This is a genomic window from Pseudomonas sp. 51_B (assembly GCF_017491595.1).
GTDB classification, from domain to species: domain Bacteria; phylum Pseudomonadota; class Gammaproteobacteria; order Pseudomonadales; family Pseudomonadaceae; genus Aquipseudomonas; species Aquipseudomonas promysalinigenes.
In genome coordinates this window covers 217629-265067 of record NZ_JAFGYW010000005.1, presented here as the reverse complement: position 1 = coordinate 265067, position 47439 = coordinate 217629, and the positions used below count along the sequence as shown (strand labels likewise).

At 60.5% G+C, this 47439-nt stretch carries 45 protein-coding genes, 2 rRNA genes and 2 pseudogenes (1 of these 49 cut by a window edge); 21 read left to right on the top strand and 28 right to left on the bottom strand.

The window, feature by feature from the left end; all coding sequences use genetic code 11:
* Positions 1–106: ribosomal RNA gene (locus J5M56_RS09375) — 23S ribosomal RNA — on the top strand; the annotation flags it as partial.
* A 128-nt stretch (positions 107–234) separates the two neighbouring features.
* Positions 235–350: ribosomal RNA gene (rrf, locus tag J5M56_RS09370) — 5S ribosomal RNA — on the top strand.
* Positions 351–412: 62 nt separating this feature from the next.
* Here rrf and J5M56_RS09365 read toward each other — a convergent pair.
* Positions 413–1276: a universal stress protein gene (locus J5M56_RS09365; protein ID WP_186478979.1), complete on the bottom strand. Its 864-nt coding sequence runs from the start codon at positions 1274–1276 to the stop codon at positions 413–415.
* Between the two features lie 150 nt (positions 1277–1426).
* Between J5M56_RS09365 and J5M56_RS09360 the strand changes: the two genes are divergently transcribed.
* The gene (locus J5M56_RS09360; RefSeq protein ID WP_186478978.1) at positions 1427–2044 is read left to right on the top strand and encodes a tRNA-(ms[2]io[6]A)-hydroxylase; all 618 of its coding nucleotides are present in this window, start codon (positions 1427–1429) and stop codon (positions 2042–2044) included.
* Between the two features lie 3 nt (positions 2045–2047).
* Here J5M56_RS09360 and J5M56_RS09355 read toward each other — a convergent pair whose 3' ends face one another.
* Positions 2048–2482, bottom strand: a complete 435-nt coding sequence (locus tag J5M56_RS09355; RefSeq protein ID WP_225915490.1) for a DUF883 family protein — start codon at positions 2480–2482, stop codon at positions 2048–2050.
* Positions 2483–2497: 15 nt separating this feature from the next.
* Between J5M56_RS09355 and J5M56_RS09350 the strand changes: the two genes are divergently transcribed.
* Positions 2498–2761 (top strand): hypothetical protein, encoded by a 264-nt coding sequence (locus J5M56_RS09350; RefSeq protein ID WP_060480444.1) that lies wholly within the window; start codon positions 2498–2500, stop codon positions 2759–2761.
* An 8-nt stretch (positions 2762–2769) separates the two neighbouring features.
* On the opposite strand, the gene J5M56_RS09345 is transcribed toward J5M56_RS09350, so the two are convergent.
* Positions 2770–3258: an LEA type 2 family protein gene (locus tag J5M56_RS09345; protein ID WP_207936570.1), complete on the bottom strand. Its 489-nt coding sequence runs from the start codon at positions 3256–3258 to the stop codon at positions 2770–2772.
* Positions 3259–3393: 135 nt separating this feature from the next.
* Between J5M56_RS09345 and J5M56_RS09340 the strand changes: the two are divergent.
* From J5M56_RS09340 to zapE, 7 genes and pseudogenes are all read left to right on the top strand, one after another.
* A pseudogene (locus J5M56_RS09340) lies at positions 3394–3897 on the top strand (sigma-70 family RNA polymerase sigma factor); the annotation flags it as partial.
* Between the two features lie 7 nt (positions 3898–3904).
* On the top strand, positions 3905–4780 hold the full coding sequence (locus J5M56_RS09335; protein ID WP_347709422.1) for a FecR family protein: 876 nt from the start codon (positions 3905–3907) through the stop codon (positions 4778–4780).
* A 129-nt stretch (positions 4781–4909) separates the two neighbouring features.
* Positions 4910–7333, top strand: coding sequence for a TonB-dependent receptor (locus J5M56_RS09330; protein WP_207936583.1), 2424 nt, complete (start codon positions 4910–4912; stop codon positions 7331–7333).
* A 5-nt stretch (positions 7334–7338) separates the two neighbouring features.
* Positions 7339–7512: pseudogene (locus tag J5M56_RS09325) on the top strand (arginase family protein); the annotation flags it as partial.
* Between the two features lie 135 nt (positions 7513–7647).
* On the top strand, positions 7648–7956 hold the full coding sequence (locus J5M56_RS09320) for a hypothetical protein (RefSeq protein WP_186478974.1): 309 nt from the start codon (positions 7648–7650) through the stop codon (positions 7954–7956).
* Between the two features lie 26 nt (positions 7957–7982).
* Complete coding sequence (locus J5M56_RS09315; RefSeq protein ID WP_207936568.1) at positions 7983–9143, top strand: PQQ-dependent sugar dehydrogenase; 1161 nt, start codon at positions 7983–7985, stop codon at positions 9141–9143.
* 124 nt (positions 9144–9267) lie between these two features.
* On the top strand, positions 9268–10377 hold the full coding sequence (gene zapE, locus J5M56_RS09310) for a cell division protein ZapE (RefSeq protein WP_186478980.1): 1110 nt from the start codon (positions 9268–9270) through the stop codon (positions 10375–10377).
* Positions 10378–10432: 55 nt separating this feature from the next.
* On the opposite strand, the gene J5M56_RS09305 is transcribed toward zapE, so the two are convergent.
* From J5M56_RS09305 to yegQ, 4 genes are all read right to left on the bottom strand, one after another.
* Positions 10433–11431, bottom strand: a complete 999-nt coding sequence (locus tag J5M56_RS09305) for an alpha/beta hydrolase (protein WP_186478972.1) — start codon at positions 11429–11431, stop codon at positions 10433–10435.
* A gap of 75 nt (positions 11432–11506) precedes the next feature.
* The gene (locus tag J5M56_RS09300; protein ID WP_060480452.1) at positions 11507–11944 is read right to left on the bottom strand and encodes a YqaA family protein; all 438 of its coding nucleotides are present in this window, start codon (positions 11942–11944) and stop codon (positions 11507–11509) included.
* Positions 11944–12372 (bottom strand): DUF411 domain-containing protein, encoded by a 429-nt coding sequence (locus J5M56_RS09295; protein ID WP_207936567.1) that lies wholly within the window; start codon positions 12370–12372, stop codon positions 11944–11946. The genes J5M56_RS09300 and J5M56_RS09295 overlap by 1 nt, the downstream gene beginning before the upstream one ends.
* Positions 12373–12477: 105 nt before the next feature.
* Positions 12478–13812 carry a tRNA 5-hydroxyuridine modification protein YegQ gene (yegQ, locus tag J5M56_RS09290; protein WP_207936566.1) on the bottom strand — a complete coding sequence of 445 codons (1335 nt, stop codon included), beginning with the start codon at positions 13810–13812 and terminating at the stop codon, positions 12478–12480.
* 129 nt (positions 13813–13941) lie between these two features.
* Between yegQ and J5M56_RS09285 the strand changes: the two genes are divergently transcribed.
* Positions 13942–15006 (top strand): AI-2E family transporter, encoded by a 1065-nt coding sequence (locus J5M56_RS09285; protein ID WP_186478969.1) that lies wholly within the window; start codon positions 13942–13944, stop codon positions 15004–15006.
* A gap of 7 nt (positions 15007–15013) precedes the next feature.
* Here the strand turns inward: J5M56_RS09285 and J5M56_RS09280 are convergent, their stop codons facing one another.
* Positions 15014–17077: a TonB-dependent receptor gene (locus J5M56_RS09280; protein ID WP_207936565.1), complete on the bottom strand. Its 2064-nt coding sequence runs from the start codon at positions 17075–17077 to the stop codon at positions 15014–15016.
* A 230-nt stretch (positions 17078–17307) separates the two neighbouring features.
* On the opposite strand from J5M56_RS09280, the gene J5M56_RS09275 reads away from it, so the two are divergent.
* From J5M56_RS09275 to J5M56_RS09265, 3 genes are read left to right on the top strand one after another with little or no spacing between them, the layout of a single operon-like run.
* Positions 17308–17556 (top strand): helix-turn-helix domain-containing protein, encoded by a 249-nt coding sequence (locus tag J5M56_RS09275; protein WP_060480254.1) that lies wholly within the window; start codon positions 17308–17310, stop codon positions 17554–17556.
* Positions 17557–17565: 9 nt separating this feature from the next.
* Positions 17566–17937 (top strand): head completion/stabilization protein, encoded by a 372-nt coding sequence (locus tag J5M56_RS09270; RefSeq protein WP_186478967.1) that lies wholly within the window; start codon positions 17566–17568, stop codon positions 17935–17937.
* On the top strand, positions 17930–18292 hold the full coding sequence (locus J5M56_RS09265) for a hypothetical protein (protein ID WP_060480256.1): 363 nt from the start codon (positions 17930–17932) through the stop codon (positions 18290–18292). Before J5M56_RS09270 ends, J5M56_RS09265 begins: the two co-directional genes overlap by 8 nt.
* Here the strand turns inward: J5M56_RS09265 and J5M56_RS09260 are convergent.
* A complete protein-coding gene (locus J5M56_RS09260; protein WP_186478966.1) occupies positions 18289–18681 on the bottom strand; it encodes a helix-turn-helix domain-containing protein in 393 nt (130 codons plus the stop codon). The two genes, J5M56_RS09265 and J5M56_RS09260, sit on opposite strands and share 4 nt — an antisense overlap.
* Before the next feature lie 201 nt (positions 18682–18882).
* Between J5M56_RS09260 and J5M56_RS09255 the strand changes: the two genes are divergently transcribed.
* Positions 18883–19152: an ogr/Delta-like zinc finger family protein gene (locus J5M56_RS09255; RefSeq protein ID WP_186478965.1), complete on the top strand. Its 270-nt coding sequence runs from the start codon at positions 18883–18885 to the stop codon at positions 19150–19152.
* Positions 19153–19230: 78 nt separating this feature from the next.
* On the opposite strand, the gene nuoN is transcribed toward J5M56_RS09255, so the two are convergent.
* From nuoN to J5M56_RS09180, 15 genes are all read right to left on the bottom strand, one after another.
* Positions 19231–20700, bottom strand: coding sequence for an NADH-quinone oxidoreductase subunit NuoN (nuoN, locus tag J5M56_RS09250; protein WP_060480258.1), 1470 nt, complete (start codon positions 20698–20700; stop codon positions 19231–19233).
* Positions 20701–20707: 7 nt separating this feature from the next.
* Positions 20708–22240: an NADH-quinone oxidoreductase subunit M gene (gene nuoM / locus J5M56_RS09245; protein WP_060480259.1), complete on the bottom strand. Its 1533-nt coding sequence runs from the start codon at positions 22238–22240 to the stop codon at positions 20708–20710.
* Positions 22241–22289: 49 nt separating this feature from the next.
* Positions 22290–24143: an NADH-quinone oxidoreductase subunit L gene (gene nuoL / locus J5M56_RS09240; protein WP_060480260.1), complete on the bottom strand. Its 1854-nt coding sequence runs from the start codon at positions 24141–24143 to the stop codon at positions 22290–22292.
* Positions 24140–24448: an NADH-quinone oxidoreductase subunit NuoK gene (gene nuoK / locus J5M56_RS09235; RefSeq protein WP_023631349.1), complete on the bottom strand. Its 309-nt coding sequence runs from the start codon at positions 24446–24448 to the stop codon at positions 24140–24142. Before nuoK ends, nuoL begins: the two co-directional genes overlap by 4 nt.
* A 3-nt stretch (positions 24449–24451) precedes the next feature.
* On the bottom strand, positions 24452–24952 hold the full coding sequence (gene nuoJ, locus J5M56_RS09230) for an NADH-quinone oxidoreductase subunit J (RefSeq protein WP_060480261.1): 501 nt from the start codon (positions 24950–24952) through the stop codon (positions 24452–24454).
* Positions 24953–24962: 10 nt separating this feature from the next.
* Complete coding sequence (gene nuoI, locus J5M56_RS09225) at positions 24963–25511, bottom strand: NADH-quinone oxidoreductase subunit NuoI (protein WP_016488223.1); 549 nt, start codon at positions 25509–25511, stop codon at positions 24963–24965.
* Between the two features lie 11 nt (positions 25512–25522).
* Positions 25523–26530, bottom strand: coding sequence for an NADH-quinone oxidoreductase subunit NuoH (gene nuoH, locus J5M56_RS09220; protein WP_054884882.1), 1008 nt, complete (start codon positions 26528–26530; stop codon positions 25523–25525).
* Entirely contained in the window at positions 26527–29241 is a 2715-nt protein-coding gene (gene nuoG, locus J5M56_RS09215; RefSeq protein ID WP_207936563.1) for an NADH-quinone oxidoreductase subunit NuoG, read from the bottom strand. Before nuoG ends, nuoH begins: the two co-directional genes overlap by 4 nt.
* A 132-nt stretch (positions 29242–29373) precedes the next feature.
* On the bottom strand, positions 29374–30753 hold the full coding sequence (nuoF, locus tag J5M56_RS09210) for an NADH-quinone oxidoreductase subunit NuoF (protein ID WP_207936561.1): 1380 nt from the start codon (positions 30751–30753) through the stop codon (positions 29374–29376).
* On the bottom strand, positions 30750–31247 hold the full coding sequence (gene nuoE, locus J5M56_RS09205; protein ID WP_003251433.1) for an NADH-quinone oxidoreductase subunit NuoE: 498 nt from the start codon (positions 31245–31247) through the stop codon (positions 30750–30752). The genes nuoF and nuoE overlap by 4 nt, the downstream gene beginning before the upstream one ends.
* A 2-nt stretch (positions 31248–31249) precedes the next feature.
* Entirely contained in the window at positions 31250–33031 is a 1782-nt protein-coding gene (gene nuoC, locus J5M56_RS09200) for an NADH-quinone oxidoreductase subunit C/D (protein WP_060480264.1), read from the bottom strand.
* Positions 33032–33110: 79 nt separating this feature from the next.
* Positions 33111–33788: an NADH-quinone oxidoreductase subunit B gene (locus J5M56_RS09195; RefSeq protein WP_027920598.1), complete on the bottom strand. Its 678-nt coding sequence runs from the start codon at positions 33786–33788 to the stop codon at positions 33111–33113.
* 10 nt (positions 33789–33798) lie between these two features.
* Complete coding sequence (locus tag J5M56_RS09190) at positions 33799–34212, bottom strand: NADH-quinone oxidoreductase subunit A (protein ID WP_011534614.1); 414 nt, start codon at positions 34210–34212, stop codon at positions 33799–33801.
* 620 nt (positions 34213–34832) lie between these two features.
* Positions 34833–36158: an isocitrate lyase gene (gene aceA, locus J5M56_RS09185; RefSeq protein WP_060478034.1), complete on the bottom strand. Its 1326-nt coding sequence runs from the start codon at positions 36156–36158 to the stop codon at positions 34833–34835.
* Positions 36159–36645: 487 nt separating this feature from the next.
* On the bottom strand, positions 36646–37380 hold the full coding sequence (locus tag J5M56_RS09180) for a secretin N-terminal domain-containing protein (RefSeq protein WP_243430638.1): 735 nt from the start codon (positions 37378–37380) through the stop codon (positions 36646–36648).
* A gap of 140 nt (positions 37381–37520) precedes the next feature.
* Between J5M56_RS09180 and J5M56_RS09175 the strand changes: the two genes are divergently transcribed.
* Together J5M56_RS09175 and J5M56_RS09170 are read left to right on the top strand one after the other, a co-directional pair.
* A complete protein-coding gene (locus J5M56_RS09175) occupies positions 37521–38681 on the top strand; it encodes a hypothetical protein (protein WP_207936557.1) in 1161 nt (386 codons plus the stop codon).
* Positions 38682–38772: 91 nt separating this feature from the next.
* Positions 38773–40212 (top strand): SulP family inorganic anion transporter, encoded by a 1440-nt coding sequence (locus tag J5M56_RS09170; RefSeq protein WP_207936556.1) that lies wholly within the window; start codon positions 38773–38775, stop codon positions 40210–40212.
* Positions 40213–40326: 114 nt separating this feature from the next.
* On the opposite strand, the gene fusA is transcribed toward J5M56_RS09170, so the two are convergent.
* Together fusA and J5M56_RS09160 are read right to left on the bottom strand one after the other, a co-directional pair.
* Positions 40327–42438, bottom strand: a complete 2112-nt coding sequence (gene fusA / locus J5M56_RS09165) for an elongation factor G (RefSeq protein WP_207936554.1) — start codon at positions 42436–42438, stop codon at positions 40327–40329.
* A 73-nt stretch (positions 42439–42511) separates the two neighbouring features.
* Complete coding sequence (locus tag J5M56_RS09160) at positions 42512–42937, bottom strand: hypothetical protein (RefSeq protein ID WP_186478007.1); 426 nt, start codon at positions 42935–42937, stop codon at positions 42512–42514.
* A gap of 184 nt (positions 42938–43121) precedes the next feature.
* On the opposite strand from J5M56_RS09160, the gene J5M56_RS09155 reads away from it, so the two are divergent.
* Entirely contained in the window at positions 43122–43424 is a 303-nt protein-coding gene (locus J5M56_RS09155) for a hypothetical protein (protein ID WP_054892710.1), read from the top strand.
* A 3-nt stretch (positions 43425–43427) separates the two neighbouring features.
* Here J5M56_RS09155 and J5M56_RS09150 read toward each other — a convergent pair whose 3' ends face one another.
* A complete protein-coding gene (locus J5M56_RS09150; protein ID WP_186478191.1) occupies positions 43428–44678 on the bottom strand; it encodes an aspartate aminotransferase family protein in 1251 nt (416 codons plus the stop codon).
* A gap of 102 nt (positions 44679–44780) precedes the next feature.
* Positions 44781–45680 carry a transcriptional regulator GcvA gene (gene gcvA, locus J5M56_RS09145; protein WP_207936552.1) on the bottom strand — a complete coding sequence of 300 codons (900 nt, stop codon included), beginning with the start codon at positions 45678–45680 and terminating at the stop codon, positions 44781–44783.
* A 262-nt stretch (positions 45681–45942) separates the two neighbouring features.
* On the opposite strand from gcvA, the gene J5M56_RS09140 reads away from it, so the two are divergent.
* Entirely contained in the window at positions 45943–47325 is a 1383-nt protein-coding gene (locus J5M56_RS09140) for an amino acid permease (RefSeq protein ID WP_060478028.1), read from the top strand.
* A 56-nt stretch (positions 47326–47381) separates the two neighbouring features.
* A protein-coding gene (locus J5M56_RS09135) for a PaaI family thioesterase (protein ID WP_060478027.1) crosses the window boundary here: on the top strand, positions 47382–47439 show its start. It continues 443 nt past the right edge of the window; the window shows 58 of its 501 coding nt (coding positions 1–58); it begins with the start codon at positions 47382–47384; its stop codon lies beyond the right edge, outside the window.

Below are 47439 nucleotides of genomic sequence, written 5' to 3'. Positions count from 1 at the left end.
GAATCCCCTAAAGGGCCGTCGAAGACTACGACGTTGATAGGTTGGGTGTGTAAGCGCTGTGAGGCGTTGAGCTAACCAATACTAATTGCCCGTGAGGCTTGACCATATAACACCCAAGCAATCTGCAGCGCAGATTGTGGTGGTGAAGACGAAAGACCCGAAAATTCGCAACATCACAAATCGCATATCCGAATTCGCTGGGCTGTCCAACAGGACATTCTGGCTACAGAATTTCTTGACGACCATAGAGCATTGGAACCACCTGATCCCATCCCGAACTCAGTAGTGAAACGATGCATCGCCGATGGTAGTGTGGGGTTTCCCCATGTGAGAGTAGGTCATCGTCAAGATTCATTTCGCAAAACCCCTATCTGCGTATGCAGGTAGGGGTTTTGTCTTTCTCAGGTACGTCTTATCCTTGAGCAAGTTCCGCCAGATGGGCTGTTACTTCTTCGCTTTTTAGCACCAGAACATCACCCTCCAGCGAGTCGAGCACCACTTCTGCGGTATTGCCTATCAGTGCCCCGGAAACTCCGCCGCGTGCGACGGTACCGATCACCGTGACAACTGCATTCAACTTCTTCTCGAAGTATGGGATCAATACATCGGCGGGGCCTTCCGCGACGTGTAGGTGATCTTCGCTGATATCAAATTGCGCTTGGAACGCTCTGCAGGCTTCTCGGTAGCGCTTTTCAATCGTATCGGTAAGTTGATACACGGGATCAGCTGCTGAAAGCATAGGGGAGGGGTGGGCACTGACCACATGCAGGGCCCCCTTGGCCAAGCCCGCAATTCCATAGCCATGGTCGACAATGCTGGCATGCAATCGACGGTGATCCTCATCCTGGTTGCCGACATCCACCGCCGCCAAGATCACACCGCCCGTCCAAGGCCGCTCGCTCTTGACCATCAATACAGCGCAAGGGCACTGGCGTAGGAGCTTCCAGTCGCTAGGCGTCAATAGTGCTTTTTTGAGTGGATTATCCGGTCGATGCTCCTTGATGACCAACTCGCAACCTTCGGCTTGCTGCACCGCGATGATCGATTCATGCAGGGTTTCGTGCCAGGTCTGCTCATGGGTGACATCATCGTAACCATCTTCGCGCAGCTGGTTACCGAGCAGGCTGAGGAGGGCGCTGTGGTCGTGCTTCTTGTCACACATCACCAAGTGCAGACGGGCTCCGGTCACACCAGCGATCAGTTTGGCTCGCGTCAGTGCAAGGCTGTGGGCATGTTCGGGGTCAAGGACGACCAGAATGCTGCGAACCGCTTGCATGGTGAGAACTCCTTTCTGGGGATGGGCATGCCTGACTATAGTCGGCGCCTCTCGTATCGCCGTTTGATGTACATCAAGCATAGTCACTGGTGCTGCATGCCACCGTCGGTATAATCGCCGGTCTTGCCTGTCCAGTGTGGTTGTTCGCATATGTCCCTGATCCCCGAAATCGAAGCTTTTCTTGGCTGCCCAACCCCAGATGCCTGGATAGAGGCAGCACTTGCCGACCAGCAAACCTTGCTGATCGATCATAAGAACTGCGAATTCAAGGCTGCCAGCACCGCGTTGAGCCTGATTGCCAAGTACAACACCCACTTGGACCTGATCAACATGATGTCGCGGCTGGCACGGGAAGAGCTGGTGCATCACGAACAGGTGCTGCGCTTGATGAAGCGTCGAGGAGTGCCGCTGCGACCGGTATCGGCAGGCCGTTACGCTTCGGGTCTGCGTCGATTGGTGCGTGCCCATGAGCCGGCCAAGCTGGTTGATACTCTGGTAGTCGGGGCATTCATCGAAGCGCGTAGTTGCGAGCGTTTTGCAGCCTTGGTGCCTCACTTGGATGAAGAACTCGGCAGTTTCTACCACGGCCTGCTAAAGAGCGAGGCACGTCACTACCAAGGCTACCTGAAGCTGGCCCACCAGTATGGTGACGAGACGGATATTGACCGCCGCATCACCCTAGTTCGTGAGGCCGAGGCCGAACTCATCACGTCACCGGACCAGGAACTACGTTTTCACAGCGGAATTCCCATGGTACAGGCTGCCTGAGATTCAGTGGCGACGCCCCAAAATCAAACCTATTACCAAACCGAAGCCGGCTGACACTGCAACGGTCTGCCATGGATGGCCACCAATATAATTTTCGGTGGCCTCAACTGCCGGCTGCGCCTTGGCGCGTACCTGGCCGGCAGCCTGGCCTGCCTGACGCAGTTTCAGGCTGATCTGAGCCCGTAGGGTTTCAGCTTCTTCACCCACCAGTGTGGCGCTTTGGCTGAGCAGCTTTTCCGATTCCTCGATCAATGCCTGCAGCTCACTGAATACTTGATCCTTGATCTGATCATTGTCGGCCAAAGTGGTTTTTTTTCGAGCCATGAACACGTCCTCGTCGATGCAGTGGTTTGTACAATGGATGCCGGCGCGCCAGGAAAGTTGCGATGGCTTTGTCGTTGATACACCCTCCCGGTGTAAGATAGCGCCCGTGTTCAACAGGCAGGTGCATCCATGAGTTTCAATCTGGCCAACATGAGCTTCGAGGAACGGGCGCAGATCGAGGCGCAAAAGGCCCGGCTGTTCGAGATGTGGAAGAACAACCTAGGTAAGGCCAAGGGCGAGGCCGCCCGGCTGATCGCCGAAAAATCTCGCCGCAAGGGCAAGTGGGCAGAGTGGGTGCGTACCGAGCTCGACAGCATGTCACCACCCGAGTACGCCGATATGGTGCGCAGCGAGGTCAACAAAATGATGGCCGCAGCCAGCGCAAATCGTTGATACGGCCCTTACCAGTAAAGGCTGCCATCTTTGGGCAGGTCTAGTTTGCCCTCGTCGGTGAAGCGGACGGTGCCCAGCGGGCCTGCGGCCAACTTGCCGCGAAGCTTGTAAGGTAGTCCCTGCAACGAATCAAGCTTGCCCAACCCGTAGGCCTGACGCAGGAAGGCGAATGCTGTGACGCTCACAGGTACCACGATTACGCCTTCGTCGTAGCGGCCGATATGCCCTTGCTGGTCACTGACGCCTGCTGCCAGCGGCTGGCCGTTGACCTCCAGGTTCAGGGCTACGCCGCTGTAGTCGATGGCCGCCTCGTTTGGGTTTTGCACCCTTAGCTTAATGGCCATGCGCATTTCCAGCTCTTGCCCTGGTAAAGGTTCGACGCCGATCACGCTGATGTTGAGCGGGTCATGGGCCTGGAACAGTGCGCAGGCACTGAGGCCGCTTGCCAGAAACAGAGCCAGGAGCATGCGGACATAACGGGGCAAACGGGCAGCCATTGTAAGTACCTTGCCGACGAAGTTGAGGCCGCAGTGTGTCAAATGCACGTCAGCGTTGAAAGTACCCGGTGTTATGAAAGATACTGTTTCTCATTAACGCCCGATAATTCATCTTACTGGCAGCACCTCTACCTCATGCTGACATCACCCGCCTCCGGTTTGCTGGCAAGTTTCCAAGAGCATTACGACGACCTTTTGCGTTTTCTTACCCGGCGTATGAGTGATCGGCAGCGTGCAGCTGACGTGGCTCAGGAAACTTATCTAAAGCTGCTGAAGATCGACGAACAATCGGTGGCCGTACTACATGCGCGTAGTTTCATCTTTCGCGTGGCTGCAAACCTGGCCATCGATGCATTGCGCCGCGAACAACGCATTGCCGCCAGCCACAATGAAAGCGATGTCACAGGCGAGGTTGCGTGTACACGGCCTGCCCCGGAGGCGACTTTGCTCGCGCGTGAGCGCTTGCAGATCCTGGATGAGGCGCTGATGCAACTGCCTGCCAATGCGCGTCAGGCGCTATTGCTGAACCGGGTCGATGGCCTGACCCACGCACAGATTGCACAACGACTGGGTGTTTCCGAAAGCATGGTGGCAAAATACATCGGCCAAGCGCTGCGCCATTGTCGCGACTGGCTCAAGCACAACCATGACTGACAGGTTGACCATGCCTTCTCCTCAGCCCATCTGCAACTTGTCCGACGATGCCCTCGACTGGCAGGTGCTGCTGCACTCAGGCCATGCCAGCCCGGCCGACCGGGAACGTTACCAGCGTTGGTGCCAATTGAGCCCGGCTCATGCCGAAGCCGGACGCGAAGCCGAGGGGCTGTGGGAAGAAATCGGCCACGCGCCAATTTCCCAAGGGCAGGCGACGGTCCCTGAGCCCCGCAGCAAGCGACGCTGGGCAATGAGCATCGCTGCCTCGCTGGTATTGCTGATCGTAGGTTACAGCGGCTGGCAACAGATGCCTGTTTGGTTGGCGGACTACCGCACGGCCATTGGCGAACAACAACGCGTGACCTTGGCCGACGGGTCGCAGGTTACGCTCAACAGCGCAAGTGCCTTGAGCGTGGCTTTTAGTGCACGTGAGCGCCGGGTGAGGCTGCAAGCGGGTGAGGCGTTGTTCGAAACTGCTGATGATCCACGGCCTTTCGTGGTCGAAACCGCAGGGCAGTCGGTGCAAAGCCGCGCTGCAACCTTCAGTGTGCGTCGTAACGGCCAGGTGGTACTGGCCCAGGGCAGTGCCAGTATCGGCGGGCTTCCCCTGGCCGTCGCCGCCGACGCCGAGGCGCAGACAGCCTGGCAGCGCGGCAAGCTGATATTCAATGGCAAACCGCTGCGCCAGGTGCTCGCGGAGCTTGAGCGCTACCAGCACGGCCGAATCGTGCTGTCCGATAGCACATTGGGGGCCCTGCAAATCAGTGGTGTCTTCGACCTGAACGACCCTCAAGCGCTGCTGCACACCCTTGAGCAGCGCTACGGCATCAAGGTCACTCATCTGCCATGGCTGGCCGTGGTGCATTGATTCTGTAAAAAATAATCAGAATTTTTTTCATTTGGTGCTGCAAGTTTGGCTGTGCCAGATCGTCGTAGTGGGACTGATCAGTAACCCATTCTTAATTACGACTTGTCTGGAAGCTCATTCGTGTCTTTTATGCCCAAGCCTTACCACCGTCTCGGAAGTCGTCTTCACCTGGCCTTGATGTCCTGCAGTGCGCTGGCCGTGCTTTCTGGCCCCATCCAGGGGTGGGCGGCCTCCGATGGGGTCGCACATACCCAGGCGCGTGTAGTTCAACTGGACCTGCCGGCGCAGCCGCTGGATCAGGCCCTGACTACCTTTGCCGACCAGGCGGGTTTGCAACTGTTGTACACCACGGGTGAGGTAGCTGGGCTTAGCAGCCCGGCGCTGCAAGGCAGTTACAGCGTCGAGCAGGCGTTGCAATTGCTGCTCGCAGGCAGCGGCATGGCTTGGCAGTTCACCGATGCGCGTACGGTCACCTTGCGCACGGCCGTGCCTGTTGCGCAGGCGGTCAACCTCAAACCCATCGAAGTCAGCGTCGCTTCGCGCACCAGCACCGCCATCAGTGAAATAGCCGGTACAGTGTGGGTCGTAGACCAACAGCAACTGCGTGAACAGATCGACAGCGGCGTCAGCCTCAAGGAGGCCATCGGCAAGCTCGTGCCGGGCCTGGACCTGGCCCCCGAAGGGCGCACCAACTATGGCCAGAACATGCGTGGGCGCAATGTCCTGGTGATGATCGACGGTGTCAGTCAGAACAGCTCGCGCGGGCTTTCACGCCAGTTTGACAGCATTTCACCGTTCAACGTCGAGCGCGTCGAGGTGCTCTCCGGGGCCAGTGCCATCTATGGCGGCGGCGCCACTGGCGGCATCATCAACATCGTCACCAAGAAGGGCGAACCAGGCCCGGCCCGCTTCGAAACCCAGTTGGGTGCGAGCTCCGGCTTCAACAACAGTGACGACTTGGCCACGCGTTTCGCCCAGTCGATCAGTGGCGGCAACGACCGAGTCAGCGCACGCCTGGGTGTTTCCGGCGAGCAGAACGAGGCGTTCTACGATGGCGCGGGCGAGCAGATTTTCATCGATAACACCCAGACCGACCTGCAATACAACCGTACGCTCGATGTGCTGGGCTCGCTTGGCTTGAAACTCACAGACCAACAGAGCCTCGATCTGCTGGCGCAGTATTACGATTCAGGCAATCACGGCAGCACTGGCATCTATTTTCCCAATCTGAACTACAACGCGCCATCGGACCTGGAAGATGCCGAGCTGCGCAGCGGCTATTCCTCGGATCTGCAGCCGCGCACCCGACGTCTGCTGCTCAATGCCAACTATCACCATACCGATGTGCTTGGCCAGGATTTCTACCTGCAGGCCTCCTACCGCAAGGAAAACGACAACTTCTATCCATTTCCCTATTACAACCGGGCTACGCCGACCGGTTCGCGCGGGGTTTACTTTGCAGGCTCACAGCAGAATTTCGAAGTCAGCAGCCTCAAAGGGCTATTCGCCAAGCAGTGGGATACGCTCAAGCTGACCTATGGCCTGGACCTTGATCGTGAGCGCTTCAGTGCCGACCAGACCACATTCGACGCCTGGACCTCATCCCAAAGCGGGGGCCTGGACCTGGACAAGCAGAGCAAAGCAGCGCGGTATCCCAGTTATCGTGTCGATGGTGTTTCGGTCTATGCCCAGCTCGACTGGCACGCCACCGACAACCTGACCTTGTCAGGCGGCGCCCGGCGCCAGCAAATGGACGTCGATGTCAGCGATTTCAAAGGCGTGCCGGGTGGCAGCAACGATTATGAGGTCAACCTGTACAATGCCGGCGCCATCTACGACTTCAAGAACGGCCATCAGCTGTGGGCCAATTACGGCGAAGGTTTCGACCTGCCGGACCCGGCGAAGTACTACGGTAAACCGGGCCTGAGCGTGGCGGACAACCCGCTGGCCGGCATCAAAAGCCGCCAGGTCGAGCTGGGTTGGCGTTATGCGGACCTGGACTGGGACGCGCAGGGGGCGCTGTATTACATTTGGTCTGACAAGATCATCAATGTCGACTCGCAGACTCTAACCATCGACGTCGAAGACCAGAAGAGCCGCGACTTCGGCTTTGAAGGCGCGTTGACCCGGCACTTCCAGACCGGCTGGGAAGCTGGCGGCACGCTGCACCTGACCCGGTCTGAAGAGCAGGGCGCCGATGGCGACTGGATCAAGCGCGATGCCCGCTATGCTTCACTGTCCAAGGCCACCGCCTTCGTCGGTTACAAGGCGGATGGCCGCAGCGCCCGGCTGCAGGCCAATCACGCTTTCAGTCTCAAAGACGATGCCGACCATGAGATCGACGGCTATACCACCTTCGATTTGCTTGCCAGCCAGGACACCGGTTTTGGCACCTTCAGTGCGGGTATCCAGAACTTACTGGACAAGCGTTACAGCACGGTGTGGGGCCAACGGGCGACATTGTTCTATTCGCCGACCTATGGCCCGGCTTATCTGTATGACTACCAGGGCCGAGGGCGAACCTACACCCTGACCTGGAGCATGGCGTACTGATTGCTCAGGCCTCTGAAATCCTTGGTGGCCTGCGTGGCATCAACCTCGTGGGGATGGACCTGGTGGAAGTCGCGCCAGCCTATGACCATGCCGATATCACGGCCTTGGCTGGCGCTACTTTGGCCATGGAGATGCTGTGCCTATACGCGGCTCGGCACAAGGTCGATATTGCACGGTGATGCATTGACGTAAAGGTCTGGCCCATCGGGCTTATCTGAAACATGAGGAATCGCATTCATACTTTTGTCCCGAACCCAGCGCGCCTTAGGCTATCAAACTGCTTAAGGCGAGCATTTTCGTACAAGAGGTGAAGCATGAACCTTACATCCCCGGTGATTGCCATCACCTTGCTATGGTGCCTGCAGGCGCAGGCTACGCCCTTGCAGCCCTCCGCGAGCAACAGTAATCCCTACAACAGCCCGATCCAGCGCGCTAACCCCAACAGCCGTCAGGGTAGCGTTCCGGCCGCCCCACCTGTTCGCGGCCCCTCCACAGTACCGACGTACCGCACACCAAGTCTGGACAATCGTGGCATCGGCAACGGCGATAACCTGCGCCGCCAGCAGCAGGTGCCAAACCTGGAACCCTCCCGACCGCCGCGCGAAAACCCACGTGCGCCTTGAGCCCATCTGCCAGAAAGGAATTCCGAATGATCCGAGCCACCTGGTTGACCACCCTGACAGTCGCCGCATTGCTGCCTTTGATTGCTCATGCGGCTCCAGAGCAACAGCTCCCCAGTGAAGAAGGCCAGCTCACCGTCAGCACTCTGGCTGATGGCCTGCGCTACCCCTGGGCATTGGCGTTTCTGCCAGGTGGCAAGGACATGCTGGTTACCGAGCGTTCTGGCAACCTTCGGGTAATCAGCGCCGAAGGCAAGGTCGGGCCGCCCATCAACGGAGTGCCCAAGGTCTGGAGCGAAGGCCAGGGCGGATTGCTCGATGTCGTGTTGTCGCCAGAGTTCGCAAAGGACCGCACGGTCTACCTGTCCTATGCCGAGCAGGGCAGTGATGGCAAGGCAGGCACGGCAGTGGGACGTGGCCAGTTGTCCGAAGATCGCGCCCGGCTGGACAACTTCAATGTGATCTTTCGCCAACAGCCCAAACTCTCTGTAGGCAACCATTTCGGTTCGCGGCTCGTGTTCGATCGCGACGGCTTCTTGTTCGTGGCTTTGGGCGAGAACAACCAGCGCCCCACCGCTCAAGATTTGGACAAACTTCAGGGCAAGGTCGTACGGATTCTGCCCGACGGTGAGATACCCAAGGATAATCCTTTTGTCGGCAAGCAAGGCGTGCGCCCGGAAATCTGGTCGTTCGGCCACCGTAACCAACAGGGTGCCGCGCTCAACCCCTGGACTGGCAAGCTCTGGACCCACGAACATGGCCCGCGCGGTGGCGACGAGATCAACATCCCGCAGCCCGGCAAGAATTACGGCTGGCCGATTGCCACTCACGGTATCAACTATTCTCTGTTGCCCATCCCCGAGGCCAAGGGCAAGCATGTGGACGGTATGGTCGACCCGCACCATGTCTGGGAAAAATCGCCAGGTATCAGCGGCATGGCCTTCTACGACAGCCCTACCTTCAAGGCCTGGGATCACAACTTGTTCATAGGGGCTCTGGCATCTCAGTCGCTGATCCGCTTGCAGCTCGATGGCGACAAGGTTGTCCATGAAGAACGCTTGTTGGGTGAACTGAAAGCACGGATCCGCGACGTGCGGGTTGGGCCGGATGGCTACCTGTATGTGCTGACCGATGCCAAGGATGGTGCGCTGCTGAAAGTGGGGTTGAGTGACGGTTCAGAGGCCCTGTAAAGCGCTGGCGGCCGCTGCCATACAGTGACTTACCTCAAATACATGTTCAGTGTTCGTGGGGTCAGGTTTACCCGCAAAAGGGCCAGCCCATACAATGCAGCTCTCAATGGCCAAGCCTGCAGTCATGCAACCAGACCCACTGAATCTCTATCGCACTGCGATTACAGAACAAGGCTTTGCCGAGGACCCCGCGCAAGCCAAGGCTGTCGAGGCCCTGCAAGCTTGTTTCGAGGTGCTGCTAAAGGGTAACACGCCCCAGGGCCTGTACCTTTGGGGGCCAGTCGGGCGCGGCAAGACCTGGCTCATGGACCTGTTCCACCGCTGCCTGAGCGTGCCGTCCCGGCGCCAGCACTTTCACCACTTCATGGGCTGGGTTCACCAACGGCTGTTCCAGCTCAACGGTACCGCTGACCCTTTGCAGGCGCTGGCACGGGAGCTGGCCGGGCAGATCCGTGTCTTGTGCTTCGATGAGCTGTTCGTCAACGATATCGGCGATGCGATCATCCTCGGCCGCCTGTTCCAAGTGTTGTTCGATCACGCAGTGGTGATTGTCGCCACTTCCAATCAACCGCCTCACCAGCTGTATCGTGACGGCTTCAATCGCGAGCGCTTCCTACCTGCCATCGGCGCTATCGAGCGTCACATGCAGGTGCTCTCGGTGGCAGGCGACCACGACCATCGCCTGCATCCCGGCACACCGCTTCAGCGTTACTGGGTGGCCGAAGCAGGCAGCAAAGACCGTGCGCTGGAGAAGGTCTTCCAGCAGCTCAGCGGCGGCGACACCGGTAGCGATGCGCCGCTGCAGATCGGATCGCGGCAGATTGATGTGATCCGCAGCAGTGATCAGGCCGTATGGTGCCGCTTTAGCGAACTGTGCGAACGTCCATTGGCCGCGATGGATTTCATGGCGCTATGCGACCGCTTTTCAGCGATTCTGGTTGAAGGTATTCCGGCTCTCGGAGCTCGGCAGCGCGCCGGGCGCATCGCCCGTGGCACCGAAGATGGTGCTACGCGGGTCGCGGCCGGGGACCGTGAGTTGCCGATGCTGTCACCCAAGGACGATGCTGTGCGCCGTTTCATAGCATTGGTCGATGAGTGCTATGACCGCCGCGTGGCGCTTTATCTGCAAGCGCAGGTTCCGTTGGATGAGCTCTACACCCAGGGTTATTTGGCGTTCCCGTATCAAAGAACCCTGAGCCGGCTGAAGGAGATGCAACTTCAGCGCTTTGCCTGACCAAGCTCAGCCATGGGGGCGCTGCTGCCCGTGGGTACAGCACCCCGATACTCGGTCAACGCTCAAGCCATTGCACAAGCGTACGGTTGAAGCGCCGTGGCTCCTCGATCTGCGGCGCATGCCCCATGCCCTCGAAGGTTACCAGCTCGCCTTGCGGGATGAGTTTGGCGACCTGCGGCCCCAAGTCCTGATACTTGCCCAGCTTGGCTTTGACCTCAGGCGGGGCGATATCGCTGCCGATTGCCGTGGTGTCCTTGTCACCGAGCAGCAGCAGCGTGGGCATCTTCAAGTCTTTGAACTCGTAATACACCGGTTGGGTGAAGATCATGTCGTAGATCAGCGCCGAGTTCCACGCCACCGCCTCATGCCCCGGCCCCTGATTCAGCCCTACCAGCATCTGTACCCAGCGCTCGTATTCAGGCTTCCAGCGGCCCACGTAGTAGGTTTTGCGTTCATATTCGCGCACCCCTTCGGCATTGAGCTTCAGTTCGCGGGCATACCACTGGTCAACCGTGCGATAAGGCACACCCAGCGCTTTCCAGTCCTCCAGGCCAATGGGATTGACCAGTGCCAGGCGCTCGACCTGCTGCGGATACATCAGCGCGTAGCGGGTGGCGAGCATGCCGCCTGTGGAGTGGCCGAGTACCACAGCCTGCTTGACGCCCAACTGTTCGAGCAGCGCATGGGTGTTCGCCGCCAGTTGCTGAAAGCTGTACTGGTAATTGGCCGGTTTGGTCGAGGTGCAGAACCCGATCTGGTCGGGGGCAATCACCCGGTAGCCAGCCTGGCTCAACGCTTCGATGGTGGTCTCCCAGGTGGCGGCGCAGAAGTTCTTGCCGTGCATCAGTACCACGCTGCGACCATTGGCTTGGCCGCGGGCCGGGACGTCCATATAACCCATCTGCAGCTGCTGGCCTTGGGACTGGAAGTCAAAGTGCTTGAGCGGGTGGGGGTAGCTGAAACCTTCGAGCTGTTTGCCGTAGGTGGGTGTTTCGGCGGCGATGGCCGAAACGCTGACGAGGCAGGCCAGGGCCAGAGCGGTTGCGCGCAGCATGGGGGCACTCCGTGTAGGACCATGTAGGAATTGGCGACTGTAGCAGTCAGTGGACTAGCACAAAGGGCAAAGGTGTTACCAAGCATGAAACCAGCCCAGCGTAATCATCGCCACGACGATGTAGCGCCCGCCCTTGGCCAGGGTCACCAGCAGCAGAAAACGCCAGAATGGCTCGCGCATGATACCGGCGATCAGGGTCAGGGGGTCGCCGATCACCGGCATCCAGCTCAACAGCAATGACCACTGGCCCCAGCGCTGATAACGCTGCTGTGCCCGTTCAAGCTGGCTGGCATTGAATGGGAACCAGCGCCGATGGCGCAGATGCTCGATGGCTCGGCCAAGCAGCCAGTTCACCACCGAGCCCAGCACATTGCCCAAGGTGGCGACTGCCAACAACGTCATCCAGGCCTCGGGCTGGCGCAGCAGCAGCGCGACCAGCACCGCTTCCGATTGCAGTGGCAGCAGGGTGGCAGCCCCAAAAGCGCTAAGCAATAGCGCCCACAGGCTCAGCATCAGTAGTTGGCGACCACGGTGTCCTGGCCAGCCTGGGTCACACCAATGACCTGGTAGGCATCCTTGCGGCCAGCCATTTCCATGCCCGGCGAACCCATCGGCATACCGGGCACGGCCAAGCCTTTGAGGTCCTTACGCGCAGCGAGCAGGCGCACCTGCTCGGCAGGCACATGGCCCTCAACGAACTTGCCGCCGATCACCCCGGTGTGGCACGAGGCCAGGTGAGGCGCCACACCCAAGCGCTGTTTGACAGCGCTCATGTTCGGCTCGACGTGGTCGTTCACAGTGAAGCCGTTCTGGCGTAAGTGACTGATCCAGGCTTTGCAGCAGCCACAGTTGGGGTCGCGGTACACATCAATGGTTTCAGCGGCTTCGGCCAAGCCGGTGATGGCCAGCAGGCCGAGTGTGATCAGGTGTTTACGCAGCATGTCGGGACAACTCCTGTAGGCGTGGCTGGCCTGTGGCTTGGACAGTGGGTCAGCAGGATAACCCAAGGCATCATGCGCTGCAGCGCTGCTGGCAGGCCGGTGGTTTCAGGCCGGTCTTTCATCGTTGCGCAGGTCGCGCATCAGCAGGCCGAAGTCGAGCGATACCTGTTCGGGGATCGGCAGGTACACCACGTGACCATCTCCGGGCGCTACTTCAAGGTCACGTTGCTGGCGATCACAAAGGCGGTGCAGGTCGAAGTGGTAGTTGCCACGCGGGGTCATCAACTCAAGGTGATCACCCAATGCGAAGCGGTTCTTGACCTTGACCTCCGCCAGGCCCTCCACGCGCAGTCCTGTCAGCTCACCCACGAATTGCTGTCGGTCAGACAGCGAGTTGCCACGCTGGTAGTTCTGGTATTCATCGTGCACATGGCGGCGTAGCAAGCCTTCGGTATAACCGCGCTGCGCCAGTGATTCGAGGTTGTCCATCAGCGTCATGTCAAATGGCCGACCCGCTACGGCATCGTCGATGGCCTTGCGGTAGGACTGTACCGCCCGGGCACAGTAGAAGTGGCTCTTGGTGCGGCCTTCGATCTTCAACGAGTGCACGCCCATGGCCGCCAGGCGTCCGACGTGCTGGATGGCGCGCAGGTCCTTGGCATTCATGATGTAGGTCCCATGCTCATCCTCGAAGGCCGGCATGTCGCCGTCCGGGCGTTCGCTTTCGCGTAGGAGGAAGACTTGATCCGTCGGCGTGCCCAATCCCAAGGTCGGCTCGACCTCGCGGACGATGTCGCCGGTAGTGTTCTGTGTGGCGGGGGTGGCTTGATACTTCCAGCGGCAGGCATTGGTGCAGGTGCCTTGGTTGGCATCGCGTCGGTTCAGGTATCCGGACAACAGGCAGCGCCCGGAATAGGCCATGCACAGTGCGCCGTGAACGAATACCTCCAGCTCCATGTCCGGCACCTGCTGGCGAATTTCTTCGATTTCCTGCAGCGACAGCTCACGGGACAAGATCACACGGCTCAGGCCCAATCGCTGCCAGAACTGCACGCTGGCCCAGTTCACCGTATTGGCCTGCACCGAAAGGTGCACCGGCATCGTGGGAAAGTGCTCGCGCACCAGCATGATCAGGCCAGGATCGGACATGATCAAAGCATCAGGGGCCATGTCGATCACCGGCTTCAGATCCTTTAGAAAGGTCTTGAGCTTGGCGTTGTGCGGGGCGATGTTGACCACCACGTAGAAACGTTTGCCCAAGGCATGCGCCTCGTCGATGCCTTGGGCCAGGGTCGCGTGGTCGAACGCGTTGTTGCGCACCCGCAGGCTATAGCGGGGTTGGCCTGCGTAGACGGCGTCGGCGCCGTAGGCAAAGGCATAGCGCAGGGTCTTCAGGCTGCCAGCAGGGGCTAGCAGTTCAGGCTTGGCGGGTAGGTTCATCGGGCGCACCGGGCAAAGCCGCGGATGCTACGGGTTGTTTGGCAGCGGAGTATTGATTTGAATCATGACCAAGCTGGCACTTTTGCAAAGGTGAGATGCACTAAGGACCATGACACCTGAGGATCAACCATGAACCACGACGCTCTACAGAACAAAGCCTTGGCAGTACTCCTGGCGCTGGTCACCATCGCCTTCGCCTGGATTCTGCTGCCTTATTACGGCGCCATCTTCTGGGCGGTGATTCTCGGCATCCTGTTCGCACCGCTGCAGCGTCACTTGGTCATGCGTTTCGGCCGGCGCCGCAACCTGGCGGCGCTCACCACGTTGCTGGTGTGCCTGCTGGTGGCGGTGTTGCCGGTGATCGTCACCAGTGCGCTGCTGGTGCAGGAAGGCGCCAGCTTGTATCAGCGTATCGAAAGCGGGCAGTTGGATATCGCCGGGTACGTCGAGCATGGCAAGAACATGCTTCCGGCCTTTGCCCAGCACGGGCTGGACAACTTGGGCATGGGCAACCTTGAGGGGTTGCGTGACAAGATTACCAAATGGGCCACTCAAGGTAGCCAGGTGCTGGCCAGCCAGGCGTTCAGTTTCGGCCAGGGCACGTTCGAGTTTCTGGTGAGCTTCGGCATCATGACGTATTTGCTGTACTTCTTCCTGCGTGAGGGCGCCGATATAGCGCGGCGCGTACGCATGGCGGTGCCGCTGCCGGAGCAGCAGAAACGTCGGCTGCAGCTCAAGTTTCAACGCGTGGTACGAGCTACCGTCAAGGGTAACGTGGTGGTCGCTATTACCCAGGGGGCACTGGGTGGCTTCATCTTCTGGGTGCTGGATATTCCCAGTGCGCTGATCTGGGGCGTGCTGATGGCGTTCCTGTCGCTGTTGCCGGCAGTGGGCGCAGGAATCGTCTGGGCCCCGGTAGCCGCCTACTTCCTGTTGACGGGGGCGATTCTGCCGGGGGTGATCCTCGCCGCGTTCGGCGTACTGGTCATTGGCTTGGTTGATAACCTACTGCGACCGATCCTGGTGGGTAAGGACACACGCATGCCCGACTACCTGATTCTTGTGTCTACGCTGGGCGGGCTGACAGTGTTCGGGCTCAATGGCTTCGTGATCGGGCCGTTGATCGCCGCGCTGTTTCTTTCCAGTTGGACAATTTTCGCCGAAAGCAGGCCGCAGGTGCAGTTACCGTCGTGATGGCCTGCTACCGAAAACTATAGGAAACGCCCGCATACACCGCCAAGCCCTCACCCGGTGTAGAGCGGGCAACGTCCTGGCCTGCATCGTTGTAGCCTGGTGTTACCGTGGCGGCGTAACGCTTGTTGGTCAGGTTGCGCAGGTCCAGCCAGGTTTGCCAGTCCTGTTTGGGGGAGTCCCAGCCCAGGCGCGCACCAAGCAGGGCGTAGGCATCGGCGTGGTAGCTATTGGCGTAATCGACCTGCACCTTTGAGGCCAGCTGCGTATTGACCCCGGCATACAAGCCGCTTGGCCAGTCGTAGCGCAGTTCGGCCTGGTAGTAATGCATGGGAATGCCGGGCAAGCGGTTGTCGCCAAAGGTTTCATCGTCGCGGTAATGGAAGTCACTGAAGGTATAGGCCTGGCGCAGGCTTAGCTTGCCGCTTGCCGGTTGCTGCCAGAGAACGCTGTTCAGGCCGGCCTCGATACCCTGGTGCACGGTGGGGCTGGCGTTGAACTCCTTGAACGGCAGACCCTGCACCACCTCCACGTTCAGCAGCTCATGGCGTACTTGCGAGTAGTACCAGGCCAAGTCCCACTGTCCTAGCGCCGAATCACCGCGGGCGCCGAGCTCCAGAGTGGTGGCTGTCTGATTGTGCATCTTCATCGGCTGGTTGGTGACCGGCGCACTCCAGACAAGCGACCAAGGGGGCGGTGGCTCTACCGATCGGCTAAGGTTGCCGTACAGTTGCAAGTCCGGGCGAATGTCGTAGCGCAGGCCGATGCGTGGCGCGTAGTCCCAATCATGCTGGCTGACCCTGCCGCCACTGGCGGGGTAGGTGACATCGCTTTCCCGGCGGGTGTAGATCATGGCCAGCCCGGTGGTCAGCCAAAGGTCGGGCACCAGTTCCAGGTCATTACCGACATGCAGTACGGTGTCCGAACCTTGGTAGCTGAAGTCTCTAGTGCGAGCGCCGACCACATCATTGACCCGCGAGAACTGAGAAGCGCCGCTATTGGGCAGATGCTTGGTAGTACGCCAGCCGATGTTGGTCTTGCTCTGTAAGCCCAATAGGGTGTCGCGCCGAAAATAGTTCAGCGTGCCACTGACATCGCTGTAGGCCACCTTCAAGCGCATGGCGCCTTCGCGCAGGTCCATCGGGTAATCGTGATAGACCAGCCCGGTTTCCACGCGCGAATCATCCTCAAAGTAGAACGTGGTCTTGTTGCCGACCCAGGTACTGCCCGGTTGCGGCCGGCTGTCATTGCGCGACAGGTAACCGGGGTTGGCCGCGCGAGGGTCGTGCTTGATCTGCGCCTTGGTCAGGCGCCCAGCCAGTTCGTTCTGGGTTTCGCGGTAGCGTAGGTAAAAGCGCGTTTCCAGGTTCGGGTTGAAGCGGTAGCCGACGTTGGCGGCAACACCTTTCGAGCTGCCGCTGCTGTGCGCTTGGTAGCCGTCGTACTGCGAATCGGTCAGGGCCACGTAGTAGTCAAGGTTGCCCAATACTTGCCCGGAACTGATCTGGCGGTGCTGATAGCCGCGGCTGCCTAGCTCGTAGCGCACTTGCAGCGGCGCTGCATCAAAGCCTGTATGGGTCACATAATTGATGGCGCCGCCCAGCGCCAAAGCCCCCTGATCGAAGCCGTTGGCCCCGCGCAGTACCTCGGCTCGGCTTAGCCACAGGGGTTCGAAGAGTTCATAGGGCGTGCCGCCCGGGCCGGTGAGCGGCAGGCCGTCGAACATGGTGTATACACCCGAGCCATGTGCGCCCGGCGCGCGGTTGATGCCCGAGCCACGGATCGATAGCTTGATACCGTCGTTACCGGCCGATTGGGCGAATACGCCAGGCTGATAGGCCAGCACATCCTGATTGCTGGCAATCCGGCCTTGTCCCACCTTGCCCATGTCTATCAGATTGCTGGCGCCAGGTACTTGCTCTAAGCGTTCGCGTGCGTCGTCCAGTGTGCTTTGCTCTTGGGCGTTGACCAGCATCTGACCCAGTTCGATCGCAGGCGCAGCCGTGGCTTGCTGGCTGACGGTGAAAATTGCCAGCACACCAAGGTAAGACGAGTAGGGTAAAACGGGACGCATCGTACAACTCCAGGCGATAGACGAATGGACAACGGCGTTGTGACGCACGAAAGGCAGGTTAGAGCACGGCGATAAGAAACTTTCCTGTGTAGTTCGGGTAGGCGGTATTTGTAGGAACGTTCTTTACAAGTGGTACCGCTGGTGTGCAAAGGGCAGGCATTCGTAAGGTGGCTCCATAGGCGGCAGCACTGTCCGCTGCCGCATCTGGCGAACGACTAGGGAGCTCAGCGATGCAAACCAACCTGCGACCGACACCTGAAGGCCACACCGGTGCGCCGATCTACCTGACCCCGCGTGAACAGCAAGTGTTGCTGTGGTGCGCCTATGGCAAGAGTTCATGGGAGATTGGCCAGATCCTGCAGTGCAAAGAGTCGACAGTGAATTTTCACGTATCCAACCTATTGCGCAAGTTCGAGGTTCCCACGCGCGTAGCGGCGGTCATCAAAGCCATTCGCTACGGCATGCTGCAAGAGCAGTGAGGATATGACATGCGTGCAGAACAACTTGAAGCTCCGTCAACCACCGAGTCCTCATTCAGCCCTCCAAGGTACCCTGATTGTCACGATCCATTTTGGCCCCGCATCGAACTCTGCGTTTTGCGTGAACGCCTGCAACTGGACGGGAAGGTCAGTGAAGCCCGCCTTGCAGTGGCCGTGCGTTGCGCGGCAATCGATGCGGCTAACGAATTCGCCAATTGGCGCAGCGCATTGCGTGGTCATGGGTTCCGGCGTTTGGAGGATGTATGCGGGCATGCCAGTGGAAGGGCACTGTCGATCTGCTATCGATCCTTTGTCGAGGCTGCGGTTAGACGCAATCTACTGGGTGGGCCGCAAGGCCGCGGGGGGGTTAGCCATGGATGAACCCTATTTGATGGATGCAGCCATCGCCGCTATCTACCAATTAATCGACACCGAAGGCCTAGCTTTGTTTGGCGCGTTGTTGGGTACCCTGCTGGTGAACGCAGTCAGAGACCGCTTCATCACCGTGTCGCGCAAGCGCCTGTCGGGCGGTAAGCAGCTGCTATTAGTGTTTCTGACGTTAGGCGTGGGCTACTTGTTCGAACCTCTGCTGCTCTCGCTGGCGCCTATGTTATCTCGGGGCATGGCAGCCTTTGCCGCTGCGGTAGTGGTCATACCGATCACTTTGAAGGTATTGGTGTGGCTGGACTCGGTGGACCTGCGCGAACTCGTACAGCGCTGGCGCCGCCGTGATTAACCCAAGCCTGCACCGGGCAAGTACTTGGCCAGTTGCTGCACCTGCTGTTCCAGTTGACGTAAGCGTTGCTTGTCCTCGATGTGCAGAAGCACTGCCTGGCGGTCTGCGTGGGAAAGCTCACGCAGGCGCGTGAGCACGTCGCTTTCCCAGCTTTCCTGGGTTTGCTCAGGCCCCTTACCGTCGCGCTCGCCGAGCAATAGCCAATCCAGCGAACAACCCTGTTTTCGGGCTAAATCTACGCATAGTGAGTATGGAATGCTTTCGCGGACCTTCCAGCTGCTCAACGTTTGCGGGCTGACCTCTAGGCTTCTGGCCAGTTGAACGTCGGTGCTTGAACCCGTAATGAGCTTGAGGCGTGACAGCACCGCTGCAAACAAGTGGCTATTCATAGCAAATATCCATGACTGGTTTAATGACATTCCTTGGGCTTAGAATACTCTTAATGAATATATGCCCTTCTATTTGAGGAGATATCTTGGCATGAGCTGCAATTTGATGAAAAAGCTTTCTATGAAAGTAGCCAATACTCGACCTAAGTATCGAGTTTTCTTACAGCATGTTTATGCATTCCGCCTATGCAGGTACACGGCGTGAGTACTTATAAGCTGGTCTGCCCACATTGCAACAGCCGTATGCGCATTCGTACCAGTGAAGGTCGGCATATCTTTTTGCGCATTGCCTACTTGCAATGTATCAACGAGGCGTGTGGCTGGTCGGTGCGTGCGGAGTTCGAAATGACCCACGAACTTTCACCCAGTGGCATGCCCAACCCCGAAGTGCATCTGCCATCGGCGAGCAGGGAACTGCGCAGGTCTGCGCTTGCGCCGCGCGCTCAAGAGTCGCACTCGGCCAGGGATTGAAGGGCACCGGCTCGGCAGTTGCCAGGCGCAGATAAAAAAACACCCCGCATGTGCGGGGTGTTTGTGTTGCAGCTGCGATCAGCCGAGCAGTTGCAGGCCAGCGTGCTGAACCATGTCCAACAGTGGCTGCGGGTACACACCCAGAACGAAGGCGAGAATGGCAATCGCGAGCAGCATTACACCGCCAGTGCGCTGTTCCCACTTCAGCGGGGCATCGTGGCGACGCAGGTTCGGTTCCACCAGGTACAGGGTGACCATCACACGCAGGTAGTAGTAGACGCCGATGGCGCTACCGATCACCAGCGCACCGACCAGCCACCACAACTGCGACTCGACGCCAGTGGCGATGATGTAGAACTTGCCAATGAAGCCTGCCGTCAGCGGAATGCCTGCCAGCGACAGCATCATCACGGTCAGTACCGCGGTCAGGTACGGACGGCGCCAGAACAGGCCGCGGTATTCGTACAGCGCGTCGGCGTCACGGCCACCATAGGGCGACGACATCAGGGTGATCACGCCAAAGGCGCCCAGGCTGGTGATCACGTAGGTGACCAGGTAAACGCCCATGGCCTCCATGGCCAGGCCTTTGCTTGCGACCAGCGCGATGACCAGGTAGCCGAAGTGAGCGATGGACGAGTAACCGAGCAGACGCTTGAGGTTGCTCTGGGTCAACGCCAGCAGGTTGCCGACCAGGATCGAAGCTACTGCAATTACCGCAAGCACGGTGCTCAGTACGCCGCTGCTGGCAGCCGGCGACAGCATGAACAGGCGCACCACGACGGCGAACACGGCAACCTTGCTGGCTGTGGCCAGAAACGCGGCGACTGGCGCCGGGGCGCCCTCGTAGACGTCCGGAGTCCACAGGTGGAAGGGCACCAGGGACAGCTTGAAGGCAAGGCCAACCAACATCATGCCCAGGCCCAGTTGAGCCATCAGGCTAGGCATGCTGGTAGCAGCGAGGGCCTTGCCCAGTTGGTCGAACGTCAGGCTGCCAGCATCGGCGTACAGCAAGGCCATGCCGAACAGCAGGAAGGCCGAGCCTGCGGCCGACAGCACCATGTACTTGATGCCGGCTTCCAAAGAGCGCTTGTTGAAGAACGCATAGGCCACCAGGCCGTAGACCGGTACCGACAGCAGCTCAAGGCCGATGAACAGGCCAGCCAGGTGGTTGGCGCTCACCAGCACCAGGCCACCGAGGGCGGACATCAGCAGCAGCAGGTACAGTTCTTCACGGTTACCCGGGAAGCCTTTGGAGCCTTCCCCCAGATAAGCGTGGGCCAAGGTCACGCAGGCCAAGGTTGCGACCAGGATGATCGCCATGTACAGGCAGGCGAACTTGTCGATGGTGACCAGCGAGGTGACCGCCAGTGGCGCGACCTTCAGCGCTGGCAGGATCGACAGCAGGGCCAGGTTCAGGCCCACGGTGGACAGCAGGAAGGTCTGCGAGTGGTTGCGCTTGCAGGCGATCGCCAACATCACCACCACCGTGGTGATGGTGGTGATCAGCATCGGCGCCAATGCGATGAAGTGTTGAGTGGTGAATTCCATAGCGCTCTTACCGGGCCGAAGCGAGTTGAGTGAAAGCGGAACCGAGCCACTGCTGCACACCACTCATGGTGGCTGCAGAGGTATCGAGGAACGGCTGTGGATACACGCCCAGCAGGATCAGCAGCCCGGCAAGGCCCAGGACCATGATCAGTTCGCGGCTATCCATGCCGGCCAGCACGGTGTCGGCCTTGGCCGGGCCGAAGTAGGCGCGGTGGATCATGATCAGTGAGTACACCGAACCGAATACCAGGCCAGTCGTGGCGATCACGGTGATCCACGGTACATGCACGAAGCTGCCGATCAAGATCAGGAACTCGCCGACGAAGTTGCCGGTGCCTGGCAGGCCCAGCGATGCCGCCGCGAAGAACAGGCTGATCGCTGGCAGGTAGGCGATGCGGTGCCACAGGCCACCCATCTGACGCATGTCACGGGTATGCAGACGCTCGTACAGCTGCCCCGACAGAATGAACAGCGCGGCTGCGGACAGGCCGTGGGCCAGCATCTGGATCACCGCGCCTTGCAGCGCTTGCTGGCTGCCCGAGTAGATACCAATCAGCACAAAGCCCATGTGCGAGACACTGGAGAAGGCGATCAGGCGCTTGATGTCGGTCTGGGCGAAGGCCAGGAAGGCACCGTAGAAGATCCCGATCAGGCCCAGGGTCATGGCGATAGGCGCGAACTCTGCCGAGGCATTGGGGAACAGCGGCAGAGCGAAGCGCAGCAGGCCGTAGGCCGCAGTCTTGAGCAAGATACCGGCAAGGTCCACGGAGCCTGCGGTCGGCGCCTGGGCGTGAGCGTCGGGCAGCCAGGAATGGAACGGCACCACCGGCAGCTTCACCGCGAAGGCGATGAAGAAGCCCAGCATCAGCAGGTACTCGGTACCGGCCGGCAGCTCAGCCTTGAGCAGGTCACTGTAGTTGAAGGTGATCACGCCGGTGTTGGTGTAGTTGACCAGCACCAGGCCAAGGATCGCCACCAGCATGATCAGGCCGCTGGCCTGGGTGAAGATGAAGAACTTGGTCGCCGCGTAGATCCTTGTCTTCTTGCCATCTGCCGAGCTATGGCCCCAGAGCGCGATGAGGAAGTACATCGGCACCAGCATCATTTCCCAGAAGAAGAAGAACAGGAACAGGTCCAAGGCCAGGAACACACCGACCACACCGCCGAGGATCCACATCAGGTTGAGGTGGAAGAAGCCGACGTGGCGTTGGATCTCTTTCCAGGAGCACAGCACCGACAGCACACCGAGCAAGCCGGTGAGCAGGATCATCAACAGCGACAGGCCATCGAGGGCCAGATGGATGCTGATGCCGAAGCGCTGGATCCACTGGACTTTGTATTCCAGGGCCCAGGCCGGTTCTGCGCCAGGAGCGGGGGCGAGGGTGTAGTCGCCGTGCGCCCACAGCCACAGGCCGATGCCGAGCAGCAGGGACATGGTCAGCAGCGCGATCCAGCGCGGCAGGGTGGCGCCGAAGCGCTCACCCAGCCAGCACAGGAAGCCGCCGATGAAGGGGATCAGGATCAGCCAAGGCAAAATCATGACGGGTTCGTTTCCTTTCGCAGAGTCGCAAGGTTCGCAAAGTTCATGGTCATACCGCTGCCACTACCACAGCGCCGAGTACCAGCACTGCGCCAACGGCGATCGAGGCGGTGTACCAGCGCAGCTGGCCAGTCTCGGTCTTGCTCATGGCGACGTGGCCGCCGCGAGCCATGCGAGGGATAAGGCCGATGCCGCGGTCAACCGGGTCCTTGCGCAGGAGGTGGCTGATCAACAGGTAAGGCTTGACGAACAGCTTGTCGTAGATCCAGTCAAAGCCCCAGGCGGCGAACCACCAGGCCGACAACACGCGCCCGATGCCGCTGTTGGCGATTGCACTGACCAAGCGGCGCTTGCCGAGGAACAGCAAGCCCGACAGCAGGATGCCTGCGATGGCGATGGCACCGGAGGTGATCTCCAGCGCATGCTTGGCTTCGCCGCCGGCATGGCCGGCGCTTTGCGGCAGCACACCTGCCAGCGGTGGCGTGATCCAGGCACCGACGAACGTCGACAGCACGATCAGCACACCCAGTGGCAGCCAATGGCTGATGCCGTGGCCAGCGTGGGCTTCGGTCTTCGCTTCGCCGTGGAAGGCGATGAAGATCAGGCGGAAGGTGTACAGCGAGGTCATGAATGCGCCGACCAGGCCGGCATACAGCAGGCCGGTGTTGCCACTGGCGAAGGCCTCCCAGAGGATCTCGTCCTTGGAGTAGAAGCCCACGGTCACGATCGGCAGTGCAGCCAAGGCGGCGCCGCCGACCACGAAGCTTGCGTATGCCAGCGGCAGCTTCTTCCACAGCCCGCCCATCTTGAAGATGTTCTGTTCGTGGTGGCAGGCAACGATCACCGCGCCGGAGGCAAGGAACAGCAGGGCCTTGAAGAACGCATGAGTCATCAGGTGGAAGATCGCCGCGTCCCAGGCACCTACGCCCAGCGCAAGGAACATGTAGCCGATCTGGCTCATGGTCGAGTAGGCGAGGATACGCTTGATGTCGGTCTGCACCAGCGCGGCGAAGCCGGCCAGTACCAAGGTCACGCCACCGACCACGCCCACCAGGTGCAGAATGTCCGGTGCCAGCAGGAACAGGCCGTTGGTGCGGGCGATCAGGTACACGCCTGCGGTAACCATGGTTGCAGCGTGGATCAGCGCCGAAACCGGAGTCGGGCCCGCCATCGCGTCGGCCAGCCAGGTCTGCAGTGGCAGCTGGGCAGACTTACCGACCGCACCGCCCAGCAGCATCAGGGTCGCCAGCACCATCCAGGTATCGCCAGCCTGGAACTTCTGCGGCGCCAATACCAGCAGCTCCTGCACGTTCAGGGTTCCCAGCTGGGCGAACAGGATGAACAGGCCGATGGCCATGAACACGTCGCCGATGCGGGTGACGATGAACGCCTTGAGCGCGGCATTGCCGTTGTTGCGGTTGCTGTAGTAGAAACCGATCAACAGGTACGAGCACAGGCCCACGCCTTCCCAGCCGAAGTAGATGAACAGCAGGTTATCGCCCAGGATCAGGAACAGCATGCTGGCGATGAACAGGTTGGTGTACGAGAAGAAGCGCGAGTAACCGGCTTCGCCGCGCATGTACCAGGAGGCGAACAGGTGGATCAGGAAGCCGACCCCGGTAACCACGCCGAGCATGGTCACCGACAGGCCGTCCAGGTAGAGGGTGAAGTTCGGCGCGAAGCCGTCCACCGACATCCACTGCCACAGCAACTGGCTGTAAGCGCCGCCTTCAGGTGGGGCGACATTGAACTGCCAGATGACATAGGCAGCGGTGGCTGCCGAGAGGCCTACCGAGCCGACGCCGATCAGCGCCGACAGGTTCTCTGAGAACCGCCCGCGCGAGAACGACAGCAGCACAAAGCCGATGAGGGGGAAGACGAAAGTCAGGAAGAGTAGGTTCATCCGCGCATCTCACTGGCAGCATCGATGTCGAGAGTGTGGAAGCGGCGATACAGCTGCAGCAGGATCGCCAGGCCAATACTGGCTTCGGCGGCTGCCAGGCTGATCACCAGAATGAACATCACCTGGCCGTCGGGCTGGACCCAACGAGCACCGGCGACGATGAACGCCAGAGCAGCCGCGTTCATCATGACTTCCAGGCTCATCAGCACGAAGAGGATGTTGCGGCGGACCATCAGGCCAACCAGGCCTAAACAGAACAGGATGCCGGCGACTGCCAGACCATGTTCGAGAGGGATAGCACCCATGATTTACTCCTTCGCCTCGTTGCGGCCCAGGTGGAAGGCGGTGACCGCTGCTGCCAGCAGCAGCATCGATGCCAGTTCGACCACCAGCAGGTATGGGCCGAACAGGCTGATACCCACTTCTTTGGGGCCGACGGTGGTACCGCTGATGGCCGCACCGGTCGGGGCGACGAACAGCACGTACAGCAGCTCCAGCAGCAGCAGGGCGGCCAGAAGCACCGGCCCTGCCCAGATGCCGGGCTTGAGCCAGCCCCTCTCCTGGGCCACCGAAGCCGGCCCCAGGTTGAGCATCATCACCACAAACACGAACAGCACCATAATGGCACCGGCATAGGCGATCACTTCCAGGGCGCCGGCAAACGGCGCGCCCAGGGCGAAGAAGATCATCGCAACGGAGATCAGCGAGATGATCAGGTAAAGCAAGGCGTGTACGGGGTTGGTGCCCGTCACCACCCGAAGGGTGGAGACCACGGCGATCCCGGATGCGAAGTAGAAAGCGAATTCCATCTTTCTGTCCTTATGGGAGCAAGCTCTTCACGTTGATCGGCTCGGCTTCGTTCTGTGCAGCGCCCTTGGGCTTGCCAGCGATCGCCATACCCGCAACACGGTAGAAGTTGTAGTCAGGGTTCTTGCCGGGGCCGGAGATCAGCAGATCTTCTTTCTCGTACACCAGGTCCTGACGCTTGAACTCGGCCATTTCGAAATCCGGAGTCAGCTGGATCGCGGTGGTCGGGCACGCCTCTTCACACAGGCCGCAGAAGATGCAGCGCGAGAAGTTGATGCGGAAGAACTCCGGGTACCAGCGCCCGTCCTCGGTTTCGGCCTTCTGCAGCGAGATGCAGCCGACCGGGCAGGCCACCGCGCAGAGGTTGCACGCTACGCAGCGCTCCTCGCCATCGGGGTCGCGGGTGAGAACGATGCGGCCGCGGTAGCGCGGCGGCAGGTAAACGGGTTCTTCGGGGTACTGCAGGGTGTCGCGCTTGCGGAACCCGTGGGAGAACACCATGGCCAGGCTGCGCAGCTGAGTGCCGGTGCCCTTAACGATGTCGCCGATATACTTGAACATGGGTCAAATCCTCACTGGGCCGCGACGGCTGGCGTGTTGTAGAGCACGATCGCAGCGGTCACCAGCAAATTGATCAGGGTCAGCGGCAGGCAGAACTTCCAGCTGAAGTCCATCACCTGGTCATAGCGTGGGCGCGGGATAGACGCGCGCAGCAGGATGAACAGCATGATGAAGAACGCGGTCTTCAGGGCGAACCACAGGAACGACAGTTGCGGCAGGATGCCGAACGGGCCGTGCCAGCCGCCGAAGAACAGGGTCACCAGCAGCGCCGAGATGAGGATGATGCCGATGTACTCACCGACGAAGAACATGCCCCATTTCATGCCGGCATACTCGATGTGATAGCCGTCGGCCAGTTCCTGCTCCGCTTCCGGCTGGTCGAATGGGTGACGGTGAGTCACGGCCACGCCAGCGATGAAGAATGTGCAGAAGCCAAAGAACTGCGGAATGATGAACCACAGGTTCTGCGCCTGATACTCGACGATGTCGCGCATGTTGAACGAGCCGACCTGCACCACCACGCCCATCAGCGCCAGGCCCAGGAACACTTCGTACGACACGGTCTGTGCCGAGGCGCGCAAGCTGCCCAGCAGGGCATACTTGTTGTTCGACGACCAGCCAGCGAACAGCACCGCATAAACCGAAAGGCCGGCCATGGCGAAGAAGAACAGCAGGCCGATGTTCAGGTCCGCCACGCCCCACAGCGGTGTGATCGGGATCACGCAGAAGGCGATCAACAGCGCACTCATGGCCACGACCGGCGCCAGGGTGAAGATCATGCGATCGACGAAAGGCGGGTTCCAGTCTTCCTTGAAGAACATCTTCAGCATGTCGGCCGCGATCTGGAACATGCCGAACGGGCCCACCCGGTTCGGACCATAACGGTCCTGCCACCAGCCCAGCAGGCGACGCTCGACGAAGCTGAGCAGTGCGCCGCAGACCACCACCGCGAGCAGGACCACGATGGCCCGGACCACGGTAAGGATCACATCGATCACTTCGGGGGTGAACCAGCTCATTGTGCTGCCTCCTGCAGACCTTCGACGGATGCACCGAAGATGGCAGGCGGAATGCCGGCCAGGCCTTTGGGCAACGCAACCAGGCCAGCGCCCAGTTCTTCATTGATGCGCAGCGGCAGGCGCAGGGCCACACCGCCGACGTTCAAGCTCAGCAGCGCGCCGTCGTTGACGCCCAGGCGGTCGGCTTCGGACTTGGCCAGGCCGACGTAGGCGGCCGGGATGCGCTCCTGCACCGGAGCGGCGCGCGAGGAGCTTTCTTCGCTGCCGAACAGGTGGAAGAACGGTACCGCAGTCCAGGTACCGCGGGCCGGGTTGAACGCGCCCGGAATGTTGTTGAACCAGCTCAGGCGATCGCCTTGGGATTCGATCAGACGAACGCCTGGGTCACCGGCACGCAGGTGGCCACCGACCTCGTCCTGGAACTTGTTCCAGGCTTGCGGCGAGTTCCAACCCGGCGACCAGGCGAACGGCACCTGCTGGCGCGGTTCAGCCGAGCCCGAGTAACCTTCCATGGAGAAGGCGAACGCGGTGTCCTTGTCCTGGGGGGTACGTGGCTCGTGCACGCTGATGTTGGCGCGCATGGCGGTACGGCCGGAGTAACGCAGCGGCTCGCGGGCCAGCTTCAAGCCCTTGATGCGGAACGCTGCGCTCGGCGCTGCGTTGATGATGCCGGCCAGTTGCGGTACGGCTTGGGCGCAGGCGCTGGTGACATGGTCCAGCTGGGTCCAGTCGACCGGCTTGTTCAGCAAGGTGGCACGCAGGGCGTGCATCCAGCGCCAGCCTTCGTGAACCAGGATGCTGCTGTCCAGGTACTGCGGGTCGAACACCTGGAAGAAGCGCTGAGCGCGGCCTTCCTGGCTCACCAGGGTACCGTCGCCTTCGGCGAACGAGGCCGCCGGCAGTACCAGGTGGGCGCGATCGACAGTGGCGGTCTTGGAGTGGTCGGCCACGATCACTACCTTGGCGGCGGCCAGGGCTGCATCAACCTTGGCAGCCGCTACGCGGGCGTACAGGTCGTTTTCCAGCACGACAATGGCGTCGGCCTTGCCGCTGATGACTGCGTCCAGCGCAGCGTCGAGCGACTCGCCACCCATCATGGCCATGCCCAGGCTGTTGGCCTCAGGCACCACCAGGCTCAGCGAGCCGTTCTTCTCGCGCAGCTTCAGCGCCTTGGCGATGTTGGCGGCGGCTTCGATCAGCGCAGGGTCGGCCAGCGAGGTACCGGCAATCACCAGCGGGCGTTTGGCCGCGACGAGGGCGTCGGCGATGCGCTGGGCCAGGGCCTTGGCTTCGTCGTCCAGGCCGGCGACGGCAGGGGCGCTCGGGTCGATGGCGTTGGCCACTGCGAAACCGATGCGGGCCAGGTCAGCAGGGGCGGCGTGTACGCATTCTTCGGCAACGTCGTCCAGCTTGGTTTCGGCCAGCGAGGCGATGAACAGCGGGTACAGTGCGTGCTGGCCGATGTTTTTCACGGCGGCGTCCAGCCAAGGCTGCACCTTCATCGCTTCGGCCATGGCCTCGGCTTTGCCCTTGGTGGCCTGGCGCACGGACAGCGCCATACGGGCAGCAGTCTGGGTCAGGTCTTCACCGAGCACGAACACCGCGTCGTGGTCTTCGATGTCGCGCAGGGTCGGCACTGGCAGCGGGCTGTTGTTCAGCACGTTCAGGGCCAGGCGCACGCGGGCCAGTTCGCCTTCTTCCATGCCGGAGTAGAAATAGTCGGCGCCGACCAGCTCACGCAGGCCGTAGTTGCTTTCGAGGCTGGCGCGTGGCGAGCCGATACCAACGATGGTACGGCCGCGCAGCAGATCGGCGGCCTTGTCCAGAGCGGCGTCCAGGCCCAGCTTGGTGCCGTCGGCCAGATGTGGCTGGCGCGGGCGGTCCTTGCGGTTGACGTAGCCGTAGCCGAAGCGGCCGCGGTCGCACAGGAAGTACTGGTTGACCGAACCGTTGAAGCGGTTTTCGACCCGGCGCAGTTCGCCGTAGCGCTCACCCGGGCTGATGTTGCAGCCGCTGGAGCAGCCGTGGCAGATGCTCGGGGCGAACTGCATGTCCCATTTGCGGTTGTAGCGCTCGGAGTGGGTCTTGTCGGTGAACACGCCGGTCGGGCAGACCTCGGTCAGGTTACCGGAGAACTCACTTTCCAATACACCGTCTTCGACGCGGCCGAAGTACACGTTGTCGTGGGCGCCGTACACGCCCAGGTCGGTACCACCGGCGTAGTCCTTGTAATAACGCACGCAGCGGTAGCAGGCGATGCAGCGGTTCATCTCATGGGCGATGAACGGGCCGAGGTCCTGGTTCTGGTGGGTACGCTTGGTGAAACGGTAGCGGCGCTCGTTGTGGCCGGTCATTACCGTCATGTCCTGCAGGTGGCAGTGACCGCCTTCCTCGCACACCGGGCAGTCGTGCGGGTGGTTGGTCATCAGCCATTCGACGACGCTTGCGCGAAACGCCTTGGACTCATCATCGTCGATGGAGATCCAGGTGCCGTCGGAGGCTGGGGTCATGCAGGACATGACGATGCGACCACGGGTGTCGTTCTCGTCGGTGTACTGCTTGACCGCACACTGCCGGCAGGCGCCGACGCTACCAAGCGCCGGGTGCCAGCAGAAATAAGGGATGTCGAGGCCGAGCGACAGACAAGCCTGTAACAGGTTGTCCGCACCGTTGACTTCGAGCGCTTTGCCGTCTACGTGGATAGTGGCCATTGTTCAAAGTTCTTCGTTGGCCCGCGTGAGCGGGCGTGGCTAATGGAAATCGGTGAGCTTGCGACACGCCACGATCTCTCGGGCCTGCCGGCTAGCTGGCGAGTGGCACGGGCCACTGGCCTAATCATCTTGTTATGCGCCGACCACGATCGGCCCGGGCTGGATTGGCTTTGCCAGGTTCGGGCGCAAAGCATCACCAGCACCCGCTGGAGCGACACCTGCCTCGAACTCCGAGCGGAAGTATTTGATGGCACTGCCCAATGGCTCGACGGCACCTGGTGCGTGAGCACAGAAGGTACGGCCTGGGCCGAGGAAGTTGACCAGCCCCAGCAGCGTCTCGATGTCTTCGGCGCGACCTTGGCCGTTTTCCAGCGCGCGCAGCATTTTCACGCTCCACGGCAAGCCGTCACGGCATGGGGTGCACCAGCCGCACGATTCGCGGGCGAAGAACTCTTCCATGTTACGCAGCAGCGAGACCATGTTGATGCTGTCGTCGACCGCCATGGCAAGGCCGGTACCCATGCGGGTGCCTACCTTGGCGATGCCACCGGCGTACATCTGTGCGTCGAGGTGCTCTGGCAGCAGGAACCCAGTACCGGCGCCGCCTGGCTGCCAGCACTTGAGCTTGAAGCCATCGCGCATGCCGCCGGCATAGTCTTCGAACAGCTCACGGGCGGTCACGCCGAATGGCAGTTCCCACAGGCCAGGGTTCTTCACCTTGCCGGAGAAGCCCATCAGCTTGGTGCCGTGGTCTTCGCTGCCTTCGCGGGCCAGCGACTTGTACCAGTCGTTGCCGTTGGCAACGATGGCTGGCACGTTGCACAGGGTTTCGACGTTGTTCACGCAAGTCGGCTTGCCCCACACACCCACGGCGGCAGGGAAGGGCGGCTTGGAGCGCGGGTTGGCGCGGCGGCCTTCCAGCGAGTTGATCAGTGCGGTTTCTTCACCGCAGATGTAGCGCCCGGCACCGGTGTGCACGAACAGCTCGAAGTCAAAGCCGCTGCCCAGGATGTTCTTGCCCAGCAAGCCTGCGGCTTTGGCTTCATCGATGGCACGGTTGAGGTTCTTCGCCGCAGTGGTGTACTCGCCACGCAGGAAGATATAGCCACGGTAGGCCTTCAGGGCGCGGGCGCTGATCAGCATGCCCTCGACCAGCAGATGGGGCTGTTGCTCCATCAGCATGCGGTCCTTCCAGGTGTTGGGTTCCATTTCGTCCGCGTTGCACAGCAGGTAGCGGATGTTCATGGATTCGTCTTTGGGCATCAGGCCCCACTTCACGCCAGTGGGGAAACCTGCACCGCCCCGGCCCTTGAGGCCAGAGTCCTTGACGCTTTGCACGATGTCGTCGGCGGACATGTCTGCCAGCGCCTTGCGCGCAGCGGCATAGCCGTTCTTCGACTCGTACTCGGCCAGCCAGACCGGCTCGCCGTCATCTCGCAGGCGCCAGGTCAGCGGGTGGGTTTCGGCCGAACGCGCGATGCGGTTGGCCGGGCCGAAGGAAGTAATGGTCATACGTAACCCTCCAGCAGTTTGGAAACGCCAGCCGGCTGCACGTCACCGAAGGTGTCGTCATCGATCATCAGCGCCGGGGCCTTGTCGCAGTTGCCCAGGCAGCACACTGGCAGCAGGGTAAAACGCCCGTCCGCGGTGGTCTGGCCGAGGCCGATACCTAGTTCGCTTTGGATTTGGCTGACCACGGATTCGTGGCCACCGATGTAGCAGACCATGCTGTCGCACACACGGATGATGTGGCGGCCAACAGGCTGACGGAAGATCTGGCTGTAGAACGTGGCCACACCCTCGACGTCGCTTGCCGGGATGCCAAGCACTTCGCCGATGGCATGGATGGCGCCATCGGGCACCCAGCCACGTTCCTTCTGGACGATCTTCAAGGCTTCGATGGACGCCGCGCGCGGGTCCTCGTAGTGATGCATTTCGTGCTCGATGGCCGAGCGCTCGGTTTCGCTCAGGGCGAAACGGTCTGTCTGGATAAGCGTGCTGTTCATGCTTAGCGGTCCACGTCAGCCATAACGAAGTCGATACTGCCCAGGTACGCAATGAGGTCGGCGACCATGCTGCCTTTAATCACCGAAGGGATCTGCTGCAGGTGCGGGTAGCTCGGGGTACGGATCCGGGTGCGGTAGCTCATGGTGCCGCCATCGCTCGTCAGGTAGTAACTGTTGATGCCCTTGGTCGCTTCGATCATCTGGAACGACTCGTTGGCCGGCATGACCGGGCCCCACGAGACTTGCAGGAAGTGCGTGATCAAGGTTTCGATGTGCTGCAGGGTGCGCTCTTTGGGCGGCGGCGTAGTCAGCGGGTGATCCGCCTTGTACGGGCCTTCCGGCATGTTGCGCAGGCACTGGTCGATGATGCGGATACTCTGGCGCATCTCCTCGACGCGGACCATGCAGCGATCGTAGGCATCGCCGTTGTGGGCCAGGGGTACTTCGAACTCGAAGTTCTCGTAGCCGGAGTAGGGGCGCGCTTTGCGCAGGTCGAAGTCGCATCCGGTGGCACGCAGGCCGGCACCGGTGGTACCCCAGGACAGGGCCTCTTTGGTGTTGTAGGCAGCAACGCCGATGGTACGACCCTTGAGGATGCTGTTCTGCAGGGCAGCCTTGGTGTACTCGTCAAGGCGCTTGGGCAGCCATTCGACGAAGTCCTTGACCAGTTTGTCCCAGCCGCGCGGCAGGTCGTGAGCAACGCCACCGATGCGGTACCAGGCCGGGTGCAGGCGGAACCCGGTGATTGCTTCGATCACCGTGTAGGCGCGCTGGCGGTCGGTGAAGGTAAAGAATACCGGGGTCATGGCGCCGACGTCCTGGATGTAGGTACCCAGGAACAGCAGATGGCTGGTGATGCGGAAGAACTCGGCCAGCATGATGCGGATCACGTCGACCTTTTGTGGCACCTGAATGCCGGCCAGCTTCTCGACCGCGAGCACGTATGGCAGGTTGTTCATCACCCCGCCGAGGTAGTCGATGCGGTCGGTGTAGGGGATGAAGCTGTGCCAGGACTGCCGTTCGGCCATTTTTTCGGCGCCACGGTGGTGGTAGCCGATGTCGGGCACGCAATCGACGATTTCTTCGCCGTCCAGCTGCAGCACGATACGGAAGGCGCCGTGGGCAGAGGGGTGGTTGGGGCCGAGGTTGAGGAACATGTAGTCCTCGTTCGCGCCCTGACGCTTCATGCCCCAAGCTTCTGGGTTGAAACGCGCCGATTCTTCTTCGAGCTGCTGCTTGGCCAGGGTCAGGCTGTAGGGGTCGAACTCGGTGGCACGGGCCGGGTAGTCCTTGCGCAGCGGGTGACCTTCCCAGGTTGGCGGCATCATGATGCGGCTCAAGTGCGGGTGGCCGGCAAAGTCGATGCCGAACATGTCCCACACCTCACGCTCGTACCAGTTGGCATTCGGCCAGATGCTGGTCACCGACGGCAGGTTCAGGTCGCCCTCGCTGAGCGAAACCTTGATCATCACATCGCTGTTACGCTCGATCGACAGCAAGTGGTAGAACACGCTGAAGTCGGCAGCTGGCAAGCCGCGGCGCTGGGTGCGCAGGCGCTCGTCGACGCCGTGCAGGTCGTACAGCATGCTGTAGGGTTTTGCCACGCCCCGCAGGAAGCTGAGCACTTCCTTGAGCTGAGCGCGCTTGACCCACAGTACGGGCATGCCGGTGCGGGTCTCTTGGGCGACGAATGCGTCGGCGCCAAAACGGTTGTGCAGTTCGACGACCACATCCTGGTCGTCTGCCTTGTAGGGCGGAATGAAAATAGCGTTGTCCGCTGTCATGGTCTCGGTCGCTTTGGGTCAGCGTTAAGAATGAAGCCAGGCCGCCGGCTCTTTCGGGAGCGGGCGGCAGGTCGCTGGATCAGACTTCGTCGGGGCTGCGCAGGTTGGTAACCGCAATGCGCTGTTCACGACGCAAGTCTTTCTGGGCTGGCATTTCGGCACGGTAGATGCCTTGATCACCAACCACCCAGGAAAGCGGGCGTCGCTCTTGGCCGATCGACTCCTGCAACAGCATCAAGCCTTGCAGGAAAGCCTCAGGGCGCGGCGGGCAGCCAGGTACGTAGACGTCCACGGGGAGGAACTTGTCGACCCCCTGAACGACCGAGTAGATGTCGTACATGCCACCGGAGTTGGCGCACGAGCCCATGGAGATGACCCATTTAGGCTCGAGCATCTGTTCGTACAGGCGCTGGATGATCGGCGCCATTTTCACGAAGCAGGTCCCGGCGATGACCATGAAGTCGGCCTGACGCGGCGATGCCCGGATGACCTCGGCGCCAAAGCGCGCGATGTCGTGGGGCGCCGTGAAGGCCGTGGTCATTTCCACGTAGCAGCAGGACAGGCCGAAGTTGTACGGCCAGAGGGAGTTCTTGCGACCCCAGTTAACCGCGCCACGCATCACATCTTCAAGTTTGCCCATGAAGATGTTCTTGTGGACCTGGTCTTCGAGCAACTGGTCGGTGACGGTTTCCCGATCACCTACCGGGTACTGCTCATTGGGCGCATCCGGATCGATTCTGGTGAGATTGTATTGCATTGCCAAAGCCTCATTGTTTCAGCTTCGCTTGCCGCTTGCGGCGACCTTCGGGAGCCCAGTCAAGGGCCCCGACGCGCCATAGGTAGACAAGACCTGCCAACAGAATTGCTATGAAAACGAGTGCTTCGACGAATCCGGTCCAGCCGCTTTCGCGGACGGACACAGACCATGCATACAGGAAGAGGGCTTCGATATCGAAGATCACGAACAGCATCGCGACCAGATAGAATTTGGCGGACAGGCGCAGGCGGGCGCTGCCGACGGGCAGCATGCCGGATTCGAAGGGTTCGTTCTTGGCGCGGCCCCAAGCCTTGCTACCAAGCAGGCTGGAGAGGCCGAGCATGAAGGCACACAGGCCGACGACACCCAAAAGGAAGATGGCAAAGCCCCAGTTGTGGGCGATGAGTCCTGCCGAATCGGACATGCGAGAAATCCTTATACAGAGACCCAGCTCTGCAGTCTGAAATAAGTAGAGCGGCGACGAGGTGTCGCAGGTGCAGTGACCAAATGTCGCAGCTGAATCAATCGGGCTGATTTTATGGGTAAAGCCCCAGCAAGTAAAATTTCCGTTGCAAATTTATTCCTAGGTTTTAGAGCAAAACCCGCGCCTAACTGGCTGAAAGCCTTGAAATTCGGGCATTGCATGGGGTTTTGTTAATTATGTTTCTTGCGACTGGTAACGAATTACAAGTCTCGTAATGATAATTAATATCATTTGTCCTGCTGCTTATTAGTTCGATTCTACGCCCCTTGCAAAGTTGATATGCCTACTTGCCCTTTTTGCAGGCGCGAAAAAGTAGGTGTTCTAGCACCCTCCAGCGCCACGCGCACCGCTCTGGATCAATAATTGTTGCGTCAGGTCACTGATGCATCGTTTTGCGCGGGTGCCAGCACAGCATAGCTGCTGGCTGGAGATGTGGGGTGAGGGCTGCTAGGGGATGGCGGAATTGGTCTAGCGCCAGTCACAAGCGCCACCACGCTGCATAAATAAAAAGGCCCAGGGCTATCGCAAGCCCCGGGCCTTTGCTCATCAGCAACCCCCTATCAGTGGAACTGCTCTTCCTCGGTCGAACCGGTCAGTGCAGTCACCGACGAAGCGCCACCCTGGATCACGGTGGTCATGTCGTCGAAGTAGCCGGTGCCCACCTCTTGTTGGTGCGCCACGAAGGTGTAGCCTTTGTTGGCGTCGGCAAACTCCTGTTCCTGCAGTTTCACATAGGCGGTCATGTCGTTGCGGGCATAGTCATGCGCCAGGTTGAACATGCCATGCCACATGTTGTGAATACCGGCCAGCGTGATGAACTGGTGCTTGTAACCCATGGCCGACAGCTCGCGCTGGAATTTGGCGATGGTGGCGTCGTCCAGGTTCTTCTTCCAGTTGAACGAAGGCGAGCAGTTGTACGACAGGATCTGGTCCGGGTACTCCTTCTTGATCGCTTCGGCGAAGCGACGGGCCTCATCCAGATCCGGCTTGGCGGTTTCGCACCAGATCAGGTCGGCGTAAGGGGCGTAGGCAAGGCCGCGGGCGATCGCCTGGTCGAGGCCAGCGCGCACCTTGTAGAAGCCTTCACGGGTACGCTCGCCAATCACGAACGGCTGGTCGTACGGATCGCAATCGCTGGTCAGCAGGTCAGCGGCATTGGCGTCGGTACGGGCCAGGATAATGGTTGGTACCCCCGACACGTCGGCAGCCAGGCGCGCGGCTACCAGCTTCTGCACCGCTTCCTGGGTCGGCACCAATACCTTGCCACCCATGTGGCCGCATTTTTTCACCGAGGCCAGTTGGTCTTCGAAGTGCACGCCGGCAGCGCCTGCTTCGATCATGTTCTTCATCAGCTCGTATGCGTTCAGCACGCCGCCGAACCCGGCCTCGGCGTCTGCGACGATCGGAGCGAAGTAATCGATGTAGCCGTCGTCGCCAGGGTTCTTGCCGGCTTTCCATTGAATCTGGTCAGCACGGCGGAAAGCGTTGTTGATGCGCTTGACCACGGTGGGGACCGAGTCCACCGGGTACAGCGACTGGTCCGGGTACATGGACTCGGCCGAGTTGTTATCTGCAGCCACCTGCCAGCCGGACAAGTAAATGGCCTGGATGCCGGCTTTGACCTGTTGCACTGCCTGGCCGCCGGTAAGGGCGCCCATGCAGTTGACGAAATCTTTTTCGGGGCGGAAGGACGGGTGAGCACCTTCGGTGACCAGCTTCCACAGTTTTTCAGCGCCTTGGCGAGCAAAAGTGTGCTCGGGCTGGATGGAGCCACGCAGGCGAACGACATCGGCGGCGGAGTAGGTACGGGTCACGCCTTTCCAGCGCGGGTTCTCGGCCCAGTCTTTCTCGAGGGCTGCAATTTGCTGTTCGCGTGTCAGTGCCATGGAAATAAACCTCGTCGCATCGATCTTGGGTTAATTGTGCTGATGCTCGGGGCGAAGCAGGGGCCAGGCGGGTGTCTGTCAGGGCGTGCGGCGGCGAACGCGAAGGCTCGAAGGGGAAGAAGGTGCAGGCCAGGCGCCAGTGTGCTCCGGCAGGTCGGCTCGTGGATGCCTTGCTGCGGTGCGACGCGATTGCCAGAACTGCGGTGATGCGCTTCCGTCCCTCGGGACAACTTCTTCGTTGCAGTCGCAATCCCGTCGAACCGCCTTGTGGGCCGTATAGACACGAGACGCCTCCAGGGGTGAGAGGAGTGCGCCTCGAAGGCCCTTGTCAGGGCCCCTGATTAGCGGGAGCGAGGCCATCATGCCCTTGGGAAAAACACCCTGTCAAACGTTTTGTAGTGCTTTTTTTCTATTACTACATCTTTGGTCTAATGCGACTTGGCAGTCAGTTTCGAGGCCTTTGGTCGAGGCCTTGAATTTGCAGGGATCAGTCCAGAAGCTCGACTTTGACCCGCAATGTCATGTTTTCACCCCGTTGGGTGCTGTATGTACGGCTCGAAGGGTCGCGTTCGGCTTGGCTCTGCTGGTTGTAACCGGCCAGGGTGATCCATTCGCCAAGCCTTCCGCTGACTGTCGTGTCGGTGCTTTGTACCTTCACTACATCAGCACGTTCCTGGCTCAATCGATCATTATTGCTGCTGATTTGCAGGCGAACCCTGTCCCCGATCAGGCTCGGCGTAACATAAAAACCTTGGGTTACATTGCGGTACTCAGTGTTGCTTTGGACGCGACCGTAGCCGTCGGTGCTGGTGCTGGTGATCGGGATGCTCTGGCCGATCTGGATCAGTGCCGGTTGGCCTTCGCTGGCCTGGATCTGTTGCAGGCCGCCCTCGCGGTTGCTGGTGCCGTAATGGATCACCTGGCCTTCGCCGCGGGTGTCCTGGTAATTGCTGTCGCTGTTGTCGACGCTGATCACCAGGCGCTTGGGTACAGTGTCCAGTTGCTGTAGCAAGGCGCGTAAGTCGTCGATGCGCTCGGCGCTGGCATTGACGATCAGCTTGTTCTCGAAAGCGCTGACGGTACCGTCGCGGCCGATCAAGGCCTGGGCGGCCGGCAGCAGTTCGGCGCTGCTGCGATGCTGCAGCGGCACAACTTCGGTGGCGGCCAGCGCAGGTACGCTGACTGCCAGCAGCAGCGATGCGAATAGAGGGCGTAGCGGCATGTTCATGTTCTCCGCGATTGGAATCCACATGATGGCAAATTTGCCAGCCGTTTGCCGGGCTCGGGTCACGCACGGTGCTTTATCTGATTTTATCTTGTAGGCTATAAATTATAGTCAGCAGGATAATTCAGGATAATCCCATGTCGCCCTCCCGCCCGCTTTTGCGTCGTGAACCGCTTGCCAAGGCGCTGGCGCAGGACTTGGCCGGTGAGTCCCTGGTGGACTACAGCTCCGGTATGTTTCTGGCTGCACCCAGGCGTACCGGCAAAAGTACCTTCCTCAATAATGATTTCATCCCGCAGTGCAGGCTGCGGGGTTGGCTACCGGTGTATGTCGACCTGTGGTCAGATCGGGACGCAGCTCCGGCTGATCTGATCAGCGGGGCGATTGGCGCGGCGTTGAGTAGTTTCGAGGGCGCCCTGGCGAAGGCGGCGAAAAAAGCCGGCATCGACAAGATCAACCTGCTGCGCACCCTCAGCTGGGACTTCACCAAGCCCCAGTTACCCGCAGGCACTACCCTGGCCCAGGCGCTGGCAGTACTGCATCAGATCTCAGGGCAAATGATAGTGTTGATCATCGACGAAGCTCAGCACGCTCTTAACAGTGAGGATGGCCTTAACGCCATGTTCGCCCTCAAGGCCGCCCGTGACCATCTCAACCGGGGCGACTGCCCGGACGGTCTGCGCCTGGTGTTCACAGGGTCCAGCCGCGACAAGCTCGCCAACCTGGTGCTCAAGAGCAAGCAGCCCTTCTATGGGGCCAGCATTACCCCGTTTCCATTGCTAGGCCGGGAGTACGTCGGCTTCATCACCGAGCTGTGGAACCAGCGCCTGGCGGCCAGCAACCAGTTCAAGGTGCAGGACATGGAATATGCGTTCGAACTGGTTGGGAGGCGGCCGGAAATGCTCAATAAACTGCTGGCTGAGGTCAGTGTCGGGCTGGGCGAAGCGGCCAACCTGGGAGAGTTGCTACGCACCGGTGCACTCAATCACCAAGCTGGAGTCTGGAGCGATTACGAAAGTGCCTGGAACGAGCTTTCGCCCTTGCAACAGGCAGTGCTTCAGGTGATGGCCGAGCGAGCGCAGAGCCGACAGCCGTTCTCGCCATTCACCGAGCACACCTTGCTGCAGATAACGCGCAAGCTTGAGCAGGGCGGCGTGGAGGTCACAGCCAGTACGCCGAACGTGCAAAAGGCTCTGGACGCCCTGCGCGACAAGGAACTGGTGTGGAAAGCCAATCGCGGCGAATATGCCTTGGAAGATGCTTCGATGGCCCAATGGCTGACCCGCAGCCTTTGCTGAAACACCTTGCGCTGGCCGCTGTCAGACGAATTCCGTAACATCGCGCCCCCGATTCACCGCCCGTCCGCCTGGACCGCACCACAGGATACCCATGAAGCCCGCCCGACTACGTGCCGACCTGCTCGCCGGCCTGACCACCTCGTTCGCCCTTGTTCCCGAGTGCATTGCCTTTGCCTTGGTAGCCCATCTCAACCCTTTGATGGGGCTGTATGGTGCCTTCATCATTTGCACGCTGACTGCGTTGTTCGGCGGTCGCCCAGGAATGATATCCGGGGCTGCAGGCTCCATGGCGGTGGTCATCGTCGCGCTGGTGGTGCAACACGGTGTGCAGTATCTGTTGGCCACGGTCTTGCTCGGCGGTGGGGTGATGATTCTGTTCGGCTTGCTGCGCCTGGGCAAGTTGGTAAGGCTGGTGCCTTATCCGGTGATGCTTGGCTTCGTCAATGGCCTGGCGATCGTCATTGCCATGGCTCAGCTGGAACACTTCAAGGAGGGTGAGCATTGGCTCAAGGGCACATCGCTGTATCTGATGATCGGCCTGGTGGTGCTGACCATGCTGGTGGTCTACGTGCTGCCGAAGCTGACCCGATCGGTGCCCCCAGCACTGGTGGCGATTCTTGGAGTTGGCGCACTGGTGTACCTGCTCGATCTGCCCACGCGCACCCTTGGCGACATGGCGCACATTGCCGGCGGCTTGCCGCAACTGGCGCTGCCGGATGTGCCTTGGAGCCTGGAAACCCTGAATATCATTGCGCCTTATGCGGTGCTGATGGCGATGGTGGGCCTACTCGAGACGCTACTTACATTGAACCTAACCGACGAGATCACCGAAAGCCGCGGTTACCCGGATCGCGAGTGCGTGGCGTTGGGCGCAGCCAACATGGTCTCCGGACTGTGCGGCGGTATGGGTGGCTGCGCCATGATTGGCCAGACCGTGATCAATCTCAGCTCCAATGGCCGTGGCCGGCTCTCGGGCGTGGCGGCCGGGGTGATGATCCTGCTGTTCGTGCTGTTCCTGTCGCCGCTGATCGAGCGTATTCCGCTGGCGGCGCTGGTCGGGGTGATGTTCGTGGTGGCCCAGCAGACCTTTGCCTGGGCGTCGTTGCGAGTGCTGCACAAAGTACCGCTGAGCGATGTGCTGGCGATCATCGCGGTAACGGTGGTGACTGTGTTCACCGACCTGGCCATGGCGGTGCTGTTCGGCATCGTCATCGCCGCCGTGAATTTTGCCTGGCAGCATGCTCGCGAGCTCTACGCCGACAGCCATCAGGACGGCGAGGGCAAGCATTATCAGGTACATGGCACGCTGTTCTTTGCCTCGGTCACGCCCTTTCTCAACCAGTTCGATCCAGCCAATGACCCGGCCAAGGTCACCCTAGACTGCCAGCATTTGAGTTTTGTCGATTATTCGGCCATCGCTGCATTGCAGACCCTGCGTGAGCGCTATGAAAAGGCGGGTAAGCACCTGCGCGTGGTGCACCTGTCGGAGCGCTGCAAGAAGTTGCTCAGACGCGCGGGCGAGCAGCACTGAAGGAAGGTGCTGGTACTTTCGCGACTAAAGCCCACGCAGGTTGGTGGGCACCTCAAAGCATGCATTCGCCCCTGTGTGCGGCCATAGCCGAGTGGGCCAGCGCAGAACAAAGGCTTATTCTGCGCGATTCTTCTTCACGATCGCGTCGGCGATACTTGCCGGCGCCTCGGCGTACCGGGTGAACTCCATGGAAAAACTCGCCCGGCCTTGGGTCATCGAGCGCATCGAGGTGGCGTAGCCGAACATCTCGCCCAGCGGTACTTCAGCACGAATCACTTTGCCGGCCGGCGTCTCGTCGCCGTCCTGGATCATCCCGCGGCGCCGGCTCAGGTCGCCCAGAATATCGCCTTGGTACTCCTCCGGCGTTACCACTTCAACTTTCATCACCGGCTCCAGCAGCACTGCGCCGCCTTTTTGCGACAACTGCTTGGTGGCCATGGAGGCGGCGATCTTGTAGGCCATTTCATTGGAGTCAACGTCGTGGTACGAGCCATCGAACACTGCTGCTTTGAGGTTGATCAGCGGGTAGCCGGCCAGCACGCCATTCTTCATCTGTTCCTCGATGCCTTTCTGGATTGCCGGGATGTACTCGCGCGGTACCACGCCGCCGACGATTTCGTTGATGAACTCCAGGCCTTCGGCGCCTTCATCGCCCGGAGCGAACCGAATCCAGCAATGGCCATACTGGCCGCGCCCGCCAGACTGGCGCACGAAGCGGCCTTCGATCTCGCAGGTGTTGCGGATCTTTTCGCGGTAGGCCACCTGCGGCTTGCCGATATTGGCATCGACGTTGAATTCACGCCTCATGCGGTCGACGATGATGTCCAGGTGCAACTCGCCCATGCCAGAGATGATCGTCTGGCCGGTTTCTTCGTCTGTGCGCACGCGGAAGGAGGGGTCTTCCTGAGCCAGCTTGCCCAGCGCTATGCCCATTTTTTCCTGGTCGCCCTTGGTTTTGGGCTCCACTGCCACCGAGATCACTGGGTCGGGGAAGTCCATGCGTTCGAGGATGATGGGCTTGTCGATGTCGCATAGCGTGTCGCCGGTAGTGACATCCTTCATGCCGATCAGCGCGGCGATGTCGCCGGCGCATAAGTCCTTGATCTCGGCGCGCTGGTTGGCATGCATCTGCACCATCCGGCCGATGCGTTCCTTCTTGCCTTTGACCGAATTGAGCACAGCATTCCCCGAACTGAGCACGCCTGAATACACACGGGCGAAGGTCAGGGTGCCAACGAACGGGTCGGTCGCAATCTTGAAGGCCAGGGCAGAGAAGGGCTCTTTGTCGTCGGCGTGGCGCTCCAGGTGCTTGTCTTCATCGTCCGGGTCGGTGCCCTTGATCGCTGGGATTTCCGACGGAGCAGGGAGGTAGTCGATAACCGCATCGAGCATTAGCGGTACGCCCTTGTTCTTGAACGAAGAGCCGAGAATGGTCGGAACGATTTCATTGGCGATGGTGCGCTGGCGCAAGGCGGCCTTGATTTCATCGATGCTCAGCTCTTCACCCTCCAAAAACTTGAGGGTCAGCTCATCATTGGCCTCGGCGGCGGCCTCGACCATGTGTGCGCGCCATTCATCGGCCAGCGCCTGCAATTGAGCGGGAATCTCTTCTTCGCGGTAGCTGGTGCCCTGGTCGTTGTCGTTCCAGTAAATGGCCTTCATCTTCACCAGGTCGATCTGGCCGATGAAGTTTTCTTCGCTGCCGATGGCCAGCTGAATCGGCACCGGGTGGTGGCCCAGGCGCTGATCGATCTGCTTGACCACCCGTAGAAAATCGGCACCCTGGCGATCCATCTTGTTGATGTAGGCCAGGCGTGGCACGTGGTATTTGTTGGCCTGGCGCCAAACCGTCTCTGACTGCGGCTCGACGCCATCGGCGCCACTGAACACCACGACCGCGCCGTCGAGCACGCGCAGTGAACGCTCGACTTCAATAGTGAAATCGACGTGGCCGGGTGTGTCGATGATGTTGAAGCGGTACCTATCGGGAAACTGCTTGGTCGAGCCTTGCCAGAATGCTGTAGTTGCCGCCGAGGTGATGGTGATACCGCGCTCCTGCTCTTGGGCCATCCAGTCCATGGTCGCGGCGCCGTCGTGCACCTCGCCCATCTTATGGTTGACCCCGGTATAGAACAGAATGCGCTCGGTAGTGGTGGTCTTGCCCGCATCAACGTGGGCGACGATACCGATATTGCGGTACAGCTCGATGGGGGTTGTGCGGGCCATGGTGGACTACCTGCGGCGGTACGGATTCTCCCACGGTAGCAGAGCAGGCGAATCTTGCTTGACCGTCGGGCCGTCAGTCCGCCTGCGCTTGCAGCACCCACTGGCCGTCGATTTCGCGGGCCAGCCCGCTGGCGGGCAACAGGACCAGCAGGCGTTCGTGCAAGGCAGGTTCGGTGAAGGTCTTGAGGGTGCTGAAGTCCAGCGCGCCAACCAAGCTCAGATCGGCTTTGGTGTAGGACAGCCAGGCCTTTTTCAGAACTTGCGCCACGTCGCTACCAGCAGTGCTGGCAAAGCGGCGGTGCCATTGGCGGCCTTCGAAGGTGAAGGTGTGCGCGTGGCTGTAGCCGCTTTGGTCGCAGCCTTCGGCACAGCGGTGACAACTGCACGGGCCTTCGCCGAAGGCGTTGCGCAGATAACTGTTGAAGTCCACGACGGGCTTGAGGGTCAGGCGTTTGTCGACCTCGAACAGGTCGGCGATCATGGGTTGTTCGGCGCTCACGCAGGTGTCCTCGTGTGGTATGGCGTACATCGGCGGGCACCCTAACAGATCAGCCCCTTCAGATCACCTGTTGCAGGCTGGCCTGTTGGTGCAGGCCACCTGTGAGGAGGCTGGTAGAGACAACTGGAATCACCTGCCGTACTCTACGCGCCTTCACGCTTAGACATTTTTCGAGGTAACCCGCTTGAGCACCAAGTACCCTTACACTGCCACCGTGACCGTCAGCGCCGAAGACCGCGGGGGCGATACCGAGGCCTCGGAAAACCCCGGCATGCGTGTTGGCCTGGAAGCGGTGACCGAAACCCTGAAAAAGGTGCATTTCGTCGGTACGCTGGCAGCCCCGGAGAAATCGGCAACGCACATCTGCGTAACGCTGGAAAACGGCCTTACCTACTATGGCCCGATCGTCAACGGCCATGCCGAACTCGAAGGCGGCTGGATCGCCTTCGAATCCGACATGCTCACCCCGGAAGAGCTGGGCCTGTAAGCTTCACTCGAGCTCGGCCAGGCACTGCTCGAAGATATCCAGCCCCTGCTCGAGTACCTCAGCTTCGATGGTCAGCGGCGCCAATAGGCGAATGATGTGCCGTGCCTTGCCGCTAGGCATCAGCAACAAGCCTTTGGCCCGTGCGGCCTCCACCAGCTTGGTCAGCTGAGCCGGTGCAGGGCTGCCGTCTGCATTGACCAACTCGATGCCGCGCATGGCGCCTGTACCGGTCAGGCGGCCCAGGTATGGGCTCAGGCCAGCGGCCCTCCAGCGGGCATGCCTGGCCACAATCGCCTGCTCTTGGCGTTCACCCCAGGTAGCGATGTTCTCGTCGGTCATCTGCGCCAAGCTGGCCAGTGCCGCCGCACAGGCGATCGGGTTGCCTGAATAGGTTCCTCCTAGGCCACCCTTGGGCAGGGCGGCCATCAAGTCCTGGCGCCCGACCACTGCGCCCAGCGGCATGCCACCGGCAATGCTCTTGGCCAGCAGCAGCAAGTCCGGCTCGATGCCCAGGCGCGGGAAGGCAAAGCGCTGGCCAGTGCGGCCAAAACCGGACTGAATTTCGTCGATGATGATCAGGATCCCATGCGCGTCGCAGAACCGCCGCAGCGCCTGGGCAAATGACGGGTCCAGGGCGAGGAAGCCCCCTTCGCCCTGCACGGGCTCGAAGACGAAAGCCGCTACATCTTCCACCGCCAGCTCCACGCTGAACAGGCGCTCCATGGCCTTGAGCGCCTGCTCGCAGCTGACGCCGGTATCTGCGCTGGGATAGGGCAGGTGATAGACGGGCCCCGGCAGCTCACCGACCCGCTGCTTGTATGGCGCGACCTTACCGTTGAGGTTCAGGGTGGCGAGGGTACGGCCATGAAAGCCACCGTCGAAGGCGATGATGGCGCGTTTGCCGGTGGCTGCGCGTGCCACCTTCAGAGCGTTTTCGGCGGCTTCGGCACCGCTGTTGGTGAGCATGCCTGCCAGCGGGTAGCTGACCGGCACGAACTGGCTCAGGCGCTCCATCAATTCCAGATAGGGGCCATGAGGCGCGGCGTTGAACGCGTAATGGGTCAGGCGGCTGGCCTGGGTCTGGATCGCTTCGACCACAGCCGGATTGCAATGGCCCAGGTTCAGCACGCCGATACCGCCGACAAAGTCGATGTAACGCTTGCCATCGGTATCCCAGACTTCGGCATTGCGGCCATGGGAAAGTGTAATCGGGTGAACGATGGCGATGGATTGACTGATACTTTCCAGCTTCATGGGCACGCGGACCTTGTTCATGTTTCCTATTATCCAAGCGCGCCGCGGTATTATTCTGCAAACGAATTATTCGATTGCGATCATTCCCTGAATTCGCGATCTTTACTGGTCTTGCTCGGCCACCCGCTCGCGGATCCACTGCACGAACGCTTTGACCTTGGGCACTTCGGCGGCATGTTCGGCATGGGCGATGAAATGCCGACCGTTGCTTGGCACCGGGTGGTCCCAGGCGATCACCAGCTTGCCTTCGCTCAGTTCCTCGGCCACCAGGTAGCGTGGGATCAGAGCGACCCCGCAGCCGGCGATGGCCGCGCGGATGCACAGGTAGAACGTGTCGAAGCGTGGGCCGTGGTAGCTGTTCTGGCTATGTAGACCCAGCCCCTGGAACCATTCGTGCCAAGCTTCAGGGCGCGATGCGCATTGCAGCAGGCGGTGTTCGATGAGCGCCTCTGCGCTGTCGAACCGGTGCCGGGCCAGCAGCTCTGGCGCGCACACAGGAACCACGTCCTCGCTGAACAACGCGATGCATGTGGCGCCGGGCCAGGTGCCCTGACCGAAAAAGAACGCGATGTCAGCTTTGGCCTGCACCAGGTCGAATGGCTCCAGTTCGTTGCGAATGTCCAAGTGAATGCGAGGATGGCGCTCGCCGAAACCCTTGAGTCTAGGTATCAGCCAGCGTGCGCCGAAGGTCGGCTGGGTCGCGATGCGCAGCACTTCGGTCTCGTCGCCGTAGCTGAGGATGTAACGGCTGGAGATGTCGATCTGGGTGAGGATCTTGTTCACTTCAGTGAGGTACAGCGCCCCAGCCGGAGTCAGGTGCAGGCGCCTGCGAATCCGTTGGAAAAGCGAATGCGACAGCATCTCTTCAAGCTGCGCGACCTGCTTGCTGACGGCGCTCTGGGTCAGGTGCAGCTCTTGGGCTGCACGGGTGAAGCTCAGGTGCCGGGCGGCAGCTTCGAAGCACTGCAGGGCAGTGGTCGAGGGCATCAGGCGTTTGGACATAGCAAAGGCGTACCCAGCAAAAAAGGAAAGAGTTCATTCCGCAATGGAATCATGTGTTTCGAAAAGGTCGTTTGTTGACCTCGCCTTATAGATTAATACTGACCTTGAACAACGATTACAACCGGTACCGCAAAGAGGAGGGCTATGCGCAACCGGCGATATAAAACAAAAACAACGAACACCCTATTACCTGAATTCTGCTTCAACTTTCAGCCGCCACGGCCGAGTGCCGTATAGCGGCCGACCCATTCGAGGGTTCACCATGGTTTCGCCAAATAAGAACAAACAGCGGTCCTTGCAGCACGGCCTGACTTCGCGTCAGGTGTCGATGATTTCAATCGCTGGCATCATTGGTGCCGGCCTGTTCATTGGCTCATCGAACGCCATCGCTACCGCCGGCCCAGCCATCCTCATTTCCTATGCCATGACCGGCTTACTGGTGCTGCTGGTCATGCGCATGCTGGGCGAGATGGCCATTGCCAACCCCAATAGCGGGTCGTTCTCCACTTACGCCAGCGAGGCGATCGGCCCTTGGGCCGGCTTCACTATTGGCTGGCTTTACTGGTGGTTCTGGGTATTGATCATTCCGGTCGAGGCCATCGCTGGCGCAGACATCCTGCATGCCTATTTCCCCGACGTGCCGTCTTGGTTGTTCGCCTTTGTGATCATGGTGGTGCTGTCGGCCACCAACCTGATCAGCGTCAAGAACTTCGGTGCTTTCGAGTACTGGTTCGCATTGGTCAAAGTGGTCGCGATCATCGCCTTCATCGTGGTCTGCAGCCTGGCGGTGTTCGGCTTCTGGCCGCTGGCCGAGGTATCTGGCATTGGCCATCTTTGGCAAAACGGTGGGTTCATGCCCAACGGTTTCGGCACAGTGCTCGGTGGGGTGCTGATCACCATCTTCTCGTTCTTCGGCGCTGAGATCGTCACCATTGCGGCCGACGAAACTGCCAACCCCAAGGACAAGATCCGCCGTGCCACCAACCTTGTGGTCTACCGCATCGCGATCTTCTACCTGGCGTCGATCTTTCTGGTGGTGTCGCTGGTGGCTTGGAACGATCCGAGCCTCAAGGCAGTGGGCTCGTTCCAGCGAGTGCTTGAGGTGCTGAACGTGCCAGGCGCCAAGCTGCTGGTCGATCTGGTGGTGCTGGTGGCTGTGACCAGTTGCATGAACTCTGGCCTGTACACCGCTTCGCGCATGCTCTATTCACTGGGCGCCCGCGGCCAGGCTCTGAGCATGACCAAGCGTATTTCTGGTGCCGGTGTGCCGACCGTTGCGGTGATCGTCTCCACCCTGGCAGGCTTCGTCGGTTGCTTCGTGAACTATGTACTGCCAGGCAAGGTGTTCGGGTTCCTGCTGTCCACCACCGGTGCCATCGCATTGTTGGTGTACCTGGTGATCGCCGTGTCGCAATTGCGCATGCGGGCACGTGCCGAGCGGGAGGGGCGTGCACTGGAGTTGAAGATGTGGTTGTTCCCTTGGCTGACCTGGCTGGTCATCGGCACTATCGTCATGGTCCTGGGCTACATGCTGCTCAGCGACGCCTATCGCTACGAGACGTTGATGACCGCTGGCGTGACCGCATTCATCCTGCTGGTGTCGCTGACCCAGAAGGGTGGAAAGGCGCTCGCCCAACCGGCTTGAGCTTCTGCTTTAATGGGGGCGTTTCGCGCCCCCATTTCAACAAGCACAGGCAGCGTATGAACGATCCGATTCCCTCCCTTCAAGCACTGGCCGCACCCGAAGGTACCTGTTACG

What these genes read in the sequence shown, in the direction of transcription:
- J5M56_RS09350 (WP_060480444.1), top strand. Translation starts at nt 2,498, where the DNA reads ATGAGTTTCAATCTGGCCAACATGAGCTTCGAGGAACGGGCGCAGATC.
- J5M56_RS09360 (WP_186478978.1), top strand. Translation starts at nt 1,427, where the DNA reads ATGTCCCTGATCCCCGAAATCGAAGCTTTTCTTGGCTGCCCAACCCCA.
- J5M56_RS09295 (WP_207936567.1), bottom strand. Translation starts at nt 12,372, where the DNA reads ATGCTGCGTAAACACCTGATCACACTCGGCCTGCTGGCCATCACCGGC.
- J5M56_RS09260 (WP_186478966.1), bottom strand. Translation starts at nt 18,681, where the DNA reads ATGAATAGCCACTTGTTTGCAGCGGTGCTGTCACGCCTCAAGCTCATT.
- fusA (WP_207936554.1), bottom strand. Translation starts at nt 42,438, where the DNA reads ATGGCCCGCACAACCCCCATCGAGCTGTACCGCAATATCGGTATCGTC.
- J5M56_RS09190 (WP_011534614.1), bottom strand. Translation starts at nt 34,212, where the DNA reads ATGTCCGATTCGGCAGGACTCATCGCCCACAACTGGGGCTTTGCCATC.
- J5M56_RS09305 (WP_186478972.1), bottom strand. Translation starts at nt 11,431, where the DNA reads ATGCTGCGCGCAACCGCTCTGGCCCTGGCCTGCCTCGTCAGCGTTTCG.
- J5M56_RS09345 (WP_207936570.1), bottom strand. Translation starts at nt 3,258, where the DNA reads ATGGCTGCCCGTTTGCCCCGTTATGTCCGCATGCTCCTGGCTCTGTTT.
- zapE (WP_186478980.1), top strand. Translation starts at nt 9,268, where the DNA reads ATGCAACCAGACCCACTGAATCTCTATCGCACTGCGATTACAGAACAA.
- nuoN (WP_060480258.1), bottom strand. Translation starts at nt 20,700, where the DNA reads ATGGAATTCACCACTCAACACTTCATCGCATTGGCGCCGATGCTGATC.
- J5M56_RS09170 (WP_207936556.1), top strand. Translation starts at nt 38,773, where the DNA reads ATGAAGCCCGCCCGACTACGTGCCGACCTGCTCGCCGGCCTGACCACC.
- aceA (WP_060478034.1), bottom strand. Translation starts at nt 36,158, where the DNA reads ATGGCACTGACACGCGAACAGCAAATTGCAGCCCTCGAGAAAGACTGG.
- nuoI (WP_016488223.1), bottom strand. Translation starts at nt 25,511, where the DNA reads ATGTTCAAGTATATCGGCGACATCGTTAAGGGCACCGGCACTCAGCTG.
- nuoG (WP_207936563.1), bottom strand. Translation starts at nt 29,241, where the DNA reads ATGGCCACTATCCACGTAGACGGCAAAGCGCTCGAAGTCAACGGTGCG.
- J5M56_RS09270 (WP_186478967.1), top strand. Translation starts at nt 17,566, where the DNA reads ATGCGTGCAGAACAACTTGAAGCTCCGTCAACCACCGAGTCCTCATTC.
- J5M56_RS09180 (WP_243430638.1), bottom strand. Translation starts at nt 37,380, where the DNA reads ATGCCGCTACGCCCTCTATTCGCATCGCTGCTGCTGGCAGTCAGCGTA.
- J5M56_RS09265 (WP_060480256.1), top strand. Translation starts at nt 17,930, where the DNA reads ATGGATGAACCCTATTTGATGGATGCAGCCATCGCCGCTATCTACCAA.
- nuoE (WP_003251433.1), bottom strand. Translation starts at nt 31,247, where the DNA reads ATGAACAGCACGCTTATCCAGACAGACCGTTTCGCCCTGAGCGAAACC.
- J5M56_RS09335 (WP_347709422.1), top strand. Translation starts at nt 3,905, where the DNA reads ATGACTGACAGGTTGACCATGCCTTCTCCTCAGCCCATCTGCAACTTG.
- yegQ (WP_207936566.1), bottom strand. Translation starts at nt 13,812, where the DNA reads ATGAACCTACCCGCCAAGCCTGAACTGCTAGCCCCTGCTGGCAGCCTG.
- nuoK (WP_023631349.1), bottom strand. Translation starts at nt 24,448, where the DNA reads ATGGGTGCTATCCCTCTCGAACATGGTCTGGCAGTCGCCGGCATCCTG.
- J5M56_RS09275 (WP_060480254.1), top strand. Translation starts at nt 17,308, where the DNA reads ATGCAAACCAACCTGCGACCGACACCTGAAGGCCACACCGGTGCGCCG.
- J5M56_RS09285 (WP_186478969.1), top strand. Translation starts at nt 13,942, where the DNA reads ATGAACCACGACGCTCTACAGAACAAAGCCTTGGCAGTACTCCTGGCG.
- nuoL (WP_060480260.1), bottom strand. Translation starts at nt 24,143, where the DNA reads ATGAACCTACTCTTCCTGACTTTCGTCTTCCCCCTCATCGGCTTTGTG.
- J5M56_RS09320 (WP_186478974.1), top strand. Translation starts at nt 7,648, where the DNA reads ATGAACCTTACATCCCCGGTGATTGCCATCACCTTGCTATGGTGCCTG.
- nuoH (WP_054884882.1), bottom strand. Translation starts at nt 26,530, where the DNA reads ATGAGCTGGTTCACCCCCGAAGTGATCGATGTGATCCTTACCGTGGTC.
- J5M56_RS09175 (WP_207936557.1), top strand. Translation starts at nt 37,521, where the DNA reads ATGTCGCCCTCCCGCCCGCTTTTGCGTCGTGAACCGCTTGCCAAGGCG.
- J5M56_RS09315 (WP_207936568.1), top strand. Translation starts at nt 7,983, where the DNA reads ATGATCCGAGCCACCTGGTTGACCACCCTGACAGTCGCCGCATTGCTG.
- J5M56_RS09330 (WP_207936583.1), top strand. Translation starts at nt 4,910, where the DNA reads ATGCCCAAGCCTTACCACCGTCTCGGAAGTCGTCTTCACCTGGCCTTG.
- J5M56_RS09140 (WP_060478028.1), top strand. Translation starts at nt 45,943, where the DNA reads ATGGTTTCGCCAAATAAGAACAAACAGCGGTCCTTGCAGCACGGCCTG.
- J5M56_RS09300 (WP_060480452.1), bottom strand. Translation starts at nt 11,944, where the DNA reads ATGCTGAGCCTGTGGGCGCTATTGCTTAGCGCTTTTGGGGCTGCCACC.
- J5M56_RS09280 (WP_207936565.1), bottom strand. Translation starts at nt 17,077, where the DNA reads ATGCGTCCCGTTTTACCCTACTCGTCTTACCTTGGTGTGCTGGCAATT.
- J5M56_RS09365 (WP_186478979.1), bottom strand. Translation starts at nt 1,276, where the DNA reads ATGCAAGCGGTTCGCAGCATTCTGGTCGTCCTTGACCCCGAACATGCC.
- nuoC (WP_060480264.1), bottom strand. Translation starts at nt 33,031, where the DNA reads ATGACAGCGGACAACGCTATTTTCATTCCGCCCTACAAGGCAGACGAC.
- J5M56_RS09195 (WP_027920598.1), bottom strand. Translation starts at nt 33,788, where the DNA reads ATGCAATACAATCTCACCAGAATCGATCCGGATGCGCCCAATGAGCAG.
- nuoJ (WP_060480261.1), bottom strand. Translation starts at nt 24,952, where the DNA reads ATGGAATTCGCTTTCTACTTCGCATCCGGGATCGCCGTGGTCTCCACC.
- nuoM (WP_060480259.1), bottom strand. Translation starts at nt 22,240, where the DNA reads ATGATTTTGCCTTGGCTGATCCTGATCCCCTTCATCGGCGGCTTCCTG.
- nuoF (WP_207936561.1), bottom strand. Translation starts at nt 30,753, where the DNA reads ATGACCATTACTTCCTTCGGCCCGGCCAACCGCATCGCGCGTTCGGCC.
- J5M56_RS09150 (WP_186478191.1), bottom strand. Translation starts at nt 44,678, where the DNA reads ATGAAGCTGGAAAGTATCAGTCAATCCATCGCCATCGTTCACCCGATT.
- gcvA (WP_207936552.1), bottom strand. Translation starts at nt 45,680, where the DNA reads ATGTCCAAACGCCTGATGCCCTCGACCACTGCCCTGCAGTGCTTCGAA.